Here is a 57,456-nt window from a genome sequence, read left to right as displayed (position 1 = left end):
GCGGCTGAAGAGGGACAGCGGGTCGTGGGCCTTGCTGGGGGTGTGCAGCGCGGTGTTGAGCTCGTCGAGCAGGCGGGGCTGCTTGGGGTCGAGCACCGCGAGGGCGGCATCGGGGCGGGCGCCGGCCACGACCAGGGGGTTGAGGTTGGCGTCGACCAGCAGCTTCTTGGTCTGACGCAGGGCCAGTTCGACGCGGTCCTTGGGGATCGAGCCGAGCGCGGTGGCCTTCGGCAGCACGATGCCGTCCGCGCCGTCGGCCCAGCGCAGCGCCGGGGAACCGGCGAACGGGCGGGCCAGCGTGGGGGTGCCGGCGGCGACCGCGGACGGCGGCGCGGTCGGGGCGGCGGTCTCGGCGGGGAGCGGCGAGGCGGCGGTGTCCACGTGGGACGCCGAGCCGAAGGGATCGCCGGGAATCAGCGAGGGCCGCATGGCCACGACGGCCACGGCGATCGCCACCGGGAGTCCGACGACCGCCCAGATCCTGCGGCGCCGGGCGGCCCGCCCGTCCGTCTCCTGCCAGGCGGGCCCGGTCCGCCAACCCGTCGGCTCCTGCTGCCCCTTGAGCCGCTCGGTCACCTGACGGGCGCGCGCGGAGGGCTCCTTCGGAGCGGACTTGCGGATGTCGCGCTCGGTGTCGCGGATGAACTGCTCCCACACCTCGTCGGGTATGGAGGAGGACGACGACGGCTCGTCCCCCGACGACTGCTCGGACCGTCTGTCAGACATGACACTCTCTCGCTCGGCCGTTCGACGGGGGCGAGAATAGCCTTGGAATCTGCTGTGGACATGCCGACCCCGTCGGACACCCGAAAGTGACGAGCGTCACATAAGAATTTGGTGAATGTGGAGGCAACCATTCACCGGATTCACCGGTCACATCAGCGGAACCAACGGTTACATCCGTCTGCCGCACCTGATTCACGGGGGTCCTCATGAAGCTTCGCCGCGCCATGGCCGCGGCAGCCACCACGGCTGTCATCGCGCCCATAGCCCTGCTGTCCGCGCCGGCCGCCCTCGCGGACGACCTGCCGTCCACGCCCGCGTCCGAGAGCGCGCCGAGCGAGATCCCGAGCGATTCCGCCTCCGCCTCGCCGTCGGACTCCGCCGCGCCGAGCGACAGCGCCTCCGCGTCCGCGTCCGAGTCCGCTTCGGAGTCCGCCTCGCCCAGCGACAGCGCGAGCGCCAGTGCCAGCGCGTCCGCCTCGGCCGAGCCGTCCGAGTCGGCGGAACCCAGCGAGGACCCGTCCGACCCGGACGTCCCCTACTGCGAGGACCTCGACGAGAACTTCGGCGACGCCAAGGTGTCCGCCGACATCAAGGGCCTGCCCGGCAAGATCGTCGCGGGTGACGGCTTCCACGGCTTCCGGCTGGTCGTGACCAACGAGTCCAAGACCGACGTCGAGGGTGTCGCCTTCTACGCCGAGATCGAGAACTACGAGCTCAGCGAGTCGAAGTACCTCAGCCCGTACGTCGACCTGGAGTTCAAGAACCCCGACAGCGGCTCCTGGGACCGGATCGGCAGCGACGACTGGGCCGGCAACTACTTCTTCTACGTCGACAAGCTCAAGTCCGGTGCGAGCAAGTCGGTCGACCTGCGGGTCTCCATCGACGCCAAGGCGCCCGCGGGTGACGCCTACTCCTTCGGCTCCGGTGCCTACCTCGACAAGGTCGACGGCCAGGACTGCATCGCCGAGGGCTGGGCCCAGTACGACTTCACGGTCCTCAAGGCCGGCTCGTCCAACCCGGACCCGGGTACGGCCACGCCGAGCGACAACGGCGGCAAGGACTCCGTGAAGAAGCCGCAGGGCGAGGTCTCCGACCTGCCGACCGGCAACCTCGCCGAGACCGGCTCCAGCTCGGCGCTCCCGGTCATCGGCCTGGTCGGCGGGGTCGCCGTCGTGGCCGGCGCCGGTGCGGTGTTCGTGGTGCGGCGCCGCAGGGCCGGGGCGGGCGCATAGCCATGTGAACGAGGTCGCGCGGACCGTCGTCGTACGGCGGCCGCGCACACCGGACGAAGAGGGACCTGGGCTCGGAGGGGGGCACAGGTCCCTCTTCGACGTCCGGACCCTCGGACGCCGGGGTTACTTCTTCGGGGGTACGGCCGGGATGTCCAGCAGCGGCAGGCGCAGCGCGCCGAAGGCCTCCGCCGGGACCGCGGGGCGGTGCGGCTCGACCGGCCGCAGGCGCTCGTACGCCTCGCCCTGCCGTGGCCGCGGGTCCGTCTCGCCCTTGTTGGGCCAGTACGACATCGCGCGCTCGGCCTGCGCGGTGATGGTGAGCGACGGGTTCACGCCCAGGTTCGCGGAGACGGCGGCGCCGTCCACCACCGAGATGCCCGGGTGGCCGTAGAGCCGGTGGTACGGGTCGATGACCCCGGTCTCGCGCGAGTCGCCGATCGGGCAGCCGCCGAGGAAGTGCGCGGTGAGCGGGGTGCCCATCAGCTCGCCGACGTTGCTTCCGGCGAAGCCGTTGATCTCGGCGGCGAGCACGCTGGCGGCCTCCGAGGCGGCCTTGATCTGCTTGGGGTTGGGGGCGCCGTGTCCCTGCCGGGCGGTGAGCAGGCCCTTGCCGACGCCGTCCGGTTTCAGGTACGTCGTCAGCGAGTTGTCCAGCGACTGCATCACCAGGCCGATGATGGTCCGCTCCGACCAGCGCCGGTTGGAGAGCGAGCGCAGCACCAGCAGGGGGTGGCGGGCCGCGTTCGCCAGCCAGCCGAGGACGCGGGAGGAGCCTTCCGCGTACGGCACCTGGAGGATGGACATGCCGCCCATCGCGTTGGATCCCTTGCCGTAGCGGACCGGCTCGATGTGCGTGTTCTCGTCCGGGTGGATGGAGGACGTGATGGCGACGCCCCTGGTGAAGTCGGCCTTCGGGGTGCCGTGTGCCCTGCGGTAGCGGCGGTCGTCGGTCTGGGCGCCGACCAGGGCCTCGGAGTTGGTACGGGTGAGGTCGCCCAGCCGGTCGGAGAGGTACGGCAGCTGGCCGCCGGCCTTCATCCGGTGCAGCAGCGTCTGGGTGCCGTAGGTGCCGGCCGCGACGACGACCCGGCGCGCCTTGAAGACCCGGCCCTTCGCCTTCTTGTCGTCGGTGGGGAGGGTCGCGATCGCGTAGCCGCCCTGGGAGTCGTCGGTGACAGAGACGACGGTGGTCATGGGGTGCACGACCGCGCCCGCCTGTTCGGCGAGGTGGAGGTAGTTCTCGTTGAGGGTGTTCTTCGCGCCGTGCCGGCAGCCGGTCATGCACTCGCCGCACTCGGTGCAGGCGTTGCGGGCGGGGCCGGCGCCGCCGAAGTAGGGGTCGGCGACCTGGTCGCCGGGCACGGCCTTCGCCTCGCCGTCGGCGTCCTTGCCGTCGCCGAAGAAGACACCGACGGGGGCGAGGTGGAAGGTGTCGCCGACGCCGAGTTTCTCCGCCGCCGCCTTCAGGTGGACGTCGGAGGGGGTCATCGTCGGGTTGAGCCGCACGCCGAGCATGCGCTGCGCCTGGTCGTAGTACGGCTTCAGCTCCTCCTGCCAGTCCGTGATGTCACGCCACTGGGGGTCGTCGAAGAAGGCCTTCGGCGGAACGTAGAGGGTGTTGGCGTAGTTGAGCGAGCCGCCGCCGACGCCCGCGCCGGCCAGCACCATGACGTTGCCGAGGAGATGGATGCGCTGGATGCCGTAGCAGCCGAGCGCGGGGGCCCAGAGGTAGTTCTTGATGTCCCAGGAGTTCTTGGGGAGGGTGGCGCGGGTGAAGCGGCGGCCGGCTTCCAGGACGCCGACGGTGTAGCCCTTTTCCGTCAGGCGCAGGGCGGTGACGGAACCGCCGAAGCCTGAGCCGACGACGATGACGTCGTAGTCGTAGGCATCCTGGGGCACGATTTCTCCTCTTTGAGCGTACATGCGGGTTGAATGTGGTCGCTCGCGCAGTTCCCCGCGCCCCGCCCCCAAAAGACGGGTCGCCTATCGCAGCCTCAGTGCCTTCATCACCCGAAGGCTCGTGCTCATGAAGGCGGCGTACTTCTCGTCGTCCATGCCCAGTGAGGGGGCCATGGGAAGAAGCCGCTGCTGCGCCACGGTCTGCGCCTCCGTGTACTTGAGGATGCCCTCCGAGCCGTGCCGGCGGCCCAGGCCCGAGTCCTTCATGCCGCCCATCGGGGACTGGACGCTGCCGTAGGCGGGGGCATAGCCCTCGTTGACGTTGACCGTGCCGGTGCGCAGGCGGGCGGCGACCTCGCGGCCGTGGCCGCCGTTCTTCGTCCAGACCGATGAGTTCAGGCCGTACGGCGTCGCGTTGGCGTGCTCGACGGCCTCGTCCTCCGTCTTGAAGCGGTAGATCGAGACGACCGGGCCGAAGGTCTCCTCCGTGCAGACGGCCATCGCGTCCTCGACGCCGTCGAGAATGGTCGGCTCGTAGAAGTAGGGGCCGATGTCGGGGCGGGCGGTGCCGCCGGCGACGAGGGTCGCGCCCTTCTCGACGGCCTCCTCCACGTGCCGGGTGACCGTCTCCAGCTGGCGCTCCCCGACCAGGGATCCCATGTCCGCGCCGTACGCGAGGGACCTGCCGAGGCGCATGGCCCTGGTGCGGGCGGCGAACCGCTCGACGAAGGCGTCGGCGACCGACTCGTGGACGTACAGCCGCTCGATGGAGATGCAGAGCTGGCCCGCCGAGGAGAAGCAGGCGCGGACCGCGCCGGCGGCCGCCTTCTCGATGTCGGCGTCCTCGAGGACCAGCATGGCGTTCTTGCCACCGAGTTCGAGGGAGACACCGACCAGCCGGGCGGCGGCACCCTGGGCGACCTCGCGGCCGGTGCGGGTGGAGCCGGTGAAGGAGACGTAGTCGGCGTGCCTGACGACCTCGGGACCGACGACCGGGCCCTCGCCGAGGACGACCTGGAAGACGTCGGCGGGCAGCCCGGCCTCGATGAGGATGTCGCGGGCCCACAGGGCGGTCAGGCAGGTCTCGGTGTCCGGCTTCATGACGACCGCGTTGCCCGCGACGAAGGCGGGCAGCGCGTCGCCGACGGAGAGTTCCAGGGGGTAGTTCCAGGGGGCGATCTGGCCCACCACGCCCCGCGGGTGGCGCAGTTCGGTGACCTTGGTGAGGGTGGGCATGGCGCCCGCGTGCCGCTTCGGCCTCAGGTAGGAGGGGGCCTTGCGGCCGTAGTGGCGGGCGGCGACGGCGACGGCCTGCACCTCCTCGTGCGCGTGCAGGCGGGCTTTGCCGGTCTCCAGCTGGATGAGGTCGAGGACCTCCGCCTGGCGGGCCAGCACCAGGTCGTGGAAGCGGAGCAGGACGGCCGCGCGCTGCCGGACCGGCACCTTCGCCCACACGGCCTGCGCGGCGCGGGCCGCGTCGAAGGCCTTCGCCACGTCCTCGGGGGTGGACTCGGGAAGGTCGGCCAGTTTCTCGCCGGTGAAGGGCGTGTGGTTGGCCGTACGACCGGATCCGACGACGCCCTTGGTGAGCTGGGCGACCAGCTCGGGCGTGACCACGTCGGCGGCGGTTCGGGCCCCTGCGGGGGCGGGGGCGAGCGGGTTCGTGCCGGTGGTGGCCGGTGCCTGGGCCGGGGCCTGCGAGTCCGTCATGAGCCGCAGGGTATTCGGGCGCGGGGCCTTTGGGTACCCGTGGGTAACCCGGATTCACCGAGTGCACACACAGCGCCAGTGATCACTGGCGGGGAATGTGCTGATCAGGGTGTCGGACGGGGACGATCAGCGCCGGTCAGCCGCGTTCCGGTTTTTTGGTGAGAAGGAGGCCGAGGGCGGCGAAGGGGGTGAGGCGGCGGGGTTCGGGGGCCGTGGCGGGCGGTGTGGCCGGAGGTGGCGACGGCGCCGGTGCCGGTGGTTCCGTGACCCACTTCGGCAGGGCCGTCCCCGCGGCCTCGGCGAGGATCTCGGCGGCCTCCGGGGCGGTCGGCCGGGCCTCCGGGTCGGCGGCGAGGAGTCTCTCCAGAAGCGGGCTGAGGGGACCTGCGTCCCGCTCGGTGGCCGCCCGCAGCAGCGCGCCCAGGGACCACAGGTCGGAGGCGGGACCGGCGCCCCGCCCCGCGGCACACTCGGGCGCGACGAAACCGTCGGAGCCGCCGGAGCCGCCGGAGCCGCCGGAGCCGCCGGCGGAGGTGTGCCCCTGCTGCCCCTGCTGCCCCGCGCCGATGCCGAAGTCGGTCAGGACGACCCGCTCGCCCCCGGCCTCCAGGAGGACGTTGGACGGCTTGAGGTCACGGTGCACGATGCCGACGCAGTGGGCGGCGTGCAGGGCGCCGAGCACCGCGAGCCCGATCCGGGCGGCCTCGGCGGCCGCCAGGGGGCCGTGCGCGGCGAGCGCTTCCTGGAGAGACGGGCCCTCCACCAACTCCATCACGACCCAGGGAAGTTCGCCCTCCTGGAGTACGTCGAGGATGGCGACGGCGGCCGGATCGTCAACGCGGGCGGCGGCCCGGGCCTCGTGCAGCAGGCGGTGTGCGGCGCGCTGCCACTCCTCGTCGTCCCGCTCGCCGGTCAGGCGCGGCTCCTTGACGGCGACCTGCCGCCCGTCCTGCTCGTCGCGGGCGCGCCACACGGTGCCGCTCGGCCCGGAGCCGATGCGCTCGGCGAGCCGATAGCGCCCGCCGATCAGACGTTCCCCGACCGGCTGTTCGCCGTCTTCACTCATGCCACATGAGTACCTTGCGCACCATGCCCTTGTCGAAGCGGCACGGTCAGCGGACCGCGGAGCACGGGCCCCTTCCTGTGGAAGGGCCCGGAAGAGGCCCGGAAGGGGCATGGAAGGGACGCGGGAAGGACCCGGGAGGGACCCGTGGCCGTCCCGCGGGTCGACACCTGGCCGAGAGGGGGACGGCCACGACTCCCGTCCCCCGCCTCGCCTTTGGCACTCGCCCCGAACCGTGCGGGACGGCCGCCGAGGCACCCCGCGGCCTCAGCCCGCCACGAACGTGTCCACCGCGACGTCGAAGTACTCCCGCGCCTCCCGTACCTTGCCGACCGGCGCCGACACCCACACGTCGTACATCCGGCCACCCTCCTCCCAGCACAGGTCGTAGGTGTGCCGGGGGCCCTCCGTCGCGCTGAAGCCTTTCCAGGTGAACTCCCAGAAGGCGGCGGGGTGTCCGGAGTGGGTGGTGTCGGTGACCCGGCCGTCGTGATAGCCGGGGTTCGTGCTCGGCCCTTCGGCCGCCGCCCGCCGCATCGCCGTCCCCGGTCCACCGGTCTGCGGCTCGGAGATCTTGACGCCGAGCCGGAAGGCCTGCCCCGGCGACAGGTAGAAGACGCGCTGACCCTGCGGATCGCGGGTGAAGTCCTCCGGTACGGCGAGGGAGAAGCCGCCCGGATCCCGCGCGAGACGGTAACCGGAGGGCGCGGTGCGGGAGTCGGTGGCAGGCGGCGACGGCGAAGAGGGCGACGGGGACGGAGTCGGGGTGGTGGGCGCCGGGTGCGACGTGGAGACGGTCGCCGTGGGGCCGGGAGCCGGGGTGCCGCCGCCTCCGCCGCCGTCGAACAGCAGCGCGGCCGCCGACACGCCGGCCCCGGCCATCGCCGCGACCAGCAGCGCGGCGACCAGCACCCCGCGGGGCGAGTACCGGGGTGCCCCGCCCGGCGCCGGGGCCGGGGCCGGTGGCCTGGGCACGTCCCGCTGGGTCGGCGTGTACGCGGAGACACCGGCGCTCTCCGCCGTGCCCGCGACCGCGACGGCCCCCGTCTCCAGGAACCCGCGCAGCATCCGCTCGGCCTCCGCCGCGCCCAGCCGCCGTTCCGGATCCCGCTCCAGCAGCCCCCGTACGACCGGCAGCAGCGGCTCCGCCTGGGCGGGTGGCCGGATCTCGTCGGAGACCACGGCGTGCAGGATGCCGCCGAGCGAGTCGCGCCGGAACGGCGACTCGCCGCTGAGCGCCGTACACAGCAGCGCCCCCAGCGACCACAGGTCGGAGGCGGGACCGGAGCGGGAGCCGGACATCCGCTCGGGCGAGGTGTACTCGGGCGACCCGACGAAGGACCCGGTCTCGGTGAGCGTGGTGGCGCCCGCGACCTGGGCGATCCCGAAGTCGGTGAGGACGACACGCCCGGTGGACGACTCGACGAGCACGTTCGCCGGCTTGATGTCCCGGTGCAGCACCCCGGCCGTGTGCGCCGTCCGCAACGCGCTCAGCAGGGCGATCCCGATCCGCGCGGCCTCCCCGACGTCCACCGGACCGCTCCGTGAGATCCGGTCGGCGAGCGAGCCGCCGTCGATCAACTCCATGACGATGTAGGGCCGTTCACCCTCCTCCACCACGTCGTGCACGACGATGATGTGCGGGTGGTGCAGCTGCGCGACGGCCTGCGCCTCCCGCAGGGTGCGGTCGCGGCGCAGCCGGGCGTCGTCGTCCGGGAGGGAGTCGTCGACGGTGAGTTCCTTCACGGCGACCTGTCGGCCGAGTAACTGATCGGTCGCGCGCCATACGACACCCATCCCGCCCCGCCCGAGCCGCGTTTCCAGGCGATAACGCCCCGCGATCAGACGGACGGCTTCCCCGTCGGTCCCCATGGCCCCATGATGCCGCACCGGACGCCCGCGTTCCGGACGGTGACCGGCCAACAAACGCGCCCGGAGCGGCGCACGGGAGCGCGCGGCGTCAGCCGGACGTCCCCGGATCCCAGCTCTGCAGCACCCACTTGAACTGTTTGCTCGCCGTCGCCCAGTCCTTCGCCGGCGACGACATGTAGATCGCGTACTCGACGCCGTCCCGCGAGTAGTACGTCTCCTCGATCGCGCGCCGCGGCCCGGCGGCGTTCGCCCCGTCCTTCTTCAGCGCGGTCCAGGTGTACTCCCACACCGACCCGTCCCGGTCCCGGTACAGGTTCTTTTCCATGGTCACGCGGTGGTAGGCGACCAGCCGCTGCAACTGCTGCTCCAGGTCCAGCTGGTGCGCGAGGGCGTCGGAGAAGTCGGGCGAGCTGTCGATGGCGATGCGGAGGAAGTGGCGGCCGTGGTCGGGCGTGTAGTCGATCTGCTTGAGGTCGCCGTCGATCCCGTAGACACTCCGCTTCCAGCCCTTGGGCAGGGAGAGCTTGAAGCCCAACGGGTCCTCCACGGACCGCCAGTCGGTGGGGATCGCGCCGTCCGGCGCCGAGCTCGCGCCGCCGGAGGAGGAACCGGACGTGGCGGGCACGGCCACACTGCCGGCGCCGCCCTGCTGCCCGAAGTCCCACTTCTGCAGGGCCACCGCCGCGCCACCGCCGAGCAGCGCGGCCATGGCGACGACGAGCGCGAGCGTACGCAGCCGGCGCCGCCGGGGCTGGACGGCCCCGGAGCCGGACGGCGGCCCGATGGTCGTCGCCGCGTCCATGGTGGAGCCGCCCGAGGGACTCCGCCCCCGGTACGAGCCGCCGTAGGAACCGCCCTGCGAGCCGCCGTAGGAACCACCCGGTGAGCCGCTGTACGGGCTGCCGTACGACGCCGAGTCCCGCGAGCTGTCGAACGAGCCCTCGTGCGGTGTCCCGGCTTCCGGCCGTGGCCCCCCGGTGACCTGCGACCGCGTCGGTACGTACGCCTGCGCCCCGCTCGGCCGCCGGCCCTCCGCAGCCTCGGCGAGCATCTGCTCGGTCTCCTCGGGGCCGGGCCGCTGAGCGGGTTCCTTGCGCAGCAGCGCGGTGATGACCGGCTCCAGCGGGCCCGCGTGGCTCAGCTCGGCGGCCTCGTCCTCGACGACGGCCTGCATGGTGGTCAGCGGCGAGGTGCGGCGGAACGGCGAGCGCCCCTCCACCGCGGTGTACAGCGTCGCGCCCAGCGCCCACAGGTCGGAGGACGCCCCGGGGTCGTGCCCGCGCACGCGCTCCGGCGCGAGGTAGTCGACGGATCCGACGACTTCCCCGGTACGGGTGATCGTGGTGTCGCCCTCGATCTGCGCGATGCCGAAGTCGGTGAGGAGGACCCGGCCGTCCCGGCCGATCAGGACGTTGCCCGGTTTGACGTCCCGGTGCAGCACGCCGGCGCTGTGCGCGGCGCGCAGCGCGCGCAGCACCCACAGCCCGATCCGCGCGGCCTCCCGCGGCTCGACGCGCCCGCGCTCCTTGACCTCGTCGGCCAGCGAGTGGCCCTCGACCAGCTCCATGACGATCCACGGACGGCCGTCGTGTTCGAGGACGTCGTGGACGGTGACGACGGCGGAGTGGTTGATGCGCGCCGCGGCCCGGGCCTCCGCCCGGGTGCGGGCCAGCAGGACGGCCTGGTCGCCCTCGGAGACGTAGAGCGCGGCCGTCAACTCCTTGATGGCGACCGCCCGGTGCAGCACTTCGTCGTGGGCGCGCCACACCCGGCCCATGCCGCCGCTGCCGATGATGTCGGCCAGCCGGTAGCGGCCCGCGATGAGCAGGCCCTGCATCTGATTCACGTTGCCCCGCAATGGTCTTGTCAGGGCCAGACTAAGGACCGGCCTGCGGTCATGGAACCGGTGGGGTCCCACGGAGACAGCACTGTGACGGTTTTCGCTTTCGGCACGGAAAGTGAACAGAATCCGCCCAACGGAACGGGAACGATTCAGCTCGCAGCGGCGTTGAAGCTCAGCCCGTGTACTTGTACGTCGACGACGCCTGGGCGTACAGCCGGGTGACCTCGTCCCGTTCCGACTCCGGGCCGCGGACCTGGACGATGTGGTACCGACCGTTGATCAGGAAGACCACGTTCCGTACGAACAGGTCGCCCTGCTGACTGTCCGTCCAGGTGAACTGCCCCTCGGCGGACACCTTCTGGCCCACCGTGATGGTCCGCAACCCGCCCGCGGTGGCCCAGCTGGAGTCCCGGTACGGCTGCAACTCCCGCTCCTTGTCCCGCTGGTACGCCATCGGATCGTCGCCGTAGGTCGCCGCGCTGTCCCGGCCGGCCACGACGATCAGCTCGAACTTCCCGTGCGAGTAGATCACCTGGTCGCTGCCGTTGCGCGGCGAACGGCTCCAGCCCTTGGCGACGGCGACCTGGAAGCCGTCCGGGTCGTTGCGCAGGGTGAAGCCGTCGGCGGCCGTGGCGCCGCCCGTCGAACCCGCGGTGGTCTGCGTCTCGGTGGACGGGGCCGCCGTCTGCGACGGAGTCGGTGTGGGGGTCGGGCTCGGACTCGGTGCGGGACCGGCCTCGCCGGCCGCGCCCGTGCGGTCACCGTTGGTCGCCCCGCCGTTGTCCGCGCTGTCCTTCTTGGGCAGGAAGAGCATGGCGTACGCGACCACGGCGGCCAGCAGGAGCAGCACCAGCAGAAGCAGCGTACGGCCCAGTCTGCGCGGGGACTTGGCCTCCTGCCGGGCGCGCTTGTGCCGGCCGTGCGGACTGGTCGCCGGAAGCCCGGCCCGGCGCCAGCGCACCAGCTGCCCGCGCCGGCGGACGATCGGCAGCCGAGCCGGGTCGGCGGCGGGCGGGGCGGTGACGACATGCGCGCCGGCGTCCGGCTCGGGCGCGGACCGCACCAGCGAACGCAGCCAGCCGCGCAGCTCCTCGAAGTCCAGCCGCTCGGTGGGGTCCTGACGCAGCAGCGACTCCACGACCGGCCTCAGCGACCCGCACTCCTCCGCGAAGGCGGGCGGCTCCGAGCACACCAGCTGCACCAGCTCGGCCGTCGACTCCTCCGGATACGGCGCATGCCCCTGCACGGCCCGGAACAGCAGCGCGCCCAGCGCCCACAGGTCGGTGGCCGGGCCGATGGGTGCCGCCAGCTGCCAGTTCTCGTGCACGGGCCCGGCCTGTTCCGGCGCCCAGCGCTCGGTCACCGGACCGACCACGGTCATCCGCACCTGCCGGGCCCGCTCGGCGGCCAGCGCGGTGGCGGGCCCGCGCCGCCCGGTCACGACGGCACCCGGCTCGCCCCAACGGGGGGCCTGCGCGGGCACGATCGGCCGCGGGAGGTCGGTACCGGGGCCGACGGCCGGCAGGGCGGTGCGCTCCGCGGGAGGCGTGCCGGGGCGGGGCACGGCCCCGTGCCAGGGGGAGGGCGCACCGCTCACCCCGTAAGGGTCGGCGATCTGTCCGGGCGGCACACTGCCGACGGCCCGCTGCCCACCGCCGGGCGCCTCCAACTGCGCCTGCCCATCGGCGTACGACGGCTGTTGGGCCGCGCCGTTGGCCTGCCCCGGGCCATACGGCGACTGGGCCGCGCCGTTGGCATACGGCGACTGCGCGGCACCATTGGCCTGCCCCGGCCCGTACGGCGACTGCGCCGCGCCATTGGCCTGCCCCGGGCCATACGGCGACTGCGGGGTGGGGGGTGTGGTGTCGCCGTCGGCCGGTGGCCGGGCGCCGGGGAGCGCGGCCCGGCCGTTCTGCTGGGCCTCCTGGACCCGGGCCGCGGCCCTGGCCCCCGCCCGGTACGCGGCGATCGCCCCGGCCCGCGCGGCCCGGATGTCCCCACCGGTCTCCAACGCCCGCCGCTCCACCGCACCCGAACCGGTACCACCCGAGCCCTCGTCGGGCCCGGCCCCCGGCAACCCGCCGGCGGCCCGGGCCTGGATGGCGGCGCGCCGGGCGGCCTCGGGATCCACTTCCGCCGCACCGGGCGCCGTCCGCGCGCCGGTCGTACCACCCGACGCACCACCGATGCTTCCGATGCCCCCGACAGCGAGGGCCCCCGAGCCTCCGGGACCGGCCGGACCGCCTGCTGTGGCGGAACCTTCCGCCTCCCCGACACGCCGACGGCCGTCGGCCTCCGCGCCGCCCTCTCCGTCCGGCACCGGCACCGGGTCGTACCCACAGAGCGCCTCTTCCGCCGCCCCGACCGCGAGGCCGGTCAGCATCACGCGGCCGTCGTCGCAGACGAGGACCGTGCGGGCGGTGATGTTGCGGTGCACCCAGCCGTGCGCGTGCAGCACCCGGAGCGCCATCAGCACGTCCGAGGCGACCTCGGCCGCCCGGTACGGCGTCAGCGGCCGCTCGGCGAGCATGGTCGCCAACGTCCGCGCGGCCACGAACTCGCTGACGATCCAGAGCGAACCGCCCTCGGCGAACACGTCGAAGACCTGGTCGAGCCGGGGATGGTCGGGGATCCGGGCGGCGGCCTGCGCGGCCTCCACGGCGCGGCGCACCGCGGGATCGCTCGGCCGGCGTGTCGCGGTGCGGGCGGCCGGTGGCCGACGCGCGCCACGGTCACGGGCCGTGAAACCGTCGGGCAGCCCCTCCGCGTCGAGCACCTCCGCCTCGACGACCTCCGGCAACGGCACCTGCCGGACGTACACTTCCTGCCCGCTGTAGGTGTCGAAGGCCCGGGTCTCGGTGTGTTCGTACTCGTCGGAGGGGGGCAGGGGCAGGCGGTAGCGGTCGGCGAGCACCCGACCCGCGTAGTCGTCCACGTTGCCTCCCCCGGCCGCCCGGTGGTCAAATCCGCTCGTTTCGCGGCCCGTTCTGCATACCTACCTGGATGCGTACGGTCCGCAACCACTCACGATACGTGCCGGAGGCAATTCGCATTGAGGGGATGCGAATTTGTCACTTCGGCTCGAAGCTCGCCGTCAGCGTCTTCCAGGTGTCCTCGCGCAGCTCACTGCTCCAGTCGGCGGCCTTCGCGGTGTACATCAGCGCGTACCCCTGGTGCGGACTGACGACGAACCCGCGGTCGATGGTCCGGTACTCGGTACCGCCGTCCACGTAAGTGAACTCCCAGTCAGCCGTGTTCCAGCCGCGGTAGCTCACCGCCGCTATTCGGATCTTCCGGTACTGGGAACGCACCATGTAACGCTCCTGGTTCTTCCAGTCCGCCACCGGGTCGTCCTTGGGCGTGCTCGTCTGGCCGATCAGCAGCTTCTGCCCGTCAGGCCCGGTGAACCGGTCCCCTGCGGAGCTGCCGGTCTGGAACTTCCAGCCCTTGGGCAGCCCGATCGAGTACCCCTGGCCGTTGTACGTCCGGACCGCCGAGGCGCTGTCACCGTCACCGCCACCGGAGTTCGACGCCGAGGAACCGTCGTCGTCCGATGCGTCGGTGTCCCCGGAGTTCCCGGAGGTCGTGGCCGCCGGGGAGTCGCCGTCCGTCTGCTTACCGCCGCTCGTGTCCTCCTTGGTGGAGGACCCGCCTCCGGATCCCGATCCGGAACTCGCGCTCGCGCTCGCGCCCGAGGTGGCCACCGCCTTGGAACCGCCGCTCTTGCCACTCCCCTTGTCGTCCCCGTCGCCGCCGCCCAGCGTGAGGGCGAGCACGGTACCGAGCACCGCGAGCACCACCACCACGGCGATGATCACCAGGGTCCGCTTCGGCACCACGTCCGTGAGCGGGGCCCGGGGCACGGTCCGGGGCGCCAGGTCCAGATCCGGCGGCGGCACCACGGGCCACCCGGAACTCGCCCTGCCGGCGGCGGACTTGGCCCCCGTCGATCCGCTGCCCTTGCCGGCCCCGCCGGCAGCGGCACCGGCGAGGGGACCGGCAGCGGGACGTGCGGCCTCCGTCGAGCCGGAAACCGAGCCCGAGCCGGTTACGACCGGGCCGGCCTTGGCGGCGCCCGCCTCGGCAGCGGCACTCTTCGACCGGGTCGCGGACGCGGCACTCGCCGCTCCCGCGGCCTTCCGCACGGACCGCAGCGCCCCGCGCAGCTTCTCCCCGGCCTCCTCGCCCCGCCGGGGCGTGGTGCCCTTCTCCTCCTGCGGCGCGTCCGGCTGCGGGGGCAGCGGCACGACCCGGGTGGCATCGACGGGCGGTTCCTCGGGCGCGTTGATCACCGCGTTGAGCATCGCCCGCGCGCCGGCGTCGTCCAGCCGCTGGGCCGGGTCCTTGGTGAGCAGACCGTAGATGACGTCCCTGAGCGGCCCCGCGTTCTTGGGCTCCTCCAGCTGTTCGGTCATCACCGCGGTCAGCGTGGCGATCGCCGACCCCTTGTCGTACGGCGGGGCGCCCTCGACCGCCGCGTACAGCAGACCGCCGAGCGACCACAGGTCGGCCGCCGGGCCGGGCTTGTGACCGCGGGCCCGCTCCGGGGAGATGTAGGAGGGGGCGCCGACGAGCATGCCGGTGGAGGTGATCGACGGGTCGCCCTCGACCTGGGCGATACCGAAGTCGGTGAGCACGACCCGGCCGTCGCCCTCGGCGATCAGCACGTTGGACGGTTTCACGTCCCGGTGCAGGATGCCCTCGCGGTGCGCCGACCGCAGCACGTCCAGGATCGCGAGCCCGACCTCGGCCGCGCGCCGGGGCTTGAGCAGGCCGTCCTCCCGGATGACCTCGGCCAGCGACTTGCCCTCGACCAGCTCCATCACGATCCAGGGCCGGTCGTCCTCCTCGACCACGTCGAAGACCGTCACCGCGCTGTTGTTGCGGATCCGGGCGATCGCCTTGGCCTCGCGCAGGGTGCGCGTGATCAGGCGCCGCTTCTCCTCCTCGTCGATGTTCGACGGGAACCGCAGCTCCTTGACGGCCACCGTCCGACCGAGGGTCTCGTCCTCGGCGCGCCACACCGTGCCCATGCCGCCGCGGCCAAGCACTCGCCCCAGCCGGTACCGCCCGGCGAGAAGACGCTCACTGTTGTCCTGACGAGTCTCCTGACGAGAAGTACCCGCCCGCTCCGCCTCCGACATGCGTCCCCTCATGCAACCCGCCCTGACAGAGCCTTCATTGTCCCTCACCCGACAAGTGCCCAACGCCCAGGGTGCCCCTGACCGCGCATCGGGGCCGGCCGACCGGAACCCCCGGTGACGAGGGCGTCACGCGAACCGGAATGATGGGCCGCGACAAGGGAGGAATCCGGATGCCCACGCTTCGGACACTGGTGGCCATACCGGCCTCTCTTGCCCTGCTGCTGGCACCCGCGGCGACCGGTTCGGCGTCCTCGTCGGAGGCCACGGACCCGCTCCTGTCACAGTTCGTCACCAAAGGCCGGGCACCCGCCGCGGCACTCCTGGCCCACGACGGCGACGACGTCCGCTACGCGGACGCAGGGCTGGGGATCGCCCGTACCGACCACTTCCGCGCCGGCAGCATCACCAAGACCTTCATCGCCACCGTCGTCCTGCAACTGGCCGCGGAGCACCGGCTGTCCCTGTCCGATCCCGTGGAGCGTCATCTGCCGGGGCTGCTGCGCGGACGGGACACCGCCGGGCGGCGGATCACCCTGCGCGCCCTGCTCAGCCACACCAGCGGGCTCGCCGACTTCACCAAGGTCACCCGAGGGGCCGTCCCCCTGACCTCGCTTCAGGCCGTACGCGTCTCGCTCGCCCTCCCCTCGACCGGCCTCGGCCGTTATTCGTACTCCAGCACCGACTACGTCGTCCTCGGCATGGTCGTCCGCCGGGTCACCGGTCACTCGTACGCCACCGAGGCACGGCGCCGCATCATCACTCCCCTCCGTCTGACGGGCACGTCCTTCCCGGGTGCCCGAGCCTCGCTGCCCGCGCCGCACGGCCGTGCCTACGCGGCCGACGGATCCGACATCACCGAGCTCGACCCGCGCGTGGCCGGCGCCGCGGGTGAGCTGGTGACCACGCTCGACGACCTGGACCGCTTCTACGCGGCGCTGCTGGGCGGCGAGCTGCTGCCCTCGCACTGGCTGCGCGAGATGCTCAGCACCCGTGCCGCACATGGGGCGTACGGCCTGGGGATCTTTCCGGTGAAGCTGTCGTGCGGGATCACGGTGTGGGGGCACAACGGCCGGATCGCCGGCAGCTATGTGCGCAGTGCCGCCTCGGTCGGCGGCCGGCATGTCCTCACGTTCCGCGTGAACACGACGGCGGTTGCGGACCCGACCCTCGAACCCGCCCTGCTCACGGCCGAGTTCTGCCCTCGCAGTAGGTAGAACGGCCGGGGTTCGGGAAAAGATCCCGACCCCGGGTCGCTCGATCGGGTGCGGTCGGACGGTCGGGCAGGGGCAGGTCTTTTCGTCGCGCCGCAGCGCTGCTCGGCTCCGACAGCGGTCTCCGGCGGTGCCGAACCCGCCTGGCCCACCGGACGGCGGGCCCGCCGCACGGCAGGCCCGCCGGACCGCGGAGGGCGGCCTACCGCGGCACGATGTCCGGGGCTCCCAGGCGGGCCGCGTCCGCCGTCTGGTCGTCCGGCTGGAGTTGGGACTCCCGTTCCGCCTCCACTCGCTTCTCGTAGTGCTCGACCTCCCGCTCGATCTGGTCCTTGTCCCAGCCGAGGACCGGCGCCATCAGTTCGGCGGCCTCGCGGGCGCTGCGCGTGCCCCGGTCGAAGGTCTCGATGGAGATGCGGGTGCGGCGGGTGAGGACGTCGTCGAGATGGCAGGCGCCCTCGTGGGAGGCGGCGTAGACGACCTCGGCGCGCAGATAGTCGTCGGCGGCCGAGAGCGGCTCGCCCAGGGCGGGGTCGGCGGCGATGAGGTCGAGGACCTCCTCCGCCAACGAGCCGTACCGGTTGAGGAGGTGCTCGACCCTCACGACGTGGATGCCGGTGCGGGCGGCGATCCGGGCCCGTGCGTTCCACATCGCCCGGTAGCCCTCCGCGCCGATCAGCGGGACGTCCTCGGTGACGCACTCCGCGACCCGCATGTCGAGCCCGTGCACCGCCTCGTCGACGGCGTCCTTGGCCATCACCCGGTACGTCGTGTACTTGCCGCCCGCGACGACCACGAGCCCCGGCACCGGATGCGCGACCGTGTGCTCGCGCGACAGCTTGCTGGTGGCGTCGGACTCGCCGGCCAGCAGCGGGCGCAGCCCCGCGTACACGCCCTGGACGTCGTCGCGCGAGAGCGGCACCGCGAGCACCGAGTTGACGTGGTTCAGCAGGTAGTCGATGTCGGCGCTGGAGGCGGCCGGGTGGGCCTTGTCGAGGTCCCAGTCGGTGTCGGTCGTGCCGACGATCCAGTGCCGGCCCCAGGGGATGACGAACAGGACCGACTTCTCGGTGCGCAGGATCAGGCCGGTCGTGGAGTGGATGCGGTCCTTGGGGACGACCAGGTGGATGCCCTTGGAGGCACGGACGTGGAACTGGCCGCGCTCGCCGACCATCGCCTGGGTGTCGTCGGTCCACACACCGGTCGCGTTGACGACCTGCTGGGCGTGGATCTCGTACTCCCCGCCACCCTCCACGTCCTGCACCCGGGCCCCGACGACCCGCTCGCCCTCGCGCAGAAACCCGGTCACGCGCGCACGGTTGGCCGCCTTCGCGCCGTAGGACACCGCCGTGCGCACCAGGGTCGCCACATAGCGGGCGTCGTCCATCTGGGCGTCGTAGTACTGGATGGCGCCGACCAGGGCGTCCTTGCGCAGGGCGGGCGCGATCCGCAGGGCGTGACGGCGGGTCAGGTGACGGTGGACGGGCAGGCCCCGGCCGTGCCCGCTGGCCATCGACATCGCGTCGTAGAGCGCGACGCCCGAGCCCGCGTACAGGCGCTCCCAGCCCTGGTGCTGGAGCGGGTAGAGGAACGGCACCGGCTTGACCAGGTGCGGGGCGAGCCGCTCCAGGAGCAGGCCGCGCTCCTTGAGGGCTTCGCGGACCAGGGCGAAGTCGAGCATCTCCAGATAGCGCAGGCCGCCGTGGATCAGCTTGCTGGACCTGCTGGAGGTGCCGGACGCCCAGTCACGGGCCTCGACGATGCCGGTGTTCAGGCCCCGGGTGGCCGCGTCCAGCGCGGTCCCCGTGCCGACCACTCCGCCGCCCACGACCAGCACGTCCAGCTCGCGCTCGGCCATGGCCGCCAAGGACTCCGCCCGCTGCCTGGGCCCCAGTGTCGCTGTCCTCACCGCTGCCTCCCGCTCTGCCGCCATGGGTCATGGCTCGTCGTCGGTCGTCGGTCGCATCGGCCACACCCGGCAGGCGGGGCCCATGCCCAAAGTCTGACCGCGTTGGCCGACTTCAGCCACCACGCGCCCCCAGCCTGTGGACAACGCTCACCGAACCCCCGGAAGACACACGTACACAATCCCACATAACGTTCATATTTACTCCTAGTCTGACATTGCGCTTCGCTCATCCTGTCCACAGGGCTTGCGCACCTGTCCCGCTTCGGTTACTGGGAAGGACGGCCCACGCCATGCCCGCAGACCTCGCCGTCATGGGACTCGGTCCCTTCGGCCTGCCCCTCGCCCAGGCCGCCGTGGCCGCCGGCATCCCGACGATCGGGTACGCCACCGGTCCCGAGGCGGGCTCGCTCAGCCCCGCCGAGCTGCGCCGGATGCTCTCGAGGGGCTTCCGGGTGGCCAAGGACCCGGCCGAACTGGGGCGGGTACGGACGGCCGTGATCTGCGCGCCGACCCCGCGCGGCGCCGACGGCGGGCTCGACCTGAGCCGGGTGGAGGCCGCGGCCCGCACCCTGGCCGAGCGGCTGCGCCCGCACACCACGGTGATCCTGGAGTCGCCGGTCCACCCGGGGACGACGGAGGACTTCCTGCGGCCCCTGCTGGAGAAGGACTCGGGCCTGCGCGCGGGGCGGGACTTCCATCTCGCCTACTCGCCCAGCCGGGTGGATCCCGGCAGCCGCGACTTCACCCCGGCCGTCACCCCCAAGGTCATCGGCGGCCTCACGCCGGCGTGCACGGAGTCGGCGGCCGCGTTCTACGGCCGGCTCACCGACAAGGTGGTACGCGCGCGTGGACCGCGCGAAGCCGAGACCGTGCAGCTCCTGGAGACCAACTTCCGGCACGTCAACATCGCCCTCGTCAACGAGATGGCCGTCCTCTGCCATGACCTGGGCGTCGACCTGTGGGACGTCATCCGCTGCGCGGAGACCAAGCCGTTCGGCTTCCAGGCCTTCCGTCCCGGCCCCGGCATCGGCGGACACGGGGTCGCCCAGGACCTGTCCGGCGCCGCCGGCCGCGGCCTGCGCATGGTGGAGCTGGCCCAGCAGGTCAACAACAGGATGCCGGGATACGTCGTCCAGCGCGCCGCCGCTCTGCTGAACGAGCACGGCAAGTCGGCCCGCGGCGCGCGCGTGCTGCTGCTCGGCGTCACCTACAAGGCCGACCTCGCCGACCAGCAGGCCACGCCCGCCCGCGAGATCGCGATCCGGCTGATGGAACTGGGGGCCTCGGTGAGCTACCACGACCCGCACATCGCGTCCTGGAACGTCCTGGACCGCCCGGTGCCCCGCGCGGACTCCCTCTACGAGGCGGCCGCCGACGCCGATCTGACGATCCTGGTCCAGCAGCACCGGACGTACGACCTGCAGGGCCTGTCGGTGAAGGCGCAGCTGCTGCTCGACACCCGCGGGGCGACACCGACGGGGGCGGCGCACCGGCTCTGAGCCCCGCTCCGCGGCTGCGGAGAAATCGCCAGGAGCGTTGTGCCAGGCTCCTGTTAGTCTCCCCTCACTCGCCGCACAGGCGTGCGCACGTCTTTTCACCTCGCTGTTTGCGCGGTGATCCACCAGGGGGGATTTTCTGTCATGAGCCAGTCAGCTCCACCACCGCCGCAGCCCCAGTCGGCGCCGCAGCTCCCGTCGCAGCCGGCCGACGGCAACCCGTTCGCCCAGCAGCAGGCGCCCGCGCCGTACGCCGCCCAGCCCGGCGCCGTACCCCCGCCTGCGGCGCCGCCCGCGCCGCCCCGGGGCAATGTCGCCCTCGGCGTGATCGGTGCCGTCGTCGCGGCCGTGGCCGCCGCCGCTCTCTACGGCATGGTCATCGGCCTCACCAAGCACGAGATCGGCTGGGCGGCCGTCGGCGTCGGCTTCGTCATAGGCCTCGCGGCCGGCAGGCTCGGCGGCCGCAACCCGCTGCTCGCCGTCGTCAGCACCCTCCTCGCGCTCGGCTCCGTCTACCTCGGCCAGCTGGTCGGCGAGGCGATGATCGGCGCCGACCAGCTCGACCTGAGCTTCTCCGAGGTGTTCTTCCAGCACTTCGGCGTCGTCCAGGCCGCCTGGAAGGAAGAGGCCGACCCGCTGACCTTCCTCTTCTTCGCGATCGCCGGGTGGGCGGCGTTCTCGGGCACCAGGAAGGCCGCCGCCTGACGGGTTCGCGGCATGCGAAAGGGCCGGTCACCCCAACCGGGTGTCCGGCCCTTCGCCCGTCCTGCGGGTCCTACCGCTTGTGCTGGCTGTCCGCCACCGTCACCTCGACGCGCTGGAACTCCTTCAGCTCGCTGTAGCCGGTCGTGGCCATCGCCCGCCGCAGCGCGCCGAAGAGGTTCATCGAGCCGTCCGGGGTGTGGGACGGGCCGGTGAGGATCTCCTCGATGGTGCCGACCGTGCCGAGGTCGACCTTCTTGCCGCGCGGCAGTTCCTCGTTGACCGCCTCCATGCCCCAGTGGTGGCCCTTGCCGGGCGCGTCCGTCCCACGGGCGAGCGGGGAGCCCATCATCACCGCGTCCGCACCGCAGGCGATCGCCTTGGGGATGTCGCCGGACCAGCCGACACCGCCGTCGGCGATCACGTGGACGTACCGGCCGCCGGACTCGTCCATGTAGTCACGGCGGGCCGCCGCCACGTCCGCGACCGCGGTGGCCATCGGGACCTGGATGCCGAGCACGTTGCGCGTGGTGTGGGCGGCGCCGCCGCCGAAGCCGACGAGGACGCCCGCGGCGCCCGTGCGCATCAGGTGCAGCGCCGCCGTGTAGGTGGCGCAGCCGCCGACGATCACCGGGACGTCGAGCTCGTAGATGAACTGCTTCAGGTTGAGCGGCTCGTGCGAGGACGAGACGTGCTCCGCCGACACCGTCGTACCGCGGATGACGAAGATGTCCACGCCCGCGTCCACGACCGCCTTGGAGAACTGGGCGGTGCGCTGCGGGGAGAGCGCGGCCGCCGTGACCACGCCGGAGTCGCGCACCTCCTTGATGCGCGCGCCGATCAGCTCCTCCTTGATGGGGGCCGCGTAGATCTCCTGGAGCCTGCGGGTGGCCTGCTCGGCGGGCAGCCCGGTGATCTCGTCGAGCAGCGGCTGCGGGTCCTCGTGCCGGGTCCAGAGCCCTTCGAGGTTGAGCACGCCGAGGCCGCCGAGCTCACCGATGCGGATGGCGGTGGCCGGGGAGACGACCGAGTCCATGGGGGCGGCCAGGAACGGCAGCTCGAAGCGGTAGGCGTCGATCTGCCAGGTGATCGAGACCTCCTTCGGGTCCCGCGTACGGCGGCTGGGGACGACGGCGATGTCGTCGAAGGCGTACGCCCGGCGGCCGCGCTTGCCGCGCCCGATCTCGATCTCAGTCACGTCTGTGGCCTTTCCCTCTTCGTTTCAGCGTCTTCCAGTATCGCCGACGGGTACGGCAAGGGCGGCCCCGGTGTGTCCGGGACCGCCCTGGAAAGGCCGTGGTGACTACTTGCGGCTGTAGTTCGGCGCCTCGACCGTCATCTGGATGTCGTGCGGGTGGCTCTCCTTGAGGCCCGCGGAGGTGATGCGGACGAACTTGCCCTTGGACTCCATCTCCTCGATGGTGGCGGCGCCTACGTAACCCATGGTCTGGCGCAGTCCGCCGACGAGCTGGTGCAGCACGTTGGAGAGCGGGCCGCGGTAGGGCACCTGTCCCTCGACGCCCTCGGGCACGAGCTTGTCGTCGGAGGCCACCTCGGCCTGGAAGTACCGGTCCTTCGAGTACGACCGGCCCTGGCCGCGGGACTGCATCGCACCGAGCGATCCCATGCCGCGGTACGACTTGAACTGCTTGCCGTTGATGAAGAGGAGCTCGCCGGGCGACTCCTCGCAGCCGGCCAGCAGGCTGCCGAGCATCACGGTGTCGGCGCCGGCGGCGAGCGCCTTGCCGATGTCACCGGAGTACTGCAGACCGCCGTCGCCGATCAGCGGGATACCGGCCGGGCGGGCCGCGAGGGACGCCTCGTAGATGGCGGTGACCTGCGGGACGCCGATGCCGGCGACCACACGCGTGGTGCAGATGGAGCCGGGGCCCACACCCACCTTGATGCCGTCGACACCGGCGTCGATGAGCGCCTGGGCGCCGTCGCGGGTGGCGACGTTGCCGCCGATCACGTCGACGTCCACGCTCGACTTGATCTTCGCCATCCAGCTGAGGGCGTTGCTGTTGTGGCCGTGCGAGGTGTCGACGACCAGGAAGTCCGCGCCGGCCTCGGCGAGCGCCTGGGCCCGCTCCAGGGCCTCGGGGCTGGCCCCGACGGCGGCGCCGACGAGCAGGCGGCCCTCGGCGTCCTTGGCGGCGTTCGGGTACTTCTCGGCCTTGACGAAGTCCTTGACCGTGATCAAGCCCTTGAGGACGCCCTCGTCGTCGACCAGCGGCAGCTTCTCGATCTTGTGCTTGCGCAGCAGCTCGATGGCCTCGGTGCCGGAGATGCCGACCTTGCCGGTGACCAGCGGCATCGGGGTCATGACCTCGTGCACGCGGCGCGAGCGGTCGCTCTCGAAGGCCATGTCGCGGTTGGTGACGATGCCGAGCAGCTTGCCGGCCGGGTCGGTGACGGGCACGCCGCTGATCCGGAACTTGGCGCACAGGGCGTCGGCCTCGGCGAGGGTCGCCTCCGGGCGCACCGTGATGGGGTCGGTGACCATGCCGGACTCGGACCGCTTGACCAGGTCGACCTGGTTGACCTGGTCCTCGACCGACAGGTTGCGGTGCAGCACGCCGACGCCGCCGAGGCGGGCCATGGCGATCGCCATGCGGGACTCGGTCACCTTGTCCATCGCCGCGGACAGGAGCGGGATGTTGACCCGGACGTTGCGGGAGATGCGGGACGAGGTGTCGACCGCGTTCGGGAGCACCTCGGATGCGCCCGGCAGCAGCAGCACGTCGTCGTAGGTAAGCCCGAGTGTCGCGAATTTTCCGGGCACTCCGTCGACGTTGGCAGTCATGACACCTTCCCCAAATGGCCTTGAACGGTGCGGATGTCCATGCTAACGGGAAGCACAGGCCCCAAATTCCACGGTACGACTCAGCTTGAGGCTTCGTATGTTCGTACGGAAATGAGCGCACACCTGTTCATCGGGGGCGGCGAACCGCGCGGCTACTGCTCCGCCAGTGCGCGCAGCCGGCTCAGGGCCCGGTGCTGGGCGACCCGGACGGCGCCCGGTGACATTCCCAACATCTGGCCCGTCTCCTCGGCGGTGAGGCCCACCGCGATCCGCAGGAGAAGGAGTTCGCGCTGGTTCTCGGGGAGGTTGGCCAGGAGTTTCTTGGCCCATTCGGCGTCGCTGCTGAGCAGCGCCCGCTCCTCGGGGCCGAGGGAGTCGTCGGGGCGTTCCGGCATCTCGTCGGAGGGGACGGCCGTGGAGCCCGGATGGCGCATCGCGGCCCGCTGCAGGTCGGCGACCTTGTGGGAGGCGATGGCGAAGACGAAGGCCTCGAAGGGGCGGCCGGTGTCGCGGTAGCGGGGCAGCGCGAGGAGGACCGCCACGCAGACCTCCTGGGCCAGGTCCTCCACGAAGTGCCGGGCGTCGCCCGGAAGGCGGGACAGGCGCGTACGGCAGTAGCGCAACGCGAGCGGGTGGACATGGGCGAGCAGGTCGTGCGTGGCCTGCTCGTCCCCGTCGACGGCGCGGTGGACGAGAGCGCCGATCGTCCCTATGGCGGTGACCGCCTCGTCGTCGCGCATCGGTCCATCGTGCCCTGCTGCCGTCGGCGGTGTGGCACCGCGTCCGTCGTTGTGCACCGAAGCGTTATGAGCAGGTGCGCCAGAGCTCATCCCTTGCGCCCTCCCCTTCCGCTCGAACGACTCGTCCCCGAGAGACTCCACACCTCAAGGATGCGGCATCGGCGCCGAAACGAGCAGCAGGCGTCCGGCGCTCCGCCTTGCGGACCCCGCCCACCGTGGGGTAGGCGGGGGCGTCCGGTCGGTCCGCGATCCCGCTGCGGCGCAGCTCACGCCCTGCTAACGGACCAGTCCCCAGCGGAAGCCGAGGGCCACCGCGTGGGCGCGGTCGGAGGCGCCGAGCTTCTTGAACAGGCGCCGGGCATGGGTCTTCACGGTGTCCTCGGAGAGGAACAGCTCCCGGCCGATCTCGGCGTTGGAGCGACCGTGGCTCATGCCTTCCAGGACCTGGATCTCGCGCGCGGTGAGGGTGGGCGCGGCGCCCATCTCGGCCGAGCGGAGCCGGCGGGGCGCCAGCCGCCAGGTGGGGTCCGCGAGCGCCTGGGTGACGGTCGCGCGCAGCTCCGCACGCGAGGCGTCCTTGTGCAGGTAGCCGCGGGCGCCGGCGGCGACGGCCAGGGCCACCCCGTCCAGGTCCTCGGCGACCGTGAGCATGATGATGCGCGCGCCGGGGTCGGCCGAGAGCAGCCGGCGCACGGTCTCGACGCCGCCCAGTCCGGGCATGCGCACATCCATCAGGATCAGGTCGGAGCGGTCGGCGCCCCAGCGGCGGAGGACTTCCTCGCCGTTGGCCGCCGTGGTCACGCGCTCGACGCCGGGCACGGTCGCCACCGCGCGGCGCAGCGCCTCTCGGGCAAGCGGGGAGTCGTCGCAGACGAGGACGGATGTCATGACCGCCCTCCGCAGCTGATGCGCGTCACCTTGAGCCTCCAGGCTGGTACGGAATCGTCACCTGTGCGGTCGACCGTCTCGGACGCCTGCCCGAGCGCTTGTTGTTTCAACCGCCTCCGCACTCTCAACGACGGTCACTCGAAAGAGTTACGGGGCTGCCTGCCGTCTTCGGCACTCTACGTGAGGGCGCGGACACGGTGCAGACATGGACGTCAGACCCTCAACTTTTCATCACATCCAATGCCCCATTTAGACCTTTTTCTTCCCGTTTCACGGTGTCTGGGGCTAGATTCGCAATGAGTCATATTTTCATCTCTCTAGACCGGAGATGTACGGTCGTTGGCACCGTATCCGCCCAGAACGGCTACAAGGGGTCACGTAATGGCAGATTTCTCCCGCCTTCCCGGACCGAACGCGGACCTGTGGGACTGGCAGCTCCTGGCTGCCTGCCGTGGGGTCGACAGCTCGCTCTTCTTCCATCCCGAGGGCGAGCGCGGGGCGGCTCGGAGTGCCCGTGAGAACTCGGCCAAGGAGGTCTGCATGAGGTGCCCGGTCCGCGCGGAGTGCGCGGCGCACGCGCTGGCGGTCCGCGAGCCGTACGGCGTCTGGGGCGGCCTGACCGAGGACGAGCGCGAAGAGCTGATGGGGAGGGCGCGCAACAGGCTGGTGTCGGCCTCGACGACCGGCGGCGACCCCCTCCCCCACACCTGAAAGAACCGATTTCCCCGCACACGCTTGAAAGAACGTTTCTTCTAACCGCTGCCGATCGGGCCGCCCGTCGCCCCTAGGCCCGCTGGGCCGCCCGGCCCAGCTGTTCCAGCGTCGCCGCCACCGCCGGCACCTGTGCCAGGTCGGGCAGGGTGAGGGCGACGATCTCCCGCACCACCGCGGGTTCCAGCGCCACCGTGCGCGCGCCTCTCGGGCGTACCGACTCGATCGCCAGCTGCGGCAGCACCGCGACACCCAGGCCGGCGCCGACCAGGCCGACCACGGCCGGGTAGTCGTCGGTGGCGAAGTCGATGCGGGGCGTGAAGCCCGCCGTCTCGCACGCCTGGACGAGCTGTCCCCGGCAGCGCGGGCAGCCCGCGATCCAGGGTTCGTCGGCGAGTTCCCCCAGTGCGACCGACTCCGCGCGTGCGAGCCGGTGCCGTTCGGGCAGCAGGCCGACCAGCCGGTCCGTGAGCAACGGGCGCACCACCAGGTCGTCCCACTCCTCGGCGCCCGCCGCGCCCTCGTAGCGGAAGGCCAGCGCGATGTCGCAGTCGCCCGCGCGCAGCAGTTCCACGGACTTCGGCGGCTCGGCCTCCTCCAGGGAGACCCGGGTGCCGGGGTGGGCCGCGCGCAGGGCGGCCAGCGCCGTCGGGACCAGGGTGGAGCTGCCGCTCGGGAAGGAGACCAGACGGACCCGGCCGGCGCGCAGGCCTGCGATCGCGGCGACCTCCTCCTCGGCGGCGGTGAGCCCGGCGAGGATCCCGGAGGCGTGCCGCACGAGGGCCTCGCCGGCCTGGGTCAGGCGCATCTCGCGGCCGTTGCGCACCAGCAGCGGGGTGCCCACGGAGGTCTCCAGGGCCTTCATCTGCTGGCTGACGGCGGGCTGGGTGCAGCCCAGTTCACGCCCCGCCGCCGAGAAGGATCCGGTGGTGGCGACGGCGCGCAGGACGCGGAGATGACGGGCCTCTATCACTCCTGAAGCATAAGGCGGGCTTGGGCAGCGCACCTCATAATGCGTCGACGCTTTGAGGCAGGTCCCGTACCTTCGGACCATGGAGCTTCTCTCGGTGAACCTCGGAATCCCGACGCCGTCCCCCCACACGGACGAGAGGGACGGCGTGACCGGTATCGACAAGCGCCCCGTGGCCGGCCCGGTGCGGGTGCAGGCGCCCGGGCCCAAGGGGATCGCGGGCAGCGGACTGGCCGGGGACGCGGTGTGCGAGCTGCGCCACCACGGCGGCGACGACCAGGCGGTGTACGCCTACGCGCGCGAGGACCTCGACGACTGGGAGAAGGAGCTCGGCCGCCCGCTGCCGAACGGCTGTTTCGGTGAGAACCTCACGACAAACGGGCTGATCGTGTCCGACGCGCTGATCGGCGAGCGCTGGCGGATCGGTTCCGGGGTCGTACTGGAGGTCACCTCCGGGCGCATCCCGTGCCGCACTTTCCAGGGCCATCTGGGCGAGCGGGGATGGGTGAAGAGGTTCACGCGGAAGGGTGCGTCCGGTGCCTACCTCCGGGTGATCGAACCGGGCGATGTCCGGGCCGGCGACCCGATCGAGATCGTGCACCGGCCGGCCCACGGAGTGACGGCGGCGATGGAGTTCCGCGCGACCACCACCGAGCGGGAGCTGCTGCCGCGGATCCTCGCGGCGGGCGAGGCGCTGCACCCGGAGGCGCTGGCACTGGCCCGGAAGTACGTGACCGCGCGGCAGGACTGAACGGCCGTCACTCCCGGGTCGTTCACCGGCGCTTCACCCTTCGGGAGAGCTGGTGCGCGCAGCGGACGCCGTCAGTCAGGGTAACTACCCTTGGGCCATGACAACGGCTCTGATTACGGGATCGACCGCGGGGATCGGCGCCGCGTTCGCGCGGCGGCTGGCGGCGGACGGGCACAACCTGGTCCTGGTGGCGCGGGACACCAAACGGCTGCGCGAGCAGGCGACCGAGCTGCACGACCGGCACGGCATCGAGGCGGAGGTGCTCACCGCCGACCTCGCCGAGGACACCGGCATCGAGTCGGTCGCCGGCCGCCTCGGCGACCGCAGGAACCCGGTCGACCTGCTGATCAACAACGCGGGCTTCGGCAACAAGGGCCGCTATCTGGACGTCTCGATGGCCGACGAGCTGAAGATGCTCAAGGTGCACTGCGAGGCGGTGCTGCGGCTGACCTCGGCGGCGGCCGAGGCGATGCGGGAGCGCGGGCGCGGCGGTGTGGTCAACGTGGCCTCGGTGGCGGCCTTCGTGCCCCGGGGCACCTACGGGGCCTCGAAGGCGTGGGTCGTCCAGTTCACCCAGGGCGCGGCGCGCGACCTTGCGGGGACCGGCGTCCGCCTGATGGCGCTGGCGCCCGGTTTCGTGCGCACCGAGTTCCACCAGCGGGCCGGGATGGGCACGGACAACATCCCGGACTGGATGTGGCTGGACGCCGACAAGCTGGTCGAGGCGGCGCTCGCCGACCTCGCCCGCGGCAAGTCGCTGTCGATCCCGGACCCGCGGTACAAGGTGCTGACCGGTCTGGCGAAGGTGGCGCCGCACGGGCTGCTCGGTGGCATCACCTCGAGGACGGGACGCAAGTACGGGCCGCAGTGACGGCTGTGGTCCGCTTGCCGCCGGTGGGAAAATGGGCGTGACGGTACCGGACCCAGGGGGGCCGGAGGCGGCGGCATGACGTTCGTACAGCTCATCGAGTGCAGGACCAGCAGGCCGGCCGAGATGGACCGGCTGATGGACAGGTGGGTCACGCAGGCCAAGGGAAAGCGGACGGCGACGCACGCGGTGGTCGGCAAGGACCGCTCCGACGCGTCGCACGTCGTCGAGATCGTGGAGTTCCCCTCGTACGAGGAGGCGATGCGTAATTCCAACCGGCCGGAGACCGACCAGGTCCTCAACGAGATGCTGGCACTCTGCGAGGGGATGCCGACGTTCACGGATCTGGACGTGGTGCGCGACGAGCGGTGGTACGCCGACACCGCGCGGCGGTTCTTCGAGACGATCGCCGCGCCCGGCCCGTTGGTTCCGCTGGACGGCCTGATCACCGAGGACTACCACGACCACGAGCCGGTCGAGGGCCAGGACACCATCGGCATGGACGCGATGCGCCGCAAACTGGAGATGTGGCGGGAGGCCTTCGACTTCTCGTTCCTCATCGAGGACCAGATCTCCCAGGGCGACCGGGTGTGCACCAGGTGGCTCTGGACGGGTGTGCAGCAGGCGGCGTTCATGGGGATGCCGAACACCGGCCGGCAGGTCACCATGGCCGGGACGACGATCCACCGCTTCGACGCCGCCGGGAAGATGGCCGAGGGCTGGTTGCAGTACGACCGGCTCGGGCTGATGGACCGGCTCGGAGCGCTGGACGCGCTGCAGAACTGAAATGACAGCGGCCGTGAAGTAGTACGACGGGCCCAGTGGTACGACAGTAGGAAGTACCCGCGAGGGGCGAAGCCCCCGTTCCATATCCGGAACGGGGGCTTCATCTGTCCCTGGTCCCCCGGGCAAGAGCAAGAGCAAGAACAACAGACCGCCCCCTACCGGGCGTGGGCGACGGCACCCCGGCCGGGTCGTGAACCATGAGTGACACCCGGCAGTTCCACGCCGCGTACGAGACCGGCCCAGTCGGCACCCGGGGCCCGCACACGGTCGAGGCGATCAAGACGGAGGAAGAAGAGAACCGACGTCCGCATCGCCTCGCACATGGTGCTCGACGCCTTCCGCACGGAATGCGACCTGATGGTCGGCATCCTCAACCCGCTCGACAAGCCGAGCCGCCAGCTCAGACGGCAGCCCGACTTCGTCACAACCCCTCAGAAGAAGCTCAGCTGATGATCAATCTCAAGCCAGGTAAAGATCAAACGAAGGCAAAGTCCGCCATACGGAACCATGATCAAAAGTGAACAGAATCGCATTGACCATGCCATTCGCCCTCTTTCATGGCTGCTAGGTTCACCACGGCTCCGGACCTGACCATCCGGGACCTTGCACGACAACGGGAGGAAAACATCCGTAAGTCGGCAGTCGGCGCAATAGCCGCAGGCCTGTTCGCCGTCAGCGCGGGCACGGCCGCCGCCGTCTCGTGGCACACCATTCCGACGCTGTCCACCGGCGGCGCCTCGTTCACCAGCGGCCAGTACGCGTTCTGGCCCTCGAACCAGAACCACGGCGCCTTGAGTGGGCGGCCAACCTGAACGACACCGACAACGGTGACGGCCACAACGTCTACATGCAGGTCCGCGTCGAGGGCTACGACTGGAGCCGCTACAACGGCACGCAGAAGCACAGTGTCCCGCTCGACAAGCTGAACTGGGACGGCGCCGCTCTGCACACCGATGACGCCTACATCCGCGTCTGCCGCGACAAGGGCTCGCTCAACCCTGACAACTGCTCGTCGACGAAGCACTACCAGAGGTAGGCGGCACTTCGGCAGGACCGCGGGCCCAGGGGCACATCCCCCTGGGCCCGCACGCTTCTTTGGGGGAAGCCATCAGCACGTCAGACATCATCTCGGCCGTCGGAGTCGACCTCTCCTACGGCAACCAGCAGGCCGTCCGCGACGCCCACCTCTCGGTCGCCCCGGGTGAGGTCGTGGCCATCACAGGGCAGAGCGGCTCCGGAAAGTCCTCGTTGCTCTACTGCCTCGCCGGCGTCCTGCCGACCACACGTGGTCAGGTGCGCTTCGAAGGGCGCTCACTCGGTGACCTCTCCGACGACGAGATCAGCGCCCTGCGCCGGGAACGTTTCGGGTTCGTCTTCCAGTACGGCGAACTGCTCCCGGAACTGACCATCGAGGAGAACACCGCGCTGCCCCTGCGCCTGGCCGGACAGCGCAAGCGGCCCGCTCTCGCCAGAGCGGGCGAAGTGCTGGAACGGCTCGGCCTCGGCGAGCTGCGTGAACGCCGGCCCTCGCAGGTCTCGGGCGGACAGAGCCAGCGCGCCGCGGTGGCACGGGCCCTGGTCCACCGGCCCGCGGTCGTGTTCGCGGACGAGCCGACGGGCTCCCTGGACAGCGCCAACGCCTCCGCCGTACTGAAGGAGTTCCTCGGGCTGGCCCGCTCACAGGGCACCGCCGTCCTTCTGGTGACGCATGATCACGGGGTGGCCGCACAGGCCGACACCCGTTACACGATGGCGGACGGGGTGCTCACGCCGCGAGGTGCGGCGTGACGGAATTCCTGCTCGGTCTGCGACTCCTCTTCGGTGCGGGGCGGGGCAACCGCACACGCTTCTTCCTGATGGCGGCCGGTGGCTCCATCGGAGTCTGCTGCCTGGCCCTCGTCCTCACCGTTCCGGCGATCCTGCACGCCCACGACGGCCGGGCCGCGGCACGACAGCCCGTCACCTCCGCCAAGGGACCGGCGGACGGCACGCTCGTCGTCCAGCGCTCCGACGCCTACGGGTCCAGGCCGTTCACCCGCGTGTTCATCGCCAGGGGCACCGCGGGAACACGGTCGGCCCCACCCGGTCTGACCAGGCTCCCCGGCCCCGGCGAGGTGTTCGTCTCGCCGCGCGTCCATGACCTCCTGCGCGAGGCACCCGCCGTCAAGGGGCTGCTGCCGGGACGGGAGAAGGGAACCATCGCGGGGGCCGGGCTCGCGCACCCGGACGAGCTGTACGCGTACATCGGCACCACGCGCGGCCGGATCGCCCACCAGGGCCGGACCCTGAAGGGGTTCGGGTACGACTACGCCCCGTCCCCCGCCGTGGAACCGTCCACGCTGACGGACGTGCGGTTCGCTCTGGCCACCCTGGTTCTGCTGCCCCTGGGGATCTTCCTCACCGTCTGTGCGCGTCTGTCCGCCGCCAGCCGCATGCGGCGCCTGGCGGCGCTGCGCCTGCTGGGCCTCAGCGTCAAGGGCACCCAGCGCGTGAACGCCGCGGAGACCGTGATGGCCGCACTGCTCGGCGCGGTGCTCGGCCTCGGTGAGTACTGGGTTCTCAACCAGGTGATGTCCAGGACCGGGCTGCCGGCGCTGCGGTGGTACCCGGACGACGGTGCCCTGTCCGCGACCACCGTCGCCGTCTGCCTGATCGGCTGCCCGGCGCTGGCCTGGTTCGTCGGCCGCAGGAGCGCGCGGGAAGCCGCCGCCAACCCGCTGGCGGTCCGCCGCACCGCGCTCCCCCGGCCGCCGTCCAAGTGGGGCGGTGTCCTCCTGATCGCCGGCATGGGCATCGTGTCCGGCTTCTGCGTCAGCGGTGCGCTCGGGCACCCCGCGTCGAGCGTGGGCGTGAACGCGCTGCTCGTGGTGGGCGGCGTCGTGCTGACCGGCGTCGGGCTCGTGCTCACGCTCCCGTCGATCTCGTACATGCTCGCCCGCCGTACGGCGGCGTCCACCCGGTCCCTCACGCTCAACCTGGCGATGCGGCGCAACGAGGCGGAGCCCGGGAGCACGATGCGGGTCGTCACCGGTCTCGTGCTCCTCGTCTACGCGGCCTCGCTCGCCCAAGGCGTGCTCATCCAACTGGAACAGGTCAGCCGGCCGTCCGGCCCGGTGCAGGACTACTCCCTGGCCTTGTCCGCTCTCACCCCGGGTGAACAGGGCGAACTCGGCGACCTGGCCGGGGTGCGCGCCCACGCGGTCATGATGAACTCCTGGGTCGACCTCACGAGAAACAGTCCCGCGGACGCGTTCGCGTCGTCGACCATCGCGCTGGTCGCCACCTGCGCGCAACTGGAGCGCATGGTCGAGCGCTCCGAGGGCTGCGTGGACGGCAAGGTGATGCAGCTCGTCGACCCCAACTCCGGTTCCGGATCCGGGGTGAAGCCGGGCACGCCGTTCCGGTTCCGGCTGTCGGGGAGCGAGACCGGGCACCTGGACCTCGGCTTCCCCGCCGACAAGATCGTCTTCCGCGGGTACTCCGCATCCGCCATGGTCAACGCCGAACTCCTCGTCCCCCCGTCGGCACTGCCCGCACACGCCCGGCCCCGCGACGCCGACCTCGTGCTCTCCGGCAGTTCGGAGCCGGGCCAGGTCCGCAAGGTCCTCGACGGCATCGGGGCGATCGTGCCCGTCGCCGAGGTCGAGCCGGTCGGGCTGAACGTGCAGGGGCTCGAACAGATCGCGGTCGTCGAGACCCTGCTCGCCCTCGGCATGATCATGGGCTTGGTCATCGGCGTGGCCGCGTTCCTGGTGTCCGTGACCGACCGGGCGGTCGAACGCCGTGCGCAGGTCACCGCCGTCACCCTGATCGGCGCGCGGGCCCGGACCCTGCGGGCCGTGCAGTGCCTCCAGGTGGTGCTGCCGCTCGGTCTCGGTCTCGCCCTGGCGGTCGTCACCGGGAAGCTCGCCGAGTCCAGCTACCTGATCACCGGTGGCGGGGCGATCCGCTGGGACCTCGCCGGCATCCCCCTGCTGTTCGTGGCGGTGGCGGGAGTGGTGGCGGCCGCGGCAGCGGGCTCACTGCCGCTGGCCGGCCGCCGGATCGATCCGGAGCTGATCCGCCGCGACTGACCGGTCGGCCCGCTATGGCGAAAGGGGCTGCCCCAAGCCGAGGCCCGGCTTCGGGCAGCCCCTCGGAGCCGAGCGAGGAACCGCGGAAATCACCGCCCATCGACACACGGGGTGCTCACCACCCGGACGTGCCCCGGCACTCCGGTGAGAGCACTGTGCCCCGCCGCAGAGCGGCGGGGCACAGCAACCTACTGCTCACCGGCTTCGCCGGCGTGCCTCAGTGGGAGTGGCCGTGGGAGTGACCGGCGGCGGCCGGCTCCTCCTCTTCCTTCTTCTCGACGACCAGGGTCTCGGTCGTCAGAAGCAGGGAGGCGATGGAGGCCGCGTTCTCCAGGGCGGAGCGGGTGACCTTGACCGGGTCGATGACGCCGGCCTTGACCAGGTCGCCGTACTCGCCGGTGGCGGCGTTGAAGCCCTGGCCCTTCTCCAGCTCGGCGACCTTGGAGGTGATGACGTAGCCCTCCAGGCCGGCGTTCTCGGCGATCCAGCGCAGCGGCTCGACGACCGCGCGGCGGACCACGGCGACACCGGTGGCCTCGTCGCCGGTCTTGCCCAGGCCGCCCTCCAGCACCTTCGCGGCGTGGACGAGCGCGGAGCCACCACCGGAGACGATGCCCTCCTCGACCGCGGCGCGGGTCGCGGAGATGGCGTCCTCCAGACGGTGCTTCTTCTCCTTCAGCTCCACCTCGGTGGCGGCGCCGACCTTGATCACGCACACGCCGCCGGCCAGCTTCGCGAGGCGCTCCTGGAGCTTCTCGCGGTCCCAGTCGGAGTCGGTGTTCTCGATCTCGGCCTTGATCTGGGCGACGCGGCCGGTGACCGCACCGGAGTCACCGGCACCGTCGACGACCGTGGTGTCGTCCTTGGTGACCGTGACACGGCGGGCGGAGCCCAGCACGTCCAGGCCGACCTGGTCGAGCTTGAGGCCGACCTCCTCGGAGATGACCGTGGCGCCGGTGAGGATCGCCAGGTCCTCCAGCATCGCCTTGCGGCGGTCGCCGAAGCCGGGGGCCTTGACCGCGACCGCGTTGAAGGTGCCGCGGATCTTGTTGACGACGAGGGTGGAGAGCGCCTCGCCCTCGACGTCCTCGGCGATGATCAGCAGCGGGCGGGAGGCGTTGCTCTGGATGATCTTCTCGAGCAGCGGGAGCAGGTCCGCGATGGAGGAGATCTTGCCCTGGTTGATGAGGATGTAGGGGTCCTCCAGGACGGCCTCCATGCGCTCCTGGTCCGTCACGAAGTACGGCGACAGGTAGCCCTTGTCGAAGGCCATGCCCTCGGTGAAGTCCAGCTCCAGACCGAAGGTGTTGGACTCCTCGACGGTGATGACACCGTCCTTGCCGACCTTGTCCATCGCCTCGGCGATGAGCTCGCCGACCTGCTGGTCCTGCGCGGACAGCGCGGCGACGGCGGCGATGTCGGCCTTGTCGTCGATCGGACGGGCGGAGGAGAGCAGCTCCTCGGAGACAGCGGCGACGGCGGCGTCGATGCCCTTCTTCAGGGCGGCCGGGGAGGCACCCGCGGCGACGTTCTTGAGGCCCTCGCGGACGAGCGCCTGGGCCAGCACGGTGGCGGTGGTCGTACCGTCACCCGCGATGTCGTTGGTCTTGGTCGCCACCTCCTTCACCAGCTGGGCGCCGAGGTTCTCGTACGGGTCGTCGAGCTCGACCTCGCGGGCGATGGTGACACCGTCGTTGGTGATGGTGGGGGCGCCGAACTTCTTGTCGATGACGACGTTGCGGCCCTTGGGGCCGATCGTCACCTTGACCGTGTCGGCAAGCTTGTTGACGCCGCGCTCGAGGGCGCGACGGGCGTCCTCGTCGAACTTCAGGATCTTCGCCATGGGAGCGGTTCAGCCCTCTCGGAAAACGTGGGTGAAACGAACCGCGCCCCCGACGCCCGGCTTCATAAGGTCGCGGGGGCCAGGGGCGCAGCTCAAAGCAGGATGTGCTTGGGGTGAACTACTTCTCGATGATCGCGAGCACGTCGCGAGCCGAGAGGACGAGGTACTCGTCGCCGTTGTACTTCACCTCGGTGCCGCCGTACTTGCTGTAGAGCACGACGTCGCCGACCTTGACGTCGAGCGGCAGGCGCTCGCCGTTCTCGAAACGGCCCGGACCCACGGCGAGGACGGCGCCCTCCTGGGGCTTCTCCTTCGCGGTGTCCGGGATGACCAGGCCAGAGGCGGTGGTCTGCTCGGCGTCGAGCGGCTGGACCACAATGCGGTCCTCGAGCGGCTTGATGGCAACCTTGGAGCTGGTGGTCGTCACGATCCGACCTCCCCCTTCGGAGATCTCACGGGGTTAACTGTCTGAGGTGGCGACCAGGTGGATCCGTCGTCGCGGGTGCCGGACCTGCCCGTCGCGTTGTTGGCACTCTCATCTGCCGAGTGCCAGAGCCGAGACTATGACCGCGATTAGCACTCGGTCAAGCGGAGTGCCAATTGCCTGCGGCGCGGCGCGGAAAAAAGGGTGGCCGGGGCCGCGGTGAACGCCCCTGGAGCTGCCGCCGGTCCTACAGGTAGTCCTCCAGCCGCCCCACCGTCAGGCCGTTCTCCTGGACCCGGCGGAGCAGGCGGGCCGTGCGTTCGCGCAGGGTCAGGCCCGTGGCCTCGTCCGGACCGACCAGGACGATGTCGCCGGGGCCCAGCCGCTTCTCACCGCGGCGGTACGCGATGCCGTCGGCCGTCATCGCCGCGCGCCACAGGACCACCGCCGCCACCCCGCAGTCGGCCGCCGCGCGCAGGGTGGTGGTGTCGTACGTCCCGTAGGGCGGGCGGAAGAGGCGGGGGCGGATGCCGAAGCGGGACTTCAGCTTCTCCTGCTGGCCGCAGATCTCGGCGCGCTGGCCGGCGTAGGGCAGGCCGGGCATGGCCGGATGGTCGAGGGTGTGGTTCTGGACGCTCGCGCCGACCTCCTGGAGGCGGGCGAAGTGGCCGTAGCCGGGGCCGACCACGCTGTCCGTGAGGAACATGCTCACCGGGAGCCGCAGTTCACGGACCATGTCCACGAACCGGGGGTCCTTCTCGGCACCGTCGTCGTAGGTGAGGAAGACGACCTTGTCGGTGGTGGTGACGTGGTCGACGACCGGGGGGAGGCTCGTGTGGAGGGCGAGCGGGTGGAGCGGTGGGTGCGGCGCCGGGAGCAGCGGCGCGGTCAGGCCCCAGTGGCGGTACGACTGTTCGCCGGCCGGGCCGTGCGGCCGTACCCGGTCGGCCGCCTTCTTGCCCAGCCGTTCGATCGGGTCGACGGACTGGGCGCAGCCCGCCAGGAGGAGGGCGGCGGTCAGCAGCGCGGCCGTCGCCCTCGGCCGGCTCACAGGTAGTCCTCCAGGCGCGCCACCGCATAGCCCTCCCGGGTGACCTTGTTCAGAAAGCGGCGCATGTCGTCGACCATCGTGCCGTCCCAGTCGTCCGTGCCCCGGAAGTGCGTGAGCACGATGTCACCGGGGTGCAGGCCGCGGTCCCACTCGCGGTACTCCCAGTGGTCGACGAACACCTCCTCGTCCCAGATCGGCGCGTACTTGATGCCGCAGGACTTGGCGGCGCGCAGGGTGTCGCCGTTGTAGTTGCCGTAGGGCGGCCGGAAGACCGTCGGCGCCCTGCCGAACTGCTTCTTCATGATCGCCTGCATGCCGCAGATCTCGTCCTTCTGCTCCTCGTAGGAGAGGCCGGGCAGATAGGGGTGGGTCAGGGTGTGGTTGTTGAGGGTGTGGCCCTCGGACTGCATCGTGCGGAAGTAGCCGTAGTCGTCCTTGACGAGGTAGTTGCTGAGGAAGGCGGTGTAGGGGATCCGCAGGTCGTTCATCATCCGGAGGAACCGCGGGTCCTTGTTCGAGCCGTCGTCGATGGTCAGGAAGACGACCTTGTGCTTGGTCGGGATCGTGGTGAAGACCGGGGGCAGGTCGTCCTCCTCCTGCCCGTCCACCTCGAAGCCGTCGCGCGCGGTGATCCTCGGCTTCACCTTCGGCGGGGCCGGGGGCCGCAGCGGGACCGCGTCCAGGCCCCAGCGCCTGGCGGCGGCGACCAGGGCGGCGTGGGAGTCGGGGGCGGGCGCCGCCCGGGGCGGCTGCTGACCGGCGGCGGGACGGGCGGTGGAGCCGGTGTCCGGCCCCGCGCAGCCGGACATCAGGGCGGCCATGGCCAGCAGGCCCGCCGCGCCCGCCTTCAACCCGTTTTTGTCATTTTGTACGACTACTCGCATGGCGTCGGATCCTTCCAGGCCCTCCCCCGGAACCGGCGCCGACACCGCCGCCGGAGGCGAACCATCCACCGACTGGCCGACAATGACCCGGTGAACGACCTCCTCGCCCCCCTCCTCTCCCCCGAGGGCCGCGCCCTCCTCGCCGAGGTGCGCGGCACCGCGCCCGCCGACGAACTCGCCGTGGCCACCCGGCTGCGCCGCGAGCACCCCGCCGAGCTGGTGTCGGCGGCACTCGCCCAGGCCCGGCTGCGGCAGCGGGCGGCGGCGAAGTTCGGGGAGGCGGACGCGGACCGCATGTTCTTCACGCCGAACGGGGTCGAGCAGTCCACGCGGGCGAGCGTCGCCTCGTACCGGGCGCAGCGGCTGACGGCGCTCGGGGTGACCTCGGTCGCCGACCTGTGCTGCGGGATCGGGGGCGACGCGATCGCGCTCGCGCGGGCCGGGATCCGGGTGCTCGCGGTGGACCGGGACCCGGCGACGGCGGCCGCGGCGCGGGCGAACGCGGACGCGCTGGGGCTGGCCGGCCTGATCGAGGTCCGGGAGGCGGACGTCACGGAGGTGGACACGGCCGGCTACGACGCCGTGTTCGTCGACCCGGCCCGGCGCGGCGGCCGCGGCCGCATCTTCGACCCGGAGGCCTACTCGCCGCCCCTGTCCTGGGCGATCGAGGCGGCCCGCGGTGCCTCGCACGCCGCCGCGCTGAAGATCGCCCCAGGCGTCCCGCACGAGGCGGTCCCGGCGGACGCCGAGGCGGAGTGGATCTCGGACGCGGGCGACGTGAAGGAGGCGGTGCTGTGGTTCGGGACGGCGCCCGGGGCGGTCCGCGCCACCCTGCTGCCCGGCCCGCGCACGCTGCTCGGCCGGGGCCTGCCCGACCCCGCCGTCCGGCCGGTCGGCCGCTACCTGTATGAGCCCGACGGCGCCGTCATCCGCGCCCATCTGGTCGCCGAGGCGGCCGAGGAGCTGGACGGCGGGCTGGTCGACCCGACGATCGCGTACATCACCGCCGACGAACTGCGCGCCACCGCCTGGGCGACGCCGTACGAGATCACCGACCGGCTCTCCTTCAACGTCAAGAAGCTGAAAGCGCTGCTGAGGGAGCGCGAGGTCGGCACGCTGACGGTGAAGAAGCGTGGCTCGGCCGTGGAGCCGGAGGAGCTGCGCAGGAAGGTCAAGCCGCAGGGGCCGAACGCGGCGACGGTGTTCCTGACCCGGGTGGCGGGGGCGCCGACCATGCTCGTCGGCGCCCCCGCGCGGCCGGCTACTGGTGCTGGGCCGTCCTGATCGTGCCCAGGTTCGGCTCGGCGGCCGGACGGGCGGACTTGGTCCCGGCCGAGACGGGGTCGCCGGCGTTTGTGCGCAGCGCGAACGCGCGCGCGGCCGGGGCGACGCCGTTGAAGTACGGCCGGTACACGAAGTCGTTCCCGCTCGCGCTGACCGACGAGCCGGCCGTGTTCAGCGCACCCGCCGTGACCGAGCCGGTGTCGCCGAAGGCGATCACGGCCTGGGTGCCGGCGGACTCGCGCAGCAGGTAGCTCTTGACCTCGTCGGACAGGGCGGGCCGGGAGGTCCACAGCACGGGCCCGTAGACGTTCATCGCCGAGCCCGCGGAGACCCCGTCCCGCCAGGAGCCGGCGTAGGCGACGGCGACCTGGCTCGGCGTGGTCCACCAGAACTTGGCGACGGCCACCGACAGCGCCTCGCTGTTGGCCCCCGTGATCGGGTAGTAGTAGTACGTCGACGGCCACTTGGACAACGCCGAGTGGGTCAGCGCGTACTTCGCGTCCGCCCCGACCGTGATGACCATGGTCTTGGCCGGGTTGAGGCTGTTGAGGTACGACTTCACCGCCGACGTCAGCGACTTGCCGCTGGTCAGGACCACGCTGCCGGTGCTGCCGGTGCCCTCGGCGCCGGCCGCGGCGGCCGCCGGGAGCGCCGCCTGGTAGTCGGTGCCGCTGGCCAGGAAGACGTACGTCGGGCTGGTCGTGACCGTCTTCGCGGCCTTGACCGAGGTGTCGTAGCGGTCGGTGCCGGAGACCCGCTTCGGGACGTAGCCGAGGGACTTCAGCTGCGTGGACACGTTGGTGGTGAGGACCGAGGTCCCGCCGACCATCCAGACGTTCGCGCCCTTCTTCAGGGTGCGCTTCAGCTCGTTCTTCACCGCCGTCGACAGCCCGGTCTTCACGGTCGTCAGCACCGGGCCCTGCCGCTTGCCGGCGAGGGCGGTGGCGGTCGGCGCGTCGGCCGAGTCGTCCTGGTTGAGCAGCACGGCGGACTTGGCGTCCAGCAGGCCCGGCTCGCTCTGGCCGACGGTGTTCCAGCTCCACCGCGAGGAGGCGACGACCGTGCCGTTGGCGTCGGCGCCCCAGACCCGGGCGGTGGTGTTCTTGCGGACCGGCTGCCAGCTGGGGTTGACGCCGAAGTTCTGCCCGGCGGTGTCCGCGACCTTGGTCACCTCCCCGGTGGCCACGTCCGCGTACTCGACGGTGTGTACGTCGTCGCTGTCGGGCGAGGTGTGCGCGTCGAAGAGGATCCGGGTGCCGGTCGGCGACCAGGACGGGTTGGCGTACCAGCGCGGCCCCGTCGTCAGCTGCTTGACGCCGGTGCCGTCCGCGTTCGCCGTGAACACCTGGTAGTTGCCGTCGGTGTCCTTGCGGACGAAGGCCAGCTTGGTGCCGTCGGGCGACCAGTCGGGCTGCTCGGCGTCGGTCAGGACGCGCTTGACCGTCTTCGCGTCCGAGTCGTAGACGTAGACGCCTGCGTTGTCGTAGCAGCCGTAGTTGATGTCGCGCTGGAAGGCGACCAGGCCCGAGTCCGGGTTCACCGTCGGGTGGGTGTCGCAGACGGTGGCCGGCTCCAGGGCGCTGCTGAGCAGCGGCTCGGGGGCCCACGACCCGTCCGAGGGGCCGTAGACGAGCTGGCCCGCGGTGGAGAAGACGACGTACCGGCCGCTCCAGCCGTAGGCGAGGTCCTCGTAGACGGCGCTGGAGCGCACGCCGTCCGCCCAGGGAAGAGTGATCTTGGTGGAGCCGCTGGGACGGTAGCTGGAGATCTGGCCCGCGCTGGTGACCAGCCGGCTGCCGTCCGGCGCCCAGGCGGCGTAGTCGCCGCCGACGCCCGGAATCTGCGTGGTTCTGCCCGTCGCCGGGTCGATGAGCATGCCCCCGTCGACGAGGATCCTGCCCTCGGTGCCGGGCCAGCTGCCGGCGTCGTCGGCGACGGCGCACGGCGCCAGTGCCAGGGTGCCCGTCGCGGCCAGTACGGCCGCGGTCGCGAGCGCCGCCGTACGGCGGCGCGTGAACATTCTCAAGTTGTCGACCCCCCATGGTCTGTAGCCCCCGCACCGGGGGCCGGGTCACTGTAGTGGCCAACTAGTTGCCCTGGGAACGGAGTTGCGGGTGAACAACTGTGTGCTTGCGGGTTACGAAGCGCACTCCCGCGCCCTGGCCAGCAGCAGCTCGCGCTCCCGCTCGTTGCGCGCCAGCCCCGCCGCGCGTTCGAACTCCGCGCGGGCCTCCGCCGTACGGCCGAGGCGGGCCAGCAGGTCACCGCGCACGCTGGGCAGCAAGTGGTAGTCGCGCAGGGCGGGTTCGGCCGTCAGCGGGTCCACGATCGCCAGGGCCGCCGCCGGACCGTCCGCCATCGACACGGCCACCGCCCGGTTCAACTCGACGACCGGGGACGGGGACCGGGCCGCCAGCAGGCCGTACAGGGTGGCGATGGACCTCCAGTCGGTCTCCTCGTACGTGTACGCGTGCGCGTGGCAGGCCGCGATGGCTGCCTGCAGGGCGTACGGTCCCGGGGCGCCCGTCGCCGTGGCGTCCGCGCGCGAAAGCGCCCGGATGCCGCGGGCGATGAGCATGCGGTTCCAGCGGCGGCGGTTCTGGTCCCTGAGCAGGACCGGCTCGCCGTCCGGGCCGGTGCGGGCGGCCGCGCGCGAGGACTGGAATTCGAGGAGCGAGGTGAGGGCGTGCACCTCCGGCTCCTTCGGCATCAGCGAGGACAGCACGCGGGCCAGCCGCAGCGCGTCCTCGCACAGCGAGGGGCGCAGCCAGTCGTCGCCCGCCGTGGCCGCGTACCCCTCGTTGTGGATCAGGTAGATGACGTCGAGCACGGAGCCGAGCCGGGCCTCGCGGTCCGGGCCGTACGGCACCTCGAAGGCGATGTTCCTGGTGGCCAGGGTGCGCTTGGCGCGGACGACGCGCTGGGCGATGGTCGGCTCGGGGACGAGGAAGGCGCGGGCGATCTCGGCCGTGCTCAGACCGCCGAGGAGACGCAGGGTGAGGGCGGTGCGGGCCTCCGGCGACAGCACCGGGTGGCAGGCGGTGAAGACCAGGCGGAGCAGGTCGTCGTCGATGTCGTCGGGGTCGGCGGGCTCCTCCGGCGGGGCGGCCGTCTCCATCCCGCGGCCGATCTCCGCGAGCTTGCGGGCGTAGTTCTCCCGGCGCCGGACCAGGTCGACGGCGCGGTGGCGGGCGGTGGCCATGAGCCAGGCGCCCGGGTTGTCGGGCACCCCGTCCCGGGGCCACTGCTCCAGTGCGGCGACGAGGGCGTCCTGGGCCAGTTCCTCCGCGATGCCGACGTCGCGGACGATCCGGGCGACGCCGGCGATCACGCGGGGCGACTCCAGGCGGAAGACGGTCTCGATGACGTGCCGGGCATCGGCGTCGACGGAGGGCTGTGTGCTCACAGCCCTCCATTCGACACCCCCGGACGGCGGTACGCCAGGAGGGTCAGCCCTCCGCGATCTCCCGCACCTCGCAGGTCACCGTCCAGAACTCCTCGTGCACCTTCAGGAACCGCTTGGTCCACTCCAGGGCCTCGGCCATGTCCTTGCACTGCATGATCGCGTAACCGCCGACGACCTCCTTGGACTCGGTGAACGGCCCGTCGGTGACGGAGATCTTTCCGCCCTCCCAGTGCACCCGGGTGCCCTGGGCGGTCGGCGTGAGCCCCGCGGTGTCCAGCATCACGCCGGCCTTGGTGATCTCCTCGATCAGCTCGCCCATCCGCTGCATCAGCTCCTGGCTGGGGCCCTCGGCGGGGGCGGCGCTCTCGTCGATCTTCACGAGCGACAGGTAACGGGGCATGGTGACTCCTGGGATTCCGGTGCGGTGCGGGGTCTCTCCCCGCATCTCACCCTTGCGTCGAACGCGCCGGCCCCGGATCGACACGCGCACCGGAGTTTCCCGAAGTTTTTTTCCGCGGCTCTTCCGCACCGGTCTCAGGGCCGGTCACACGGCCGGTCACACGCCCTAGCGCAGCGACTTCCACAGGTCGCTCGCCTCGGGTTCGTTCGCGATCACCCGGTTGGGGTCCGACGGGGCCGTCACCACCGGCATCATCACGGTCTTGAGATGGTCCGAGGTCAGGCCCTTGAGGCTCTGCCCGAGACGCATCAGTTCGCTGAGCGAGTCCAGGCCCGTGTCGGTGGTGAGGCTGGCGGTGACCGCGTCGGCGACCTCGTAGAGCTTGGCCGGGTTGGTCAGGAGGCTGATGGAGGCCATCTGGTCGAGCAGGGCCTTGACCAGCTTCTGCTGGAGGCCTATCCGGCCGAGGTCGCTGCCGTCGCCTATGCCGTGCCGGGTGCGGGCGAGCGCCAGGGCCGTGGTGCCGTCGAGGTGGTGGGTGCCCTTCTTCAGGTGCAGGTGGCTGTCGTCGTCGTCGATGTCCTGGTCGGTGGTCACGGTGACCCCGCCGAGCGCGTCCACCAGCTTGGCGAAGCCCGAGAAGTCGATCTCCAGGTAGTGGTCCATGCGGACGCCGGTGATCGACTCGACCGTCTTCACCGCGCACACCGCCCCGCCCACCGAGTAGGCGCTGTTGAACATCGCGTTATAGGCGACGGACGTCGAGCCGCCTGAGGAGAGCGGGCAGGACGGGCGGGTGACCAGGGTGTCGCGCGGGATGCTCACGACCGTGGCGCCGGTGCGGCCCGCGTCGATGTGGACGACCATCGCCGTGTCGGAGCGGGCGCCCGAGCTGTCGCCGCCGCCGAGTTTCCGGTTCTCCTTGCCGCTGCGCGAGTCCGAGCCCAGCACCAGGATGTTGACGGAACCGGTGGGCAGCGGGGACGCCGACGCGGACGCGGCGGCCGTCGGGGTGGTCACCGCTCTGGCCGGGCGGTCGTCGCCGAGCGCGCTGTTGATGTCGACGCTCTTGATGTTGTCGTTGAGGTGCCAGTAGACCCACCCCGCGCCCGCGACGCCCAGCGTCATGACGCCCGCCAGGGTGAGGCCGACGATCCTCAGTCTTCTCGACCGCCGGCCCACCCGTCCGCCCGCGCCGCCCTGCTCCTCGTGTCCCGTCACGAGACAGGAACGTAAGTCCGAATTATTAGGGGACTGTTAGCGCGAGTGCCGCAAGAGCGTTTTCTTCGGAAAATCTCACCCTTCTCAGGCGGGGTTCAGCCCAGAGACACGGACGGCACCGGATTGCTGCCGCTCCAGGACGCGTTGAACCCGAAGATCACCGAACTCCCGTCCGCCACGGTCCCGTTGTAGGAGGCGTTCGCGCAGGAGACGGCCGTGCCCGACTGGGTGCAGACGGCGTTCCAGGCCTGGGTGATCTGCTGCCCGGCGCCGTATGTCCAGTTCACCTTCCAGGACGAGAGGGAGGCGCCCGAGCAGGAGATGGTCACCTGACCGGTGAACCCGGTGTTCCACTGGCTGCCCACGCTGTAGGCGGCCGAGCAGGCACCGGTCGGCGGCGGTGTGGTCGTGGTCCCGCCGAGCGCCTCCGCGATGCCGTGGTACGCGGGTTTCGGCGCGTAGTTCGCGTCGTACGGCGTCGCCGCCCCGTACCCCGGGAAGGTGCTGTCCACCCAGGAGTCGGAGTCGGTGAAGCCCCACACGGTGACGTTGACGCAGCGGCTCACGGCCACGCACGCGGCGACCACCGACTTGAAGTCGGCCTTCTGCTGGGCGAGCTTGGTGCTGTCGGAGGGCAGCGCCATCCGGATGTCCAGCTCGGTGATCGCCACGTCCACGCCGAGGTCGGCGAAGCGCTGGATGTTCTGCTGGAGGGTGGCAGGCACCTGGCCGAGGACCAGGTGGGCCTGCAGTCCCACCCCGTCGATCGGGACGCCCGCCGCCTTCAGGGACCTGACCAGGTTGTACAGGGCCGTTGACTTCGCGTTGACGCCCTCGACGTTGTAGTCGTTGATGTACAGCCTGGCCGCAGGGTCGGCCGCGTGTGCCCAGGTCAGGGCGTTGGCGATGTAGTCGGCGCCGAGGCCGTCGTACCAGAGGGTGGAGCGGTAGGTGCCGTCCTCGTTGAAGGGCTCGTTGACGACGTCCCAGGCGGCGATCTTCCCCTTGTAGCGGCCGACCTCGGTGCTGATGTGGTTCTGCAGCAGGCTGCTCAGCTGGGCGGACGTCCAGGTGCCGTTCGTCAGCCAGCTGGGGTTCTGGCTGTGCCAGACCAGGGTGTGGCCGCGCACCTGCTGGTTGTGGGCCTGGGCGAAGGCGACGATCTGGTCGGCCTCGCTCCAGTTGAAGGTGCCCTGGGTGGGCTCGACCGACCCCCACTTCATGGCGTTGCCCGGGGTCAGCGAGCTGAACTGGGCGCCGGCGACGTCGCCGTACGTCCCGGTGAGCTTGGAGCCGGTGACCGCGGTGCCGATGACCTTGCTCCTGGCGGCGGCGAGGTCGCGCAGCGGGGTGTCGGCGGCGTGCGCCGCGGGCGCCGTGAACAGCAGCGCGGCGCCGGTGACAAGTGCCGCCAGGGACAAGCCCGTGGATAAGCGGAGGGAGAGGCGGAGGGACAAGCCTGTTCTCAGAGATCTCATTGCGGGGGCCTCCGAAAGTTTCGGCCGTACAACCGACTGGCTTCGGAGGAGTGTGGAGACGCCCGCACCACCCGTCAACACGTCAACATCCGGCCACTCGCCTCACGGCGCCGAGGGCGCCGCCGTACTGCTGCGCACCACCAGGCTGGTCGCCAGCTCCACCCGGGTCGCGGTGGTGGCCTCCTCGGCCCGGCCCATCTCCAGCACCAGCCGGGCCGCCGCCTCGGCCATCTCGGTGAGCGGCTGCCGTACGGTCGTCAGCGGCGGCCCCACCCAGCGGGCCACCGGCAGATCGTCGAACCCGACGATGCTCACGTCCTCCGGGATCCGCAGCCCCAGCTCGCGCGCCGCCTCGTACAGGCCGAGCGCCTGGAGGTCGTTGCCGGTGAAGACGGCGGTGGGCCGGTCGGGCATGCGCAGCAGCTCCAGGCCGAGCCGGTAGCCGGCGTCGTGGTGGAAGTCCCCGGCCTTGACCAGGCGCTGGTCGACGGGGAGCCCGGCGGTCTCCAGCGCGGCCCGGTAGCCGTCCACCCGGGCCCGGCTGCACATCATCCGGGAGGGCCCGCTGATCGCCCCGATGCGCCGGTGCCCCAGCTCGACCAGGTGCCGGGTGGCGGCCAGGCCCCCCTGCCAGTTCGTCGCGCCGATCGAGGGGACGTCGGGCCCCGGATCCCCCGCCGGGTCCATCACCACGAACGGGATCGACCGGCTCAGCAGCAGCGCCCGCTGCGACTCGTCCAGCCCCGACAGCACCAGCACCACCCCGTGCGGCCGCCGGGCCGCCACCTGGTCGGCCCAGGTCCGCCCGGGGGTGAGCCGCCCGGCGCTCTCGCTGAGCACCACGCTCAGCCCGGCGTCCCGGGCCACGTTCTCCACCCCCCGGATGACCTCCATCGCCCAGGCGCTCTCCAGCTCGTGGAAGACCAGGTCGATGAGTGGCGAGCGGGAGGCCTCGGCGCGCCGCCGCCGGTAGCCGTAGGCGCGCAGCAGGTCCTCGACCCGGGTGCGGGTCGCCGGAGCGACGTCCGCGCGCCCGTTCAGGACCTTCGAAACAGTCGGAGCGGACACGCCGGCCTCACGGGCGATTTCGGCGAGCGTCGCCGTCTGCGTTTCTGCGGGCTTCGGAGGCGTCATGACCGCGATCGTATCCCTGCACTCCCCCTTGACGAAGACCTGCGCACGCCATAGGTTCCCGGAACATTCGGTGTGTTGTACGAAACATTCGTGACGGGAGTTTCATGACCACCGCTCCTTGGCGAGACCCCGCACTGCCCGCCCCGGCCCGCGTCGACGACCTGCTCCCCCGGATGACCCTGGAGGAGAAGACCGCCCAGCTCTACGGCGTGTGGGTGGGCGCCGCCACGGACGGCGAGGGAGTCGCGCCGCTGCAACGCGAGATGACCGCCGACTACGACTGGGACGAGCTGGTCACCCTGGGCCTCGGCCAGCTGACCCGCTCCTTCGGCACCGCCCCCGTGGACCCGGCGCTGGGCGCGCGCGCACTGGCCCGCGCCCAGCGCCGGATCACCGCCGCCGGCCGCTTCGGCATCCCGGCGATCGCCCACGAGGAGTGCCTGGCCGGCTTCACGGCCTGGCGGGCGACGGCCTATCCGGTCCCGCTGGCCTGGGGCGCCGCCTTCGACCCGCCGCTGGTGGAGGAGCTGGGCCGGAGCATCGGCGCGGACCTGCGCTCGGTCGGCGTGCACCAGGGCCTGGCCCCCGTCCTGGACGTGGTCCGGGACCCGCGCTGGGGGCGGGTCGAGGAGACGATCGGCGAGGACCCCTACCTGGTGGGCACGGTCGGCACGGCCTACGTCCGGGGCCTGGAGTCGGCCGGGGTCATCGCCACGCTCAAGCACTTCGCGGGATACGCCTCCTCGGCCGGCGCCCGCAATCTGGCGCCGGTCCGGGCGGGGGTGCGGGAGTTCGCGGACGTCACCCTCCCCCCGTTCGAGATGGCGCTGCGCGAGGGCGGGGCCCGCTCGGTGATGGCCGCCTACAACGAGACGGACGGCGTCCCGGCGTCCGCGGATCCCCGCCTGCTGACCGAACTTCTCCGCGACGACTGGGACTTCACGGGAACCGTCGTCGCCGACTACTTCGGCATCGGCTTCCTGCAGACGCTGCACCGGGTGGCGGGCACCGAGGCGGAGGCGGCCCGTCTCGCGCTGGCGGCGGGCATCGACGTCGAACTGCCGACCCTCAAGTGCTACGGCCGCCCGCTGGTGACGGCGGTGCGGGAGGGCACCATCCCCGAGTCCCTGGTGGACCGGGCGGTGCGCCGGGTGCTGCTCCAGAAGTGCGAACTGGGGCTGCTGGACGCGGACTGGGATCCCGAGCCCCCGGCCTCGGTCGACCTCGACTCGACGGCCAACCGCGACCTGGCCCGGCGGCTGGCGGAGGAGTCGGTCGTCCTGCTGGACAACCCGGACGGCGTCCTGCCGCTGGCCCCCGACACCCGCATCGCGGTGGTCGGCCCGCGCGCGGCCGACGCCCTGGCCATGCTCGGCTGCTACTCCTTCCCGTCCCACGTCCTGACCCACCACCCGGAGGTCGACCTGGGCATCGCCATCCCCACCGTCCTGGAGTCGCTGCGCGCCGAACTCCCGGACGCGAAGGTGACGTTCGCCGAGGGGTGCGACGTCTTGGACCCGGACACCGCCGGTTTCACGGAGGCGGTGGCCCGGGCGGCGGAGGCGGACGTGTGCGTGGCGGTGCTCGGCGACCGGGCGGGCCTGTTCGGACGGGGCACCTCCGGCGAGGGCTGCGACGTCGCCGACCTGTCGCTGCCCGGCGTCCAAGGCGGCCTGCTGGACGCGCTGCTCTCGACGGGCGTCCCGGTGGTCCTGGTGCTGCTCACCGGGCGCCCGTACGCACTGGGCCGCTGGCAGGGCCGGCTCGGCGCGGTGGTGCAGGCCTTCTTCCCCGGGGAGGAGGGCGGCCCGGCGGTGGCGGGCGTGCTGTCGGGCCGCGTCAACCCGTCGGGGCGGCTGCCGGTGAGCGTCCCGCGGGTGCCCGGCGGCCAGCCCTGGACCTACCTCCAGCCCCCGCTCGGCCTGGCGGGCGAGCTCAGCAACCTGGATCCGACCCCGCTGTATCCGTTCGGACACGGCCGCTCGTACACGACGTTCGCGTGGGACCTGGTGTCGCGGGGCACGGCCGAGATCGGCACGGACGGTTCGCACGACGTGACCGTGGCGGTCCGCAACACCGGCGACCGGGCCGGCACGGAGGTCGTACAGCTCTACCTGCACGACCCGGTGGCGTCGGTGACCCGCCCGGACGTCCGCCTGATCGGCTACCGGCGTCTGGACCTGGCGCCGGGCGAGTCCCGCCGGCTGACCTTCCGCTTCCACACCGACCTCTCGGCGTTCACCGACCGGGAGGGGGCCCGGGTGGTGGAACCGGGCGAGCTGGAGCTCCGGGTGGGCACTTCGAGCACCGAGGTCCGAGCCACCGTACGGCTGCGACTGACGGGTCCGGTACGGCGGTCCGGGCCGGACCGGGTGCTGCGCTGCGACACGGAGGTGAGGTGACCGCCGGGACGCGGCAGACGGCCTCCTGAAGTGCGGCGACGCCCTCCGCACGGCCCACCACTCGGTCAGCCGGCCGCAAGAACCAGGCCCGCACCGGCCGCGGCTACCTCTACCTGCACACCGCCCTGGACGACCACACACGCCTGGCCTACACCGAAGACCTGCCCGACGAGACAGCTGCGACCTGCGCCGCCTTCCTGGCCCGCGCCACCGCCTGGTTCGCCGCCCGCGGCATCACCATCGAACGCGTCCTGACCGACAACGCCTGGGCCTACACCAAAACCACCTGGCGCCAGACCTGCCACCAACTGGGCATCAGCCCCCGCTGGACACGGCCCTGGCACCCGCAGACCAACGGCAAGGTCGAACGCTTCCACCGCACCCTGCTCGACGAATGGGCCTACCAGCGGCCCTACACCTCAGAGGCAGAGCGGCAGGCAGCGTTTCCCGACTGGCTGGACTGGTACAACTACCACCGACCCCACACCGGCATCGACGGCCTCACACCCGCCAGCCGCGTCACCAACCTGCCGGGACAGCACACCTAGGGCCTGTCCACTCCGGTCGACTCGAAGCGCCAGCGGTGCACCGGGCGGGTCACCAGATCCCCCGGCGGGTCGGGGAGTTCGGGACGGCCCGAGTCGTCGTACGCCCCGTCCCACCAGGTGATCACCAGGACCCGGTCCTGCGGCGCCCGGAAGGTCTCCCGGCGCAGCGGGGCCGCGGGCAGGCTCTGCCCGCGCGCCCACGTCAGCAGCTCCGCGCCCCGGCCCGCCACCGCCCGGGCCTCCCACATCAACGCGACCGTCACGTGTACAGGTTCTCCTTGCTGACCTCGTGCACGTGGTCGTGGTGATGACCCGGGACGTGCGGGTCGGTCACCGGCAGGGAGCTGTCCGCCGAGAGGTCCCAGCTGGATGCGGCCCGATTGCGCGCGACCATCTCGGCGCCGAGGGCGGCCACCATCGCGCCGTTGTCCGTGCACAGCTTCGGGCGGGGGACGCGGAGCCGGATGCCCGCGGCCTCGCAGCGCTCCTGGGCCAGGGCGCGCAGGCGGGAGTTGGCGGCGACCCCGCCGCCGATCATCAGGTGGTCGACGCCCTCGTCGCGGCAGGCCCGGACGGCCTTGCGGGTCAGGACGTCCACGACCGCCTCCTGGAAGGAGGCGGACACGTCGCGGACCGGGACGTCCTCGCCGGCCGCCCGCCTGGCCTCGATCCAGCGGGCCACCGCCGTCTTGAGGCCGGAGAAGGAGAAGTCGTACGCCGGGTCGCGCGGACCGGTGAGACCGCGCGGGAAGGCGATGGCCCGCGGGTCCCCCTCCTTCGCGTAGCGGTCGATGACCGGACCGCCGGGGAAGCCCAGGTTCAGCACCCGGGCGATCTTGTCGAAGGCCTCGCCGGCCGCGTCGTCGATGGTCGCGCCGAGCGGCCGCACGTCGGAGGTGATGTCCGAGGAGAGCAGCAGGGAGCTGTGCCCGCCGGACACCAGCAGGGCCATCGTCGGCTCCGGCAGCGGACCGTGTTCCAGCTGGTCGACGCAGATGTGGGAGGCGAGGTGGTTCACCCCGTACAGGGGCTTGCCGAGCGCGTACGCGTACGCCTTCGCCGCCGAGACGCCGACCAGCAGCGCACCGGCCAGGCCGGGGCCGGCCGTGACCGCGACGCCGTCCAGGTCCTTCGCGCTCACGCCCGCGTCCTTCAGCGCGCGCTGGATGGTCGGGACCATCGCCTCCAGGTGCGCCCGGGACGCCACCTCGGGCACCACTCCGCCGAAGCGGGCGTGCTCGTCGACGGACGAGGCGACGGCGTCGGCGAGCAGGGTGGTGCCCCGGACGATGCCGACGCCGGTCTCGTCGCAGGAGGTCTCGATCCCCAGCACCAGGGGTTCGTCAGCCATTGATCTCGGTTCCTTGTCCGGAAGTGGTTCCGTCGGCGGGGCCGCCGCCTGGTTTCGTCGTCAGGCGCATCACCAGGGCGTCCACGTTGCCCGGCTGGTAGTAGCCGCGTCTGAAGCCGATGGCTTCGAAGCCGAACCGCTCGTAGAGCTTCTGCGCACGGGTGTTGTCGACCCGGCACTCCAGCATCACCTCGGCGCACTCGAAGGCGGTCGCGGCCCGCAGCAGCTCGGTCAGGAGCTGTCCGCCGAGACCGGTGCCCCAGTGCTCGCGGGCGACGGCGATGGTCTGGACGTCGCCGAGTTCGCCCTGGGCGGCCAGCCCGGCGTACCCGACGACCTGGTCGTCCTTCAGGGCGACCACATACCGCCGGGTCGCCTCCGGGCCTCTGGCGTGCGCCAGCTCGGACCAGAACATCCCCCGCGACCAGGCGTCCTCGGGGAACAGGCCCTTCTCCAGCTCCAGGACCCGGTCGATGTCCCACCAGCGCATCTCGCGCAACTGTGCGGTCACTTCGGGGTGACCACCTTGTAGTTCTTGGGCACCTGGGCGTCCGGCCGGCGCAGGTACAGCGGCCGGGGCGCGGGCAGTTCCTCGCCCGCGGCCAGCCGCTCGACGGCGAGCGAGGCGAGGGCGGCCGCGGAGACGTGCCCGGGTTCGTGCACGACCGGGAAGGTGTCCGGGTAGAGCATCGCCCCGGCGCCGACGGCGGGCAGTCCGGCGACCCGCTCGGCGATGTCGGCGGGCCGGTCGACGGCCGGATCCGTGAGCCGGGTGCGCGAGTCGGCGTAGGTGGCCCAGTAGACCTCTTTGCGGCGGGCGTCGGTCGCCACGACGAACGGGCCCTTCTCGACGTCGGCCGCGTAGGCGAGCCCGTCGAGCGTGCACAGGCCGTGCACGGGCACGCCGAGCGCGAGCCCGAAGGTGTCCGCGGTCATCAGACCGACCCGCAGGCCGGTGTAGGGACCGGGACCGATTCCTGTGACGATCCCGGTGACGGCGTCCAGCTTGACCCCGGCCTCGGCGAGAACGCGGTCGACGGCCGGCAGCAGCAGCTCGCCGTGCCGGCGCGCGTCCACCTGGCTCGACGAGGCGATGACGGCCTCACCGTCGTGCAACGCGACGGTGACGGCGGGGGTGGCGGTATCCAGAGCGAGCAAGAGCACGCGAACAGCCTACGGCTCCGGCGCCGCGAGCACGGCCGCCAGGGGCGGACGGTCACTGGCTGCTACGGTCTGTACGAAGTACGACATATACGGCGAGTCAGAGGTGGCGCACGTGTCAGGGACCAGCTCGGGAATCGTGGCCGGCCTCACCGCGGCGGCCGTCGGGACGGTCGGTCTCCTCGCCTACCAGGCCTCGGCCACCGTCCCGCCCGGTCTCGGCAGCAGCTCTGCGTCGAGCCCCGCCCCGGGAGCGCCGGCGGCCAAGGCACCCCGCGACCAGCACCATCCCACCGCCCTGCCGAACAACTCCGGAACGGGTGAACGGGTGGTGTACTCGGTGGACGACGACCGGGTCTGGCTCGTCAACGAGCACGAGCGCGTCGAGCGCACCTTCACGGTGAAGCCCGGCACGATCGACCCGCCCGTGGGCGCCTACTGGGTGACGTCCCGCTCGAAGGCGATCACGGGCACGGACGGTCTCCCCATCGAACACGTGGTCCGCTTCACCACCACGAAGGACGGCTCGGCGATCGGTTTCAGTGCGGCCACCGGCACCACCATGATCGAACCCCCCGACCCGACGGTCAGGACAGGCGGCATCCGCGAGACCCGCCCCGACGGCTACGCGATGTGGAACTTCGCGACGATCGGCGTGAAGGTGATGGTGATCCGCTGACCGCGCCCCCCGAAAGGGGCGCGGGGAACTGCGCGCTCAGCCCCCGCTCGGCCGCACCGGAAGAACCCGCTGGCCGCCCCCGCCTACGCAGCCCTACGGCCCCGCTCAACCGGCCGCACAGGCAGCTCCGGCACTCTCGGCGGCCGAGATACCGCGTCGGCCGCCGCACAGGACGCCAGCAGCTCGCGCATGGAGACTCCGGCGACCGTGAACGGCCGCCGCTCCGTGGACTGGGACGCGGGCATGGACGCCTCCTGAGCTGCGGGGGCGGACGAAGTTAGGTACACCTAACCACGGGCTGGACACCATGTGACCACGCCCGAGTCACGAAATGCAATATCTTGCCGACGCCTCGTCGGAATGTTCACGCGGTCCCCGGCCCACACCCACCGCGACGGCGGACACGGCGCCGCTCGACGCTCAGGCGGACAGCACCCCCAGCTCCACCCCGGCCCACCGCTCCCCGAGCCCCGTCACGGTCACGTGCCGTACCTCGTCCGTGGTGTCCCCGACAGCCCGGTGGATCCGTACGGCGAGCCGGTCCTCGGTCAGCTCCTCGACCTTGCCCTCGCCCCACTCCACGACGATCACCGACTCGGGGAGCGAGACGTCGAGGTCCAGGTCCTCCATCTCGTCGAGGCCGCCGCCCAGGCGGTACGCGTCGACGTGGACGAGCGGCGGTCCGTCCCCGAGAGGCGGATGGACACGGGCGATCACGAAGGTGGGGGAGGTGACGGCCCCGCGCACCCCGAGCCCCTCGCCCAGCCCGCGGGTCAGCGTCGTCTTGCCGGCGCCGAGTTCCCCGCTGAGCATCACGAGGTCACCGGCGCGCAGCAACTTGGCCAGTCGGCGCCCCAGCTCCCCCATCTGCCCGGGAGAGTTAACGATCAACTCCATGCCGTTGCCGGCCGCGGCCCCGGCCAGGCCGTCAGCCTGGCTGTGCCGTGCTGCTGGTGCTTCCATAGCCACTTACGGTAGCCCCTGCCGGCACGGCACCCGCGCGGGTGAGCAGGTCGGCGAGGCGGTCGGTGACCACTTCCGGGTGTTCCAGCATGACCAGGTGCCCGGCGTCCGGGACCAGCACCAGTTCGGCGTCGGGCAGCAGATCGGCGATGACCTCGCTGTGCTCGCTGGGGGTGACGAGATCCTGCACCCCGGCCAGCACCAGCACCGGAAGATCCTGGAAGTAGGCGAGGGCGGCGGTCTTGTCGTGGTCGGTGAAGGCCGGGTAGAACTCGGCGACCACGTCGATCGGGGTGGACTCGATCATCCGCTCGGCGAACCGCTCGACGGCCGGGTCGACCTCCCGGGACGCGAACGAGTACCGCTTGATGATCCCGGCGAACAGGTCGGCGGTGGCCCGCCGTCCCTTCTCCACCAGCGCGGCCTGGGTGCCCAGCGCCTTCAGCACTCCGGGCAGCACCCGGCGCACCACGTTGACGCCGGCGACCGGCAGCCCGAAGTTGACCTCGCCGAGTCGCCCGGACGACGTACCGACGAAGGCGGTGGCGACGACCCGCTCGCGGATCAGCTCGGGGCACTGCGCGGCGAGCGCCATCACCGTCATGCCGCCCATCGAGTGCCCGACCAGCACGATCGGCCCCTCGGGCACGGCCGCGTCGAGGACGGCCTTCAGGTCCCGGCCCAGTTGGTCGATGGTGAGCGGAACGCCCCGCTCGTGCTGGTCGACGCCCCGCCCTGAGCGGCCGTGGCTGCGCTGGTCCCAGTGCACGGTGCGCACGACCCCGCGCAGGGCCGCCCGCTGGAAGTGCCAGGAGTCCTGGTTGAGGCAGTAGCCGTGGCTGAAGACGACGGTGACGGGGGCGGGCGCCTTGCGGCCGAAGAGGCGGCGGCGGCGCGGGGAGACGGCCGGGCCGAGGTCGGGCTCCACCTCGTCCACCTCGTAGTACAGCTCGGTGCCGTCGTCGGAGGTCGCCTTGCAGGGGGTGCCGCGCAGGGTGCCGTACGGTCCCGCCGAGTCCAGGGCCAGCCGGGCCCTGCGGCGCATCCCGCGGCCGACGGTCATCCGCTCCAGGGCGACCCCCGCGGCCGCCCCGGCGGCGAGCACTCCTATGGCGGCCCCGGCGATACCGGTGACCTTGAGCCAACTCCCGTCCGCACCCGTGGCGGAAGCGACGGCCGCCGCGGCGTCCGCTACGGCCTCCGCACTGCTCTCGCTCACGTACCGCTCCTCTTCGCCGTACTGCAGTTCGCTCGTTAGGTGATACGGGTGACGCTGATGAGGTGAGTGTTCCCTATGTTGCTGCTGATACAGGTGTAACCGGGTTCTGCGGTCGCCGAACCCCGGAGGTCAGTCCCCGTCCCCTGGTTCTTGCCCACTCGGTTCCCCGTTCACATAGACGCGGGGCACCCGGGTTCCGATGCGGGTGACGATTTCGTAGGCGATCGTGCCCGCGGCCTGGGCCCAGTCCTCGGCGGTGGGCTCGCCCCGGTCGCCCGGACCGAACAGCACGGCCTCGGCGCCGACTTCGGGTTCGTCACCGCCGAGGTCCACGACGAACTGGTCCATGGCGACGCGCCCGGCGACCGTCCGCCACTTGCCGCCGACCAGCACCGGCCCGGTGCCGGAGGCATGGCGGGGGATGCCGTCCGCGTAGCCGACGGGGACCAGCCCGAGGGTGGTCTCGCCGGGCGTGACGTAGTGGTGCCCGTAGCTGACCCCGTGGCCGCCCGGGACGTGCTTCACCAGGGCGAGGGAGGCGGAGAGGGTCATCACCGGGCGCAGCCCGAAGTCGGCCGCGCTGCCCATCTCGGGGCTGGGCGAGATGCCGTAGAGGGCGATGCCCGTGCGGACCAGGTCGAAGTGGGACTCGGGGAGGGTGAGGGTGGCCGGCGAGTTGGCGATGTGCCGCACCTCGGGGCGTACGCCCTGCTGCTCGGCGTGGGCCAGCATCTCGCGGAAGAGGGTGAGCTGGGCGGCGATGGAGGGATGGCCGGGCTCGTCGGCGCAGGCGAAGTGCGACCAGAGCCCCGTGATCCGGACCAGCCCCGCCGTCTGCGCGCGCACCGCCTCGGCGACCAGCTCGGGCCAGTCACCGGGCTGGCAGCCGTTGCGCCCGAGCCCCGTGTCGGCCTTGAGCTGCACGCGCGCGGGGCGGCCGGCGGCACGGGCGGCCGCGACGACCTCCCGCAGCGCCCACATCCCGCTCACCGACACGTCGAGGCCGGCCTCGACGGCCTCCCGCCACGGCCCGCCCGGGGTCCACAGCCAGCACATGATCCGCACGTCCGCGGGCAGCCCGGGGTCCGCGCGCAGCGCCAGGGCCTCCTCGGGGGTGGCCGTACCGAGCCAGCTCGCACCCGCCGCCACGGCCTCGCGCGCACACCGGACGGCCCCGTGGCCGTAGGCGTCGGACTTCACCACGGCCATCAGGGCCGCGCCCGGCGCGAGGGCGCGCAGGGTCCGCACGTTGGCCCGCAGGGCGGCCAGGTCGATCTCGGCGCGGGCGCGCAGGGGCGCGGTCGGTGCAGTCGCTGTCTCACTCATCGCGCCCCCAGTGTCTCAGAGGCCTCTGAGAACCCTCCGGCACAGGCCCCCCGGTACGGGCCCCGGTCACTCTCGGGTACCCGCCGGGCACGGGTCAGGTACCCGTCCGGTGCCCCCACACGTACACCTTGTCGCCCTTCTTCAGCACGCCCCACAGCTTCTTCGCGTCGCCGAGCTTCAGGTTCACGCAGCCCCAGGAACCGACGGTGGTGTAGATGGAACCGTAGACGGCGTGGAAGGCCTCACCGCCGTCGAAGAACTGGGCGTACGGCATGGGCGAGTTGTACAGGGTCGACCAGTGGTTCTTGTGCCGCCAGTAGACGGTGTGCCACCCGGCCCGGGTCGCGTGGCCCTTCCGTCCGCTGCGCATCTGCACCGGCCCGAAGACCACCTTGCCGCCCTTCTGCACCCAGGTGACCTGCCGGTTGAGATCGACACAGGCGACCCGGTACGACTTCACGGGGCAGTTCTTCTTGGCGTTCGGGTTCTTCTTCGCCGAGAGCAGCATCATCTGGTACCAGGTCACGGGTCCCGCGAACCCGATGGCCGGCTTGATCTTGTACGTCTTCTGGAACTTCTGGATGGCCTTGCAGTCGGACACGGACTGCTTCCCGTCCACCTTCAGCTTCAGCCACTGCTCGATCTGCCGCTGGTACGGCCCGGTCAGCTTGGAGCAGCTCACCTTGGCGACGGCGTCGCTGAGCGGCACGTACTCGACGAGGTCGTAGGTCCCGGGTGCCGCCGCCTTGGGCTCGACGGCGTCCTCCTTGGCGCTGGGCGTGTACACCTTCGGCGCCAGCATCTGGTCGGGGGTGTCGACCTGCCAGGGCTGCCCGGGCCCGGGCGGAACCCCCGGCACCAGCTCCGACTCGGCGACGGCGGTGGGGGGTTTGGGAGCGGTGTCCGCGACGGCGCTCCCGGCCCCGAGGCAGAGAACGACCACGGAGGCGACGAGGGCCCCCGCGACCCCACGCACAGAACCGCCCCGACAACGCACGATTCGTCCACTAATCATGCGATCAGACAACCCCGCAGGGATCAGGATTCCGGGGAGCCGCGCGGGGACGTCACCCGGGGGATGCAGGGGCCTCCGGCGGTACGGGGGACGCACTGCGACCGCACTGCGCCCCGTCAGGAGCGCCGGGAACTACGCCCCCTCAGGAGCGCGGGGAACTACGCCCCCTCAGGAGCGCGGGGAACTACGCCCCCTCAGGAGCGCGGGGAACTACGCCCCCTCAGGAGCGCGGGGAACTACGCCCCCTCAGGAGCGCGGGGAACTTCG

47 protein-coding genes and 1 pseudogene (1 of these 48 only partly in view) are annotated in these 57,456 nt (G+C 71.8%); 16 read left to right on the top strand and 32 right to left on the bottom strand.

Going from position 1 to position 57,456, the window contains the following annotated elements:
* A protein-coding gene (locus tag ACZ4N4_RS20885) for a hypothetical protein (RefSeq protein ID WP_467590797.1) crosses the window boundary here: on the bottom strand, window positions 1-726 show its 5' portion. It extends 420 nt beyond the left edge of the window; the window shows 726 of its 1,146 coding nt (coding positions 1-726); the start codon lies at window positions 724-726; the stop codon falls past the left edge of the window.
* Window positions 727-932: 206 nt separating this feature from the next.
* Here ACZ4N4_RS20885 and ACZ4N4_RS20880 point away from each other — a divergent pair, with 206 nt between their 5' ends.
* The gene (locus ACZ4N4_RS20880) at window positions 933-1,958 is read left to right on the top strand and encodes an LAETG motif-containing sortase-dependent surface protein (protein WP_467590795.1); all 1,026 of its coding nucleotides are present in this window, start codon (window positions 933-935) and stop codon (window positions 1,956-1,958) included.
* A 123-nt stretch (window positions 1,959-2,081) separates the two neighbouring features.
* Here the strand turns inward: ACZ4N4_RS20880 and ACZ4N4_RS20875 are convergent, their stop codons facing one another.
* The 7 genes from ACZ4N4_RS20875 to ACZ4N4_RS20845 form a co-directional block, all read right to left on the bottom strand.
* Entirely contained in the window at window positions 2,082-3,857 is a 1,776-nt protein-coding gene (locus ACZ4N4_RS20875) for a GMC family oxidoreductase N-terminal domain-containing protein (protein WP_453569096.1), read from the bottom strand.
* Between the two features lie 84 nt (window positions 3,858-3,941).
* Window positions 3,942-5,567, bottom strand: a complete 1,626-nt coding sequence (locus ACZ4N4_RS20870) for a succinic semialdehyde dehydrogenase (protein WP_453569098.1) — start codon at window positions 5,565-5,567, stop codon at window positions 3,942-3,944.
* 136 nt (window positions 5,568-5,703) lie between these two features.
* On the bottom strand, window positions 5,704-6,633 hold the full coding sequence (locus ACZ4N4_RS20865; protein ID WP_467590791.1) for a serine/threonine-protein kinase: 930 nt from the start codon (window positions 6,631-6,633) through the stop codon (window positions 5,704-5,706).
* A gap of 264 nt (window positions 6,634-6,897) precedes the next feature.
* The gene (locus tag ACZ4N4_RS20860) at window positions 6,898-8,502 is read right to left on the bottom strand and encodes a serine/threonine-protein kinase (RefSeq protein WP_467590789.1); all 1,605 of its coding nucleotides are present in this window, start codon (window positions 8,500-8,502) and stop codon (window positions 6,898-6,900) included.
* Window positions 8,503-8,590: 88 nt separating this feature from the next.
* Window positions 8,591-10,339, bottom strand: coding sequence for a serine/threonine-protein kinase (locus tag ACZ4N4_RS20855; RefSeq protein ID WP_467590786.1), 1,749 nt, complete (start codon window positions 10,337-10,339; stop codon window positions 8,591-8,593).
* 178 nt (window positions 10,340-10,517) lie between these two features.
* Entirely contained in the window at window positions 10,518-13,280 is a 2,763-nt protein-coding gene (locus tag ACZ4N4_RS20850) for a protein kinase (protein WP_467590783.1), read from the bottom strand.
* Between the two features lie 136 nt (window positions 13,281-13,416).
* Window positions 13,417-15,489, bottom strand: coding sequence for a serine/threonine-protein kinase (locus tag ACZ4N4_RS20845; protein ID WP_467591796.1), 2,073 nt, complete (start codon window positions 15,487-15,489; stop codon window positions 13,417-13,419).
* Between the two features lie 170 nt (window positions 15,490-15,659).
* Here ACZ4N4_RS20845 and ACZ4N4_RS20840 point away from each other — a divergent pair, with 170 nt between their 5' ends.
* Complete coding sequence (locus ACZ4N4_RS20840; protein ID WP_467590780.1) at window positions 15,660-16,703, top strand: serine hydrolase domain-containing protein; 1,044 nt, start codon at window positions 15,660-15,662, stop codon at window positions 16,701-16,703.
* Window positions 16,704-16,902: 199 nt separating this feature from the next.
* Here the strand turns inward: ACZ4N4_RS20840 and ACZ4N4_RS20835 are convergent, their stop codons facing one another.
* A complete protein-coding gene (locus tag ACZ4N4_RS20835; protein ID WP_467590777.1) occupies window positions 16,903-18,609 on the bottom strand; it encodes a glycerol-3-phosphate dehydrogenase/oxidase in 1,707 nt (568 codons plus the stop codon).
* Between the two features lie 290 nt (window positions 18,610-18,899).
* Here ACZ4N4_RS20835 and ACZ4N4_RS20830 point away from each other — a divergent pair, with 290 nt between their 5' ends.
* Window positions 18,900-20,108, top strand: a complete 1,209-nt coding sequence (locus ACZ4N4_RS20830) for a nucleotide sugar dehydrogenase (protein WP_467590775.1) — start codon at window positions 18,900-18,902, stop codon at window positions 20,106-20,108.
* 141 nt (window positions 20,109-20,249) lie between these two features.
* The gene (locus ACZ4N4_RS20825) at window positions 20,250-20,810 is read left to right on the top strand and encodes a hypothetical protein (RefSeq protein ID WP_467590772.1); all 561 of its coding nucleotides are present in this window, start codon (window positions 20,250-20,252) and stop codon (window positions 20,808-20,810) included.
* A 70-nt stretch (window positions 20,811-20,880) separates the two neighbouring features.
* Here the strand turns inward: ACZ4N4_RS20825 and ACZ4N4_RS20820 are convergent, their stop codons facing one another.
* The 4 genes from ACZ4N4_RS20820 to ACZ4N4_RS20805 form a co-directional block, all read right to left on the bottom strand.
* Window positions 20,881-22,005: a GuaB3 family IMP dehydrogenase-related protein gene (locus tag ACZ4N4_RS20820; RefSeq protein WP_360487563.1), complete on the bottom strand. Its 1,125-nt coding sequence runs from the start codon at window positions 22,003-22,005 to the stop codon at window positions 20,881-20,883.
* A 105-nt stretch (window positions 22,006-22,110) separates the two neighbouring features.
* Window positions 22,111-23,613 (bottom strand): IMP dehydrogenase, encoded by a 1,503-nt coding sequence (gene guaB / locus ACZ4N4_RS20815; RefSeq protein WP_453569113.1) that lies wholly within the window; start codon window positions 23,611-23,613, stop codon window positions 22,111-22,113.
* 152 nt (window positions 23,614-23,765) lie between these two features.
* Window positions 23,766-24,353, bottom strand: a complete 588-nt coding sequence (locus ACZ4N4_RS20810; RefSeq protein WP_351693558.1) for a sigma-70 family RNA polymerase sigma factor — start codon at window positions 24,351-24,353, stop codon at window positions 23,766-23,768.
* 276 nt (window positions 24,354-24,629) lie between these two features.
* Window positions 24,630-25,241: a response regulator transcription factor gene (locus tag ACZ4N4_RS20805; RefSeq protein WP_003948568.1), complete on the bottom strand. Its 612-nt coding sequence runs from the start codon at window positions 25,239-25,241 to the stop codon at window positions 24,630-24,632.
* 381 nt (window positions 25,242-25,622) lie between these two features.
* On the opposite strand from ACZ4N4_RS20805, the gene ACZ4N4_RS20800 reads away from it, so the two are divergent.
* On the top strand, window positions 25,623-25,952 hold the full coding sequence (locus tag ACZ4N4_RS20800; RefSeq protein WP_467590769.1) for a WhiB family transcriptional regulator: 330 nt from the start codon (window positions 25,623-25,625) through the stop codon (window positions 25,950-25,952).
* A gap of 73 nt (window positions 25,953-26,025) precedes the next feature.
* Here the strand turns inward: ACZ4N4_RS20800 and ACZ4N4_RS20795 are convergent, their stop codons facing one another.
* Window positions 26,026-26,925: a LysR family transcriptional regulator gene (locus ACZ4N4_RS20795; protein WP_467590766.1), complete on the bottom strand. Its 900-nt coding sequence runs from the start codon at window positions 26,923-26,925 to the stop codon at window positions 26,026-26,028.
* A 79-nt stretch (window positions 26,926-27,004) separates the two neighbouring features.
* On the opposite strand from ACZ4N4_RS20795, the gene ACZ4N4_RS20790 reads away from it, so the two are divergent.
* The 7 genes from ACZ4N4_RS20790 to ACZ4N4_RS20760 all read left to right on the top strand — a co-directional run bounded on the left by ACZ4N4_RS20790 (window position 27,005) and on the right by ACZ4N4_RS20760 (window position 33,400).
* Window positions 27,005-27,673, top strand: coding sequence for an MOSC domain-containing protein (locus tag ACZ4N4_RS20790; RefSeq protein ID WP_467590764.1), 669 nt, complete (start codon window positions 27,005-27,007; stop codon window positions 27,671-27,673).
* Between the two features lie 97 nt (window positions 27,674-27,770).
* Complete coding sequence (locus ACZ4N4_RS20785) at window positions 27,771-28,544, top strand: SDR family NAD(P)-dependent oxidoreductase (RefSeq protein WP_450754259.1); 774 nt, start codon at window positions 27,771-27,773, stop codon at window positions 28,542-28,544.
* A gap of 75 nt (window positions 28,545-28,619) precedes the next feature.
* Window positions 28,620-29,327, top strand: a complete 708-nt coding sequence (locus ACZ4N4_RS20780; RefSeq protein WP_467590761.1) for an ester cyclase — start codon at window positions 28,620-28,622, stop codon at window positions 29,325-29,327.
* A 321-nt stretch (window positions 29,328-29,648) separates the two neighbouring features.
* Complete coding sequence (locus ACZ4N4_RS20775; protein WP_467590758.1) at window positions 29,649-29,777, top strand: hypothetical protein; 129 nt, start codon at window positions 29,649-29,651, stop codon at window positions 29,775-29,777.
* Window positions 29,778-30,027: 250 nt separating this feature from the next.
* On the top strand, window positions 30,028-30,363 hold the full coding sequence (locus tag ACZ4N4_RS20770) for a hypothetical protein (RefSeq protein WP_467590755.1): 336 nt from the start codon (window positions 30,028-30,030) through the stop codon (window positions 30,361-30,363).
* A 59-nt stretch (window positions 30,364-30,422) separates the two neighbouring features.
* Entirely contained in the window at window positions 30,423-31,115 is a 693-nt protein-coding gene (locus ACZ4N4_RS20765) for an ABC transporter ATP-binding protein (RefSeq protein ID WP_467590752.1), read from the top strand.
* A complete protein-coding gene (locus ACZ4N4_RS20760; RefSeq protein WP_467590749.1) occupies window positions 31,112-33,400 on the top strand; it encodes an ABC transporter permease in 2,289 nt (762 codons plus the stop codon). Before ACZ4N4_RS20765 ends, ACZ4N4_RS20760 begins: the two co-directional genes overlap by 4 nt.
* A gap of 217 nt (window positions 33,401-33,617) precedes the next feature.
* Here ACZ4N4_RS20760 and groL read toward each other — a convergent pair whose 3' ends face one another.
* The 4 genes from groL to ACZ4N4_RS20740 form a co-directional block, all read right to left on the bottom strand.
* Window positions 33,618-35,243 (bottom strand): chaperonin GroEL, encoded by a 1,626-nt coding sequence (groL, locus tag ACZ4N4_RS20755; protein WP_467590746.1) that lies wholly within the window; start codon window positions 35,241-35,243, stop codon window positions 33,618-33,620.
* A 118-nt stretch (window positions 35,244-35,361) separates the two neighbouring features.
* The gene (gene groES / locus ACZ4N4_RS20750; RefSeq protein WP_066995800.1) at window positions 35,362-35,670 is read right to left on the bottom strand and encodes a co-chaperone GroES; all 309 of its coding nucleotides are present in this window, start codon (window positions 35,668-35,670) and stop codon (window positions 35,362-35,364) included.
* 244 nt (window positions 35,671-35,914) lie between these two features.
* A complete protein-coding gene (locus tag ACZ4N4_RS20745; RefSeq protein ID WP_467590743.1) occupies window positions 35,915-36,718 on the bottom strand; it encodes a polysaccharide deacetylase family protein in 804 nt (267 codons plus the stop codon).
* On the bottom strand, window positions 36,715-37,602 hold the full coding sequence (locus ACZ4N4_RS20740; RefSeq protein ID WP_467590740.1) for a polysaccharide deacetylase family protein: 888 nt from the start codon (window positions 37,600-37,602) through the stop codon (window positions 36,715-36,717). The genes ACZ4N4_RS20745 and ACZ4N4_RS20740 overlap by 4 nt, the downstream gene beginning before the upstream one ends.
* A 90-nt stretch (window positions 37,603-37,692) precedes the next feature.
* Between ACZ4N4_RS20740 and ACZ4N4_RS20735 the strand changes: the two genes are divergently transcribed.
* Window positions 37,693-38,886, top strand: a complete 1,194-nt coding sequence (locus ACZ4N4_RS20735) for a class I SAM-dependent methyltransferase (protein WP_467590737.1) — start codon at window positions 37,693-37,695, stop codon at window positions 38,884-38,886.
* Here ACZ4N4_RS20735 and ACZ4N4_RS20730 read toward each other — a convergent pair.
* From ACZ4N4_RS20730 to ACZ4N4_RS20705, 6 genes are all read right to left on the bottom strand, one after another.
* Window positions 38,864-40,906 (bottom strand): cell wall-binding repeat-containing protein, encoded by a 2,043-nt coding sequence (locus ACZ4N4_RS20730; protein WP_467590734.1) that lies wholly within the window; start codon window positions 40,904-40,906, stop codon window positions 38,864-38,866. The genes ACZ4N4_RS20735 and ACZ4N4_RS20730 overlap by 23 nt on opposite strands.
* Window positions 40,907-41,023: 117 nt before the next feature.
* Window positions 41,024-42,292, bottom strand: coding sequence for an RNA polymerase sigma factor (locus tag ACZ4N4_RS20725; RefSeq protein ID WP_467590731.1), 1,269 nt, complete (start codon window positions 42,290-42,292; stop codon window positions 41,024-41,026).
* A 43-nt stretch (window positions 42,293-42,335) separates the two neighbouring features.
* A complete protein-coding gene (locus ACZ4N4_RS20720) occupies window positions 42,336-42,692 on the bottom strand; it encodes a YciI family protein (protein WP_351693607.1) in 357 nt (118 codons plus the stop codon).
* 165 nt (window positions 42,693-42,857) lie between these two features.
* On the bottom strand, window positions 42,858-43,820 hold the full coding sequence (locus ACZ4N4_RS20715) for an LCP family protein (RefSeq protein WP_467591793.1): 963 nt from the start codon (window positions 43,818-43,820) through the stop codon (window positions 42,858-42,860).
* 188 nt (window positions 43,821-44,008) lie between these two features.
* Window positions 44,009-45,391: an endo-1,4-beta-xylanase gene (locus tag ACZ4N4_RS20710; protein WP_467590728.1), complete on the bottom strand. Its 1,383-nt coding sequence runs from the start codon at window positions 45,389-45,391 to the stop codon at window positions 44,009-44,011.
* A gap of 102 nt (window positions 45,392-45,493) precedes the next feature.
* A complete protein-coding gene (locus tag ACZ4N4_RS20705; RefSeq protein WP_453569159.1) occupies window positions 45,494-46,525 on the bottom strand; it encodes a LacI family DNA-binding transcriptional regulator in 1,032 nt (343 codons plus the stop codon).
* Between the two features lie 104 nt (window positions 46,526-46,629).
* Here ACZ4N4_RS20705 and ACZ4N4_RS20700 point away from each other — a divergent pair, with 104 nt between their 5' ends.
* Window positions 46,630-48,927, top strand: a complete 2,298-nt coding sequence (locus tag ACZ4N4_RS20700; RefSeq protein WP_467590726.1) for a beta-xylosidase/alpha-l-arabinosidase — start codon at window positions 46,630-46,632, stop codon at window positions 48,925-48,927.
* A gap of 101 nt (window positions 48,928-49,028) precedes the next feature.
* Window positions 49,029-49,475 (top strand): annotated as a pseudogene (locus ACZ4N4_RS20695) (integrase core domain-containing protein); the annotation flags it as partial.
* Here ACZ4N4_RS20695 and ACZ4N4_RS20690 read toward each other — a convergent pair.
* The 4 genes from ACZ4N4_RS20690 to tsaB are packed head-to-tail and all read right to left on the bottom strand — an operon-like array spanning window position 49,472 to window position 51,990.
* The gene (locus tag ACZ4N4_RS20690) at window positions 49,472-49,738 is read right to left on the bottom strand and encodes a hypothetical protein (RefSeq protein WP_467590723.1); all 267 of its coding nucleotides are present in this window, start codon (window positions 49,736-49,738) and stop codon (window positions 49,472-49,474) included. The pseudogene ACZ4N4_RS20695 and the gene ACZ4N4_RS20690 sit on opposite strands and share 4 nt — an antisense overlap.
* Window positions 49,735-50,826, bottom strand: coding sequence for a tRNA (adenosine(37)-N6)-threonylcarbamoyltransferase complex transferase subunit TsaD (tsaD, locus tag ACZ4N4_RS20685; protein WP_450754228.1), 1,092 nt, complete (start codon window positions 50,824-50,826; stop codon window positions 49,735-49,737). The genes ACZ4N4_RS20690 and tsaD overlap by 4 nt, the downstream gene beginning before the upstream one ends.
* On the bottom strand, window positions 50,819-51,316 hold the full coding sequence (gene rimI / locus ACZ4N4_RS20680; RefSeq protein WP_453569210.1) for a ribosomal protein S18-alanine N-acetyltransferase: 498 nt from the start codon (window positions 51,314-51,316) through the stop codon (window positions 50,819-50,821). Before rimI ends, tsaD begins: the two co-directional genes overlap by 8 nt.
* A gap of 17 nt (window positions 51,317-51,333) precedes the next feature.
* On the bottom strand, window positions 51,334-51,990 hold the full coding sequence (tsaB, locus tag ACZ4N4_RS20675) for a tRNA (adenosine(37)-N6)-threonylcarbamoyltransferase complex dimerization subunit type 1 TsaB (RefSeq protein WP_453569168.1): 657 nt from the start codon (window positions 51,988-51,990) through the stop codon (window positions 51,334-51,336).
* A gap of 112 nt (window positions 51,991-52,102) precedes the next feature.
* Here tsaB and ACZ4N4_RS20670 point away from each other — a divergent pair, with 112 nt between their 5' ends.
* Complete coding sequence (locus tag ACZ4N4_RS20670) at window positions 52,103-52,666, top strand: hypothetical protein (RefSeq protein ID WP_453569170.1); 564 nt, start codon at window positions 52,103-52,105, stop codon at window positions 52,664-52,666.
* Between the two features lie 420 nt (window positions 52,667-53,086).
* Here ACZ4N4_RS20670 and tsaE read toward each other — a convergent pair whose 3' ends face one another.
* The 4 genes from tsaE to ACZ4N4_RS20650 all read right to left on the bottom strand — a co-directional run bounded on the left by tsaE (window position 53,087) and on the right by ACZ4N4_RS20650 (window position 57,189).
* Entirely contained in the window at window positions 53,087-53,629 is a 543-nt protein-coding gene (tsaE, locus tag ACZ4N4_RS20665; RefSeq protein ID WP_453569172.1) for a tRNA (adenosine(37)-N6)-threonylcarbamoyltransferase complex ATPase subunit type 1 TsaE, read from the bottom strand.
* Window positions 53,595-54,848, bottom strand: a complete 1,254-nt coding sequence (locus tag ACZ4N4_RS20660; RefSeq protein WP_467590719.1) for an alpha/beta fold hydrolase — start codon at window positions 54,846-54,848, stop codon at window positions 53,595-53,597. Before ACZ4N4_RS20660 ends, tsaE begins: the two co-directional genes overlap by 35 nt.
* Before the next feature lie 129 nt (window positions 54,849-54,977).
* On the bottom strand, window positions 54,978-56,174 hold the full coding sequence (alr, locus tag ACZ4N4_RS20655) for an alanine racemase (RefSeq protein ID WP_467590716.1): 1,197 nt from the start codon (window positions 56,172-56,174) through the stop codon (window positions 54,978-54,980).
* A gap of 94 nt (window positions 56,175-56,268) precedes the next feature.
* On the bottom strand, window positions 56,269-57,189 hold the full coding sequence (locus ACZ4N4_RS20650) for a L,D-transpeptidase (protein WP_453569175.1): 921 nt from the start codon (window positions 57,187-57,189) through the stop codon (window positions 56,269-56,271).
* Window positions 57,190-57,456: the final 267 nt, after the last annotated feature.

Source organism: Streptomyces sp. NPDC026538 (genome assembly GCF_055567535.1).
The sequence above is the reverse complement of the archived record's forward strand: the minus strand, read 5'-3'. Positions and strand labels throughout refer to the sequence as shown.

What these genes read in the sequence shown, in the direction of transcription:
- ACZ4N4_RS20840 (WP_467590780.1), top strand. Translation starts at nt 15,660, where the DNA reads ATGCCCACGCTTCGGACACTGGTGGCCATACCGGCCTCTCTTGCCCTG.
- ACZ4N4_RS20705 (WP_453569159.1), bottom strand. Translation starts at nt 46,525, where the DNA reads ATGACGCCTCCGAAGCCCGCAGAAACGCAGACGGCGACGCTCGCCGAA.
- ACZ4N4_RS20785 (WP_450754259.1), top strand. Translation starts at nt 27,771, where the DNA reads ATGACAACGGCTCTGATTACGGGATCGACCGCGGGGATCGGCGCCGCG.
- tsaD (WP_450754228.1), bottom strand. Translation starts at nt 50,826, where the DNA reads ATGGCTGACGAACCCCTGGTGCTGGGGATCGAGACCTCCTGCGACGAG.
- alr (WP_467590716.1), bottom strand. Translation starts at nt 56,174, where the DNA reads ATGAGTGAGACAGCGACTGCACCGACCGCGCCCCTGCGCGCCCGCGCC.
- ACZ4N4_RS20775 (WP_467590758.1), top strand. Translation starts at nt 29,649, where the DNA reads ATGGTGCTCGACGCCTTCCGCACGGAATGCGACCTGATGGTCGGCATC.
- ACZ4N4_RS20650 (WP_453569175.1), bottom strand. Translation starts at nt 57,189, where the DNA reads ATGATTAGTGGACGAATCGTGCGTTGTCGGGGCGGTTCTGTGCGTGGG.
- ACZ4N4_RS20855 (WP_467590786.1), bottom strand. Translation starts at nt 10,339, where the DNA reads ATGCAGGGCCTGCTCATCGCGGGCCGCTACCGGCTGGCCGACATCATC.
- ACZ4N4_RS20700 (WP_467590726.1), top strand. Translation starts at nt 46,630, where the DNA reads ATGACCACCGCTCCTTGGCGAGACCCCGCACTGCCCGCCCCGGCCCGC.
- ACZ4N4_RS20720 (WP_351693607.1), bottom strand. Translation starts at nt 42,692, where the DNA reads ATGCCCCGTTACCTGTCGCTCGTGAAGATCGACGAGAGCGCCGCCCCC.
- ACZ4N4_RS20740 (WP_467590740.1), bottom strand. Translation starts at nt 37,602, where the DNA reads ATGCGAGTAGTCGTACAAAATGACAAAAACGGGTTGAAGGCGGGCGCG.
- ACZ4N4_RS20805 (WP_003948568.1), bottom strand. Translation starts at nt 25,241, where the DNA reads ATGACATCCGTCCTCGTCTGCGACGACTCCCCGCTTGCCCGAGAGGCG.
- ACZ4N4_RS20810 (WP_351693558.1), bottom strand. Translation starts at nt 24,353, where the DNA reads ATGCGCGACGACGAGGCGGTCACCGCCATAGGGACGATCGGCGCTCTC.
- ACZ4N4_RS20710 (WP_467590728.1), bottom strand. Translation starts at nt 45,391, where the DNA reads ATGAGATCTCTGAGAACAGGCTTGTCCCTCCGCCTCTCCCTCCGCTTA.
- ACZ4N4_RS20715 (WP_467591793.1), bottom strand. Translation starts at nt 43,820, where the DNA reads ATGACGCTGGGCGTCGCGGGCGCGGGGTGGGTCTACTGGCACCTCAAC.
- ACZ4N4_RS20825 (WP_467590772.1), top strand. Translation starts at nt 20,250, where the DNA reads ATGAGCCAGTCAGCTCCACCACCGCCGCAGCCCCAGTCGGCGCCGCAG.
- ACZ4N4_RS20800 (WP_467590769.1), top strand. Translation starts at nt 25,623, where the DNA reads ATGGCAGATTTCTCCCGCCTTCCCGGACCGAACGCGGACCTGTGGGAC.
- ACZ4N4_RS20870 (WP_453569098.1), bottom strand. Translation starts at nt 5,567, where the DNA reads ATGACGGACTCGCAGGCCCCGGCCCAGGCACCGGCCACCACCGGCACG.
- ACZ4N4_RS20845 (WP_467591796.1), bottom strand. Translation starts at nt 15,489, where the DNA reads ATGTCGGAGGCGGAGCGGGCGGGTACTTCTCGTCAGGAGACTCGTCAG.
- groL (WP_467590746.1), bottom strand. Translation starts at nt 35,243, where the DNA reads ATGGCGAAGATCCTGAAGTTCGACGAGGACGCCCGTCGCGCCCTCGAG.
- ACZ4N4_RS20730 (WP_467590734.1), bottom strand. Translation starts at nt 40,906, where the DNA reads ATGTTCACGCGCCGCCGTACGGCGGCGCTCGCGACCGCGGCCGTACTG.
- ACZ4N4_RS20865 (WP_467590791.1), bottom strand. Translation starts at nt 6,633, where the DNA reads ATGAGTGAAGACGGCGAACAGCCGGTCGGGGAACGTCTGATCGGCGGG.
- ACZ4N4_RS20880 (WP_467590795.1), top strand. Translation starts at nt 933, where the DNA reads ATGAAGCTTCGCCGCGCCATGGCCGCGGCAGCCACCACGGCTGTCATC.
- ACZ4N4_RS20830 (WP_467590775.1), top strand. Translation starts at nt 18,900, where the DNA reads ATGCCCGCAGACCTCGCCGTCATGGGACTCGGTCCCTTCGGCCTGCCC.
- guaB (WP_453569113.1), bottom strand. Translation starts at nt 23,613, where the DNA reads ATGACTGCCAACGTCGACGGAGTGCCCGGAAAATTCGCGACACTCGGG.
- ACZ4N4_RS20790 (WP_467590764.1), top strand. Translation starts at nt 27,005, where the DNA reads ATGGAGCTTCTCTCGGTGAACCTCGGAATCCCGACGCCGTCCCCCCAC.
- ACZ4N4_RS20780 (WP_467590761.1), top strand. Translation starts at nt 28,620, where the DNA reads ATGACGTTCGTACAGCTCATCGAGTGCAGGACCAGCAGGCCGGCCGAG.
- rimI (WP_453569210.1), bottom strand. Translation starts at nt 51,316, where the DNA reads ATGCGCTGGTGGGACATCGACCGGGTCCTGGAGCTGGAGAAGGGCCTG.
- tsaE (WP_453569172.1), bottom strand. Translation starts at nt 53,629, where the DNA reads ATGGAAGCACCAGCAGCACGGCACAGCCAGGCTGACGGCCTGGCCGGG.
- ACZ4N4_RS20860 (WP_467590789.1), bottom strand. Translation starts at nt 8,502, where the DNA reads ATGGGGACCGACGGGGAAGCCGTCCGTCTGATCGCGGGGCGTTATCGC.